The sequence below is a fragment of the Streptomyces sp. NPDC042371 genome, from assembly GCF_056437465.1.
In genome coordinates this window covers 683653-734111 of the sequence record NZ_JBWKAP010000001.1, presented here as the reverse complement: position 1 = coordinate 734111, position 50459 = coordinate 683653, and the positions used below count along the sequence as shown (strand labels likewise).

Annotated in this window: 50 protein-coding genes and 1 pseudogene (1 of these 51 running past the window's edge); 22 read left to right on the top strand and 29 right to left on the bottom strand. The window is 71.5% G+C overall.

Going from position 1 to position 50459, the window contains the following annotated elements; all coding sequences use genetic code 11:
- Positions 1-255 precede the first annotated feature (255 nt).
- Together AC068B_RS03260 and AC068B_RS03255 are read right to left on the bottom strand one after the other, a co-directional pair.
- A complete protein-coding gene (locus AC068B_RS03260; protein ID WP_478668658.1) occupies positions 256-594 on the bottom strand; it encodes a P-II family nitrogen regulator in 339 nt (112 codons plus the stop codon).
- A complete protein-coding gene (locus tag AC068B_RS03255; RefSeq protein ID WP_478668657.1) occupies positions 591-1889 on the bottom strand; it encodes an ammonium transporter in 1299 nt (432 codons plus the stop codon). Before AC068B_RS03255 ends, AC068B_RS03260 begins: the two co-directional genes overlap by 4 nt.
- Before the next feature lie 165 nt (positions 1890-2054).
- On the opposite strand from AC068B_RS03255, the gene era reads away from it, so the two are divergent.
- Positions 2055-3017, top strand: a complete 963-nt coding sequence (era, locus tag AC068B_RS03250) for a GTPase Era (RefSeq protein WP_478668656.1) — start codon at positions 2055-2057, stop codon at positions 3015-3017.
- A gap of 15 nt (positions 3018-3032) precedes the next feature.
- Here era and AC068B_RS03245 read toward each other — a convergent pair whose 3' ends face one another.
- From AC068B_RS03245 to AC068B_RS03230, 4 genes are all read right to left on the bottom strand, one after another.
- Positions 3033-4271: an MFS transporter gene (locus tag AC068B_RS03245; protein ID WP_478668654.1), complete on the bottom strand. Its 1239-nt coding sequence runs from the start codon at positions 4269-4271 to the stop codon at positions 3033-3035.
- Entirely contained in the window at positions 4268-5647 is a 1380-nt protein-coding gene (locus AC068B_RS03240; RefSeq protein ID WP_478668653.1) for a GH1 family beta-glucosidase, read from the bottom strand. Before AC068B_RS03240 ends, AC068B_RS03245 begins: the two co-directional genes overlap by 4 nt.
- A gap of 91 nt (positions 5648-5738) precedes the next feature.
- Complete coding sequence (locus AC068B_RS03235) at positions 5739-6005, bottom strand: protealysin inhibitor emfourin (protein WP_356262323.1); 267 nt, start codon at positions 6003-6005, stop codon at positions 5739-5741.
- Positions 6006-6068: 63 nt separating this feature from the next.
- Positions 6069-7145 (bottom strand): M4 family metallopeptidase, encoded by a 1077-nt coding sequence (locus tag AC068B_RS03230; RefSeq protein WP_478668651.1) that lies wholly within the window; start codon positions 7143-7145, stop codon positions 6069-6071.
- Between the two features lie 291 nt (positions 7146-7436).
- Here AC068B_RS03230 and leuA point away from each other — a divergent pair, with 291 nt between their 5' ends.
- The 5 genes from leuA (at position 7437) to AC068B_RS03205 (ending at position 14388) form a co-directional block, all read left to right on the top strand.
- Positions 7437-9167, top strand: a complete 1731-nt coding sequence (gene leuA / locus AC068B_RS03225; protein ID WP_478668650.1) for a 2-isopropylmalate synthase — start codon at positions 7437-7439, stop codon at positions 9165-9167.
- A 170-nt stretch (positions 9168-9337) separates the two neighbouring features.
- A complete protein-coding gene (locus AC068B_RS03220; protein ID WP_478668649.1) occupies positions 9338-10069 on the top strand; it encodes a TerB family tellurite resistance protein in 732 nt (243 codons plus the stop codon).
- A gap of 214 nt (positions 10070-10283) precedes the next feature.
- On the top strand, positions 10284-12386 hold the full coding sequence (locus tag AC068B_RS03215) for an MMPL family transporter (RefSeq protein ID WP_478668648.1): 2103 nt from the start codon (positions 10284-10286) through the stop codon (positions 12384-12386).
- A gap of 71 nt (positions 12387-12457) precedes the next feature.
- Complete coding sequence (locus AC068B_RS03210) at positions 12458-13714, top strand: sensor histidine kinase (protein WP_478668646.1); 1257 nt, start codon at positions 12458-12460, stop codon at positions 13712-13714.
- Positions 13711-14388 carry a response regulator gene (locus AC068B_RS03205; protein WP_478668645.1) on the top strand — a complete coding sequence of 226 codons (678 nt, stop codon included), beginning with the start codon at positions 13711-13713 and terminating at the stop codon, positions 14386-14388. The genes AC068B_RS03210 and AC068B_RS03205 overlap by 4 nt, the downstream gene beginning before the upstream one ends.
- 21 nt (positions 14389-14409) lie before the next feature.
- On the opposite strand, the gene AC068B_RS03200 is transcribed toward AC068B_RS03205, so the two are convergent.
- Genes AC068B_RS03200 through AC068B_RS03180 form a run of 5 tightly spaced genes read right to left on the bottom strand, consistent with a single transcriptional unit; the run spans position 14410 to position 21034 of the window.
- On the bottom strand, positions 14410-15345 hold the full coding sequence (locus AC068B_RS03200) for a dihydrodipicolinate synthase family protein (protein ID WP_478668644.1): 936 nt from the start codon (positions 15343-15345) through the stop codon (positions 14410-14412).
- Positions 15342-16379: an oligopeptide/dipeptide ABC transporter ATP-binding protein gene (locus AC068B_RS03195; protein WP_478668642.1), complete on the bottom strand. Its 1038-nt coding sequence runs from the start codon at positions 16377-16379 to the stop codon at positions 15342-15344. Before AC068B_RS03195 ends, AC068B_RS03200 begins: the two co-directional genes overlap by 4 nt.
- Positions 16376-18421, bottom strand: coding sequence for a dipeptide/oligopeptide/nickel ABC transporter permease/ATP-binding protein (locus AC068B_RS03190; protein ID WP_478668641.1), 2046 nt, complete (start codon positions 18419-18421; stop codon positions 16376-16378). The genes AC068B_RS03195 and AC068B_RS03190 overlap by 4 nt, the downstream gene beginning before the upstream one ends.
- Entirely contained in the window at positions 18418-19377 is a 960-nt protein-coding gene (locus tag AC068B_RS03185) for an ABC transporter permease (RefSeq protein WP_478668639.1), read from the bottom strand. The genes AC068B_RS03190 and AC068B_RS03185 overlap by 4 nt, the downstream gene beginning before the upstream one ends.
- 28 nt (positions 19378-19405) lie before the next feature.
- Entirely contained in the window at positions 19406-21034 is a 1629-nt protein-coding gene (locus AC068B_RS03180; protein WP_478668638.1) for an ABC transporter substrate-binding protein, read from the bottom strand.
- A 160-nt stretch (positions 21035-21194) separates the two neighbouring features.
- Here AC068B_RS03180 and AC068B_RS03175 point away from each other — a divergent pair, with 160 nt between their 5' ends.
- On the top strand, positions 21195-21923 hold the full coding sequence (locus AC068B_RS03175; protein WP_478669229.1) for a FadR/GntR family transcriptional regulator: 729 nt from the start codon (positions 21195-21197) through the stop codon (positions 21921-21923).
- Positions 21924-21930: 7 nt separating this feature from the next.
- Here AC068B_RS03175 and AC068B_RS03170 read toward each other — a convergent pair whose 3' ends face one another.
- A complete protein-coding gene (locus AC068B_RS03170) occupies positions 21931-24033 on the bottom strand; it encodes an ATP-binding protein (RefSeq protein ID WP_478668636.1) in 2103 nt (700 codons plus the stop codon).
- Positions 24034-24252: 219 nt separating this feature from the next.
- Between AC068B_RS03170 and AC068B_RS03165 the strand changes: the two genes are divergently transcribed.
- On the top strand, positions 24253-25410 hold the full coding sequence (locus AC068B_RS03165; protein WP_478668635.1) for a PP2C family protein-serine/threonine phosphatase: 1158 nt from the start codon (positions 24253-24255) through the stop codon (positions 25408-25410).
- Here the strand turns inward: AC068B_RS03165 and AC068B_RS03160 are convergent.
- Positions 25385-26329 carry a LysR family transcriptional regulator gene (locus AC068B_RS03160; protein ID WP_478668634.1) on the bottom strand — a complete coding sequence of 315 codons (945 nt, stop codon included), beginning with the start codon at positions 26327-26329 and terminating at the stop codon, positions 25385-25387. The two genes, AC068B_RS03165 and AC068B_RS03160, sit on opposite strands and share 26 nt — an antisense overlap.
- Before the next feature lie 102 nt (positions 26330-26431).
- Here AC068B_RS03160 and AC068B_RS03155 point away from each other — a divergent pair, with 102 nt between their 5' ends.
- Together AC068B_RS03155 and AC068B_RS03150 are read left to right on the top strand one after the other, a co-directional pair.
- Positions 26432-27691, top strand: a complete 1260-nt coding sequence (locus AC068B_RS03155) for an MFS transporter (RefSeq protein WP_478668632.1) — start codon at positions 26432-26434, stop codon at positions 27689-27691.
- Between the two features lie 113 nt (positions 27692-27804).
- Positions 27805-29082 carry an aspartate aminotransferase type Ic gene (locus AC068B_RS03150; RefSeq protein WP_478668631.1) on the top strand — a complete coding sequence of 426 codons (1278 nt, stop codon included), beginning with the start codon at positions 27805-27807 and terminating at the stop codon, positions 29080-29082.
- A gap of 19 nt (positions 29083-29101) precedes the next feature.
- On the opposite strand, the gene AC068B_RS03145 is transcribed toward AC068B_RS03150, so the two are convergent.
- The gene (locus AC068B_RS03145) at positions 29102-30334 is read right to left on the bottom strand and encodes an FAD-dependent monooxygenase (protein ID WP_478668630.1); all 1233 of its coding nucleotides are present in this window, start codon (positions 30332-30334) and stop codon (positions 29102-29104) included.
- Positions 30335-30484: 150 nt separating this feature from the next.
- On the opposite strand from AC068B_RS03145, the gene AC068B_RS03140 reads away from it, so the two are divergent.
- On the top strand, positions 30485-31066 hold the full coding sequence (locus AC068B_RS03140) for a TetR/AcrR family transcriptional regulator (RefSeq protein WP_478668628.1): 582 nt from the start codon (positions 30485-30487) through the stop codon (positions 31064-31066).
- A gap of 67 nt (positions 31067-31133) precedes the next feature.
- Here AC068B_RS03140 and AC068B_RS03135 read toward each other — a convergent pair whose 3' ends face one another.
- From AC068B_RS03135 to AC068B_RS03120, 4 genes are read right to left on the bottom strand one after another with little or no spacing between them, the layout of a single operon-like run.
- Complete coding sequence (locus AC068B_RS03135; RefSeq protein ID WP_478668627.1) at positions 31134-32693, bottom strand: PH domain-containing protein; 1560 nt, start codon at positions 32691-32693, stop codon at positions 31134-31136.
- Positions 32690-33199 (bottom strand): PH domain-containing protein, encoded by a 510-nt coding sequence (locus tag AC068B_RS03130; protein ID WP_478668626.1) that lies wholly within the window; start codon positions 33197-33199, stop codon positions 32690-32692. Before AC068B_RS03130 ends, AC068B_RS03135 begins: the two co-directional genes overlap by 4 nt.
- A gap of 54 nt (positions 33200-33253) precedes the next feature.
- Positions 33254-33931: an AIM24 family protein gene (locus AC068B_RS03125; protein ID WP_478668625.1), complete on the bottom strand. Its 678-nt coding sequence runs from the start codon at positions 33929-33931 to the stop codon at positions 33254-33256.
- A 14-nt stretch (positions 33932-33945) separates the two neighbouring features.
- Entirely contained in the window at positions 33946-34464 is a 519-nt protein-coding gene (locus AC068B_RS03120; RefSeq protein WP_478668624.1) for a class I SAM-dependent methyltransferase, read from the bottom strand.
- A gap of 109 nt (positions 34465-34573) precedes the next feature.
- Here AC068B_RS03120 and AC068B_RS03115 point away from each other — a divergent pair, with 109 nt between their 5' ends.
- Positions 34574-35380 carry a helix-turn-helix domain-containing protein gene (locus AC068B_RS03115; protein WP_478668622.1) on the top strand — a complete coding sequence of 269 codons (807 nt, stop codon included), beginning with the start codon at positions 34574-34576 and terminating at the stop codon, positions 35378-35380.
- Positions 35381-35473: 93 nt separating this feature from the next.
- On the opposite strand, the gene AC068B_RS03110 is transcribed toward AC068B_RS03115, so the two are convergent.
- Positions 35474-36271 (bottom strand): pentapeptide repeat-containing protein, encoded by a 798-nt coding sequence (locus AC068B_RS03110; RefSeq protein WP_478668621.1) that lies wholly within the window; start codon positions 36269-36271, stop codon positions 35474-35476.
- A 348-nt stretch (positions 36272-36619) separates the two neighbouring features.
- Between AC068B_RS03110 and map the strand changes: the two genes are divergently transcribed.
- Positions 36620-37402, top strand: a complete 783-nt coding sequence (gene map / locus AC068B_RS03105; RefSeq protein WP_478668620.1) for a type I methionyl aminopeptidase — start codon at positions 36620-36622, stop codon at positions 37400-37402.
- A gap of 39 nt (positions 37403-37441) precedes the next feature.
- Here the strand turns inward: map and AC068B_RS03100 are convergent.
- Together AC068B_RS03100 and AC068B_RS03095 are read right to left on the bottom strand one after the other, a co-directional pair.
- Positions 37442-37615, bottom strand: a pseudogene (locus tag AC068B_RS03100) (alpha/beta fold hydrolase); the annotation flags it as partial.
- 193 nt (positions 37616-37808) lie between these two features.
- Complete coding sequence (locus tag AC068B_RS03095; RefSeq protein ID WP_478668618.1) at positions 37809-38387, bottom strand: TetR/AcrR family transcriptional regulator; 579 nt, start codon at positions 38385-38387, stop codon at positions 37809-37811.
- Positions 38388-38485: 98 nt separating this feature from the next.
- Here AC068B_RS03095 and AC068B_RS03090 point away from each other — a divergent pair, with 98 nt between their 5' ends.
- Together AC068B_RS03090 and AC068B_RS03085 are read left to right on the top strand one after the other, a co-directional pair.
- A complete protein-coding gene (locus AC068B_RS03090; protein WP_453265228.1) occupies positions 38486-38872 on the top strand; it encodes a nuclear transport factor 2 family protein in 387 nt (128 codons plus the stop codon).
- 248 nt (positions 38873-39120) lie between these two features.
- Complete coding sequence (locus tag AC068B_RS03085; RefSeq protein WP_478668617.1) at positions 39121-39945, top strand: isocitrate lyase/PEP mutase family protein; 825 nt, start codon at positions 39121-39123, stop codon at positions 39943-39945.
- On the opposite strand, the gene AC068B_RS03080 is transcribed toward AC068B_RS03085, so the two are convergent.
- Together AC068B_RS03080 and AC068B_RS03075 are read right to left on the bottom strand one after the other, a co-directional pair.
- Complete coding sequence (locus tag AC068B_RS03080; protein WP_478668616.1) at positions 39939-40328, bottom strand: hypothetical protein; 390 nt, start codon at positions 40326-40328, stop codon at positions 39939-39941. The two genes, AC068B_RS03085 and AC068B_RS03080, sit on opposite strands and share 7 nt — an antisense overlap.
- Positions 40329-40549: 221 nt before the next feature.
- Complete coding sequence (locus AC068B_RS03075; RefSeq protein ID WP_478668614.1) at positions 40550-41326, bottom strand: alpha/beta fold hydrolase; 777 nt, start codon at positions 41324-41326, stop codon at positions 40550-40552.
- A 92-nt stretch (positions 41327-41418) separates the two neighbouring features.
- On the opposite strand from AC068B_RS03075, the gene AC068B_RS03070 reads away from it, so the two are divergent.
- The gene (locus tag AC068B_RS03070; RefSeq protein ID WP_478668613.1) at positions 41419-42282 is read left to right on the top strand and encodes a helix-turn-helix domain-containing protein; all 864 of its coding nucleotides are present in this window, start codon (positions 41419-41421) and stop codon (positions 42280-42282) included.
- On the opposite strand, the gene AC068B_RS03065 is transcribed toward AC068B_RS03070, so the two are convergent.
- Complete coding sequence (locus AC068B_RS03065; protein WP_478668611.1) at positions 42283-42567, bottom strand: DUF397 domain-containing protein; 285 nt, start codon at positions 42565-42567, stop codon at positions 42283-42285.
- Complete coding sequence (locus AC068B_RS03060) at positions 42549-43382, bottom strand: helix-turn-helix domain-containing protein (protein WP_478668610.1); 834 nt, start codon at positions 43380-43382, stop codon at positions 42549-42551. The genes AC068B_RS03065 and AC068B_RS03060 overlap by 19 nt, the downstream gene beginning before the upstream one ends.
- Positions 43383-43718: 336 nt before the next feature.
- Between AC068B_RS03060 and AC068B_RS03055 the strand changes: the two genes are divergently transcribed.
- From AC068B_RS03055 to AC068B_RS03035, 5 genes are all read left to right on the top strand, one after another.
- Positions 43719-43946, top strand: a complete 228-nt coding sequence (locus AC068B_RS03055; protein ID WP_478668609.1) for a hypothetical protein — start codon at positions 43719-43721, stop codon at positions 43944-43946.
- Positions 43947-43992: 46 nt separating this feature from the next.
- Positions 43993-44286, top strand: coding sequence for a type II toxin-antitoxin system Phd/YefM family antitoxin (locus AC068B_RS03050; protein WP_478668607.1), 294 nt, complete (start codon positions 43993-43995; stop codon positions 44284-44286).
- A complete protein-coding gene (locus AC068B_RS03045) occupies positions 44279-44731 on the top strand; it encodes a PIN domain-containing protein (protein ID WP_478668606.1) in 453 nt (150 codons plus the stop codon). The genes AC068B_RS03050 and AC068B_RS03045 overlap by 8 nt, the downstream gene beginning before the upstream one ends.
- Before the next feature lie 27 nt (positions 44732-44758).
- Complete coding sequence (gene recO, locus AC068B_RS03040; RefSeq protein WP_055563156.1) at positions 44759-45511, top strand: DNA repair protein RecO; 753 nt, start codon at positions 44759-44761, stop codon at positions 45509-45511.
- Between the two features lie 68 nt (positions 45512-45579).
- Positions 45580-46401, top strand: coding sequence for an isoprenyl transferase (locus tag AC068B_RS03035; protein WP_478668604.1), 822 nt, complete (start codon positions 45580-45582; stop codon positions 46399-46401).
- An 84-nt stretch (positions 46402-46485) separates the two neighbouring features.
- On the opposite strand, the gene AC068B_RS03030 is transcribed toward AC068B_RS03035, so the two are convergent.
- The 4 genes from AC068B_RS03030 to AC068B_RS03015 all read right to left on the bottom strand — a co-directional run bounded on the left by AC068B_RS03030 (position 46486) and on the right by AC068B_RS03015 (position 49658).
- Positions 46486-46887 (bottom strand): Fur family transcriptional regulator, encoded by a 402-nt coding sequence (locus tag AC068B_RS03030; protein ID WP_356262234.1) that lies wholly within the window; start codon positions 46885-46887, stop codon positions 46486-46488.
- A 71-nt stretch (positions 46888-46958) separates the two neighbouring features.
- Positions 46959-47849, bottom strand: coding sequence for a metal ABC transporter permease (locus AC068B_RS03025; RefSeq protein ID WP_468562225.1), 891 nt, complete (start codon positions 47847-47849; stop codon positions 46959-46961).
- Between the two features lie 13 nt (positions 47850-47862).
- Positions 47863-48648 (bottom strand): metal ABC transporter ATP-binding protein, encoded by a 786-nt coding sequence (locus tag AC068B_RS03020; protein ID WP_478668602.1) that lies wholly within the window; start codon positions 48646-48648, stop codon positions 47863-47865.
- A gap of 32 nt (positions 48649-48680) precedes the next feature.
- Positions 48681-49658, bottom strand: coding sequence for a metal ABC transporter substrate-binding protein (locus AC068B_RS03015; protein ID WP_478668601.1), 978 nt, complete (start codon positions 49656-49658; stop codon positions 48681-48683).
- Between the two features lie 198 nt (positions 49659-49856).
- Between AC068B_RS03015 and AC068B_RS03010 the strand changes: the two genes are divergently transcribed.
- Positions 49857-50459: the 5' end (the start) of a glycine--tRNA ligase gene (locus tag AC068B_RS03010; protein WP_478668599.1), read on the top strand. Its footprint extends 780 nt past the window's final position; 603 of the gene's 1383 nt are visible here — the first part of the coding sequence; its start codon is at positions 49857-49859; its stop codon lies off the right edge, out of view.

The following is a 50459-nucleotide window of genomic DNA, read 5'->3' as shown; positions in this document are numbered from 1 at the left end:
CGGGGGCCGACGGGGAGGTCCGGGTCCGGGGCGAGGTGGGCTGATGGCTGCTGCGGAGCCGCGTGGATTCAGCCGCTCCGGCGTTTGAGGAGCGGGGTGCCGAGCGGGGCCGACGGGGAGGTCCGGGTCCGGGGCGAGGTGGGCTGATGGCTGCTGCGGAGCCGCGTGGATTCAGCCGCTCCGGCGTTTGAGGAGCGGGGTCCGGGGCGGAGCCCCGGGGTGCCGAGCCCCGTGGAACGTTCGCCCGACCGGAGGTCACACCGCGTCGGGGCCCCGTTCGCCCGTCCGTACCCGCACCACCGTGTCGACGGGGACCGACCACACCTTGCCGTCGCCGATCTTCCCCGTGTGCGCCGCGCGGACGATCGCGTCGATGGCCGGGTCCGCGTCCAGGTCGGCGACCACGACCTCGATGCGGACCTTGGGGACCAGGTCGACCTGGTACTCCGCGCCCCGGTACACCTCGGTGTGGCCGCGCTGGCGGCCGTAACCGCTGGCCTCGGTGACCGTCAGGCCCTGCACGCCGAGTTCCTGGAGCGCCGACTTCACCTCGTCCAGGCGGAACGGCTTGATGATCGCGGTGATCAGCTTCATGCGGCGGGGCTCCCCTTCTTGACCGATGCGGAGCCCACGGGGCTCGCCAGGACGCCGTGATCGTAGGCGCTCTCGGCGTGCTGTGTCTGGTCCAGGCCCGTCAGCTCGTCCTCGGCCGGTGCCCGGAAGCCCAGCAGCCTGTCGATGCCCTTTCCGAGGGCGTACGTGACCACGAAGGTGTACGCCGCCACCACCACGACCGCCACCGCCTGCCTGCCCAACTGCCCCGCGCCGCCGCCGTGGAGGAGCCCCTCCGGTCCTTCCGTCATCGTGGCCGTCGCGAACAGGCCGATCAGCAGCGTGCCGACGACCCCGCCCACCAGGTGCACGCCGACGACGTCGAGTGAGTCGTCGTAGCCGAGGCGGAACTTCCACGCGACCGCGTACGAGCAGACGACGCCCGCGGCGAGACCGATCACCGCCGCGCCCAGGATGTCGACGACCCCGCACGACGGGGTGATCGCGACGAGCCCCGCCACCGCGCCCGAAGCCGCGCCGAACGTGGTGGGGTGCCCGTCCCGCTTCTGCTCCACGAAGAGCCAGCCGAGCAGGCCCGTGCAGCCCGCGACCAGGGTGTTGAGGAGGGACGCCGCGGCGAGGCCGTTCGCGCCGAGCGCGGAGCCGCCGTTGAAGCCGAGCCAGCCGAACCAGAGCAGGCCCGCGCCCATCAGGACCATGGGGAGGTTGTGCGGGCGCATCGCTTCCTTCCTGAAGCCGATGCGCGGTCCGAGGACCAGGCACAGGGCCAGGCCCGATGCGCCCGACGCGATCTCCACGACCAGGCCGCCCGCGAAGTCGAGGGCGCCGAGGGAGCTCGCGATCCAGCCGTCGGGGCCCCACACCCAGTGCGCCACGGGAACGTATACGACGAGGGTCCAGACCGGCACGAAGACCAGCCAGGCCGCGAACCGGGTGCGGTCCGCGATCGCCCCGCTGATCAGCGCCGCCGTGATGACGGCGAAGGTGAGCTGGAAGGTGGTGAAGAGGAGGGTGGGGACCGTGCCGGTGAGCGAGTCCGGGCCGATGCCCGCCATGCCGAGGTGGTCGAGGCCGCCGATCAGGCCCGCGAAGGTGTCGTCGCCGAAGGCCAGCGAGTATCCGGCGAGCAGCCAGACCACGGTGACCAGGGCGATCGAGACGAACGACATGAGCAGCATGTTCAGGACGCTCTTCGTGCGGACCATGCCGCCGTAGAAGAGGGCGAGGCCCGGCGTCATCAGGAGGACGAGCGCGGTGGCCGCGAGCAGCCAGGCGGTGTCGCCTGTGTCGAGGTGGGGGGCGGCGGAGGTCGTCATGGGGGGAGAGCGTCACGGGTGCGCGTTTCGTATCGGGCACCCACGGGTTTCCGCCGTGTTTCGTGTTGCGGAGGGGTTTCCGTGTGCTCATCGGTCCCGGCTTCCGGGCGTGTGCCGCGGGTCCGTGGGCCGGTCGGTGCGGCGGGGCTCCGGGGATCAGGGACAATGGGCGCCATGAGCGTTCGTACCCCGTCATCAGCCGAGCCGTCCGAGGCCGCCCACCGCGCCGGCTTCGCCTGCTTCGTCGGCCGCCCCAACGCGGGCAAGTCCACCCTCACGAACGCTCTGGTCGGCAAGAAGGTCGCGATCACCGCGAACCAGCCGCAGACCACGCGGCACACCGTGCGCGGCATCGTGCACCGCCCGGACGCCCAGATGATCCTGGTGGACACCCCCGGCCTCCACAAGCCGCGCACGCTGCTCGGCGAGCGGCTCAACGACGTCGTGCGCACGACGTGGGCCGAGGTCGACGTGATCGGCTTCTGCCTGCCCGCGAACGAGAAGCTCGGCCCCGGCGACCGGTTCATCGCCAAGGAGCTCGCCTCCATCAAGAAGACGCCGAAGATCGCGATCATCACCAAGACCGACCTGGTCGACAGCAAGACGCTCGCCGAGCAGCTCATCGCCATCGACCAGCTCGGCAAGGAGCTCGGCTTCGAGTGGGCCGAGATCGTGCCGGTGTCGGCCGTCGGCGACCAGCAGGTCGGGCTGCTCGCGGACCTCATCGTGCCGCTGCTGCCCGAGGGTCCCGCGCTCTACCCCGAGGGCGACCTCACGGACGAGCCCGAGCAGGTCATGGTCGCCGAGCTGATCCGCGAGGCGGCGCTCGAGGGTGTGCGGGACGAGCTGCCGCACTCCATCGCGGTCGTGGTGGAGGAGATGCTGCCCCGCGAGGACCGGCCCGCGGACAAGCCGCTGCTCGACATCCACGCGTTCGTCTACATCGAGCGGCCCAGCCAGAAGGGCATCATCATCGGCCCGAAGGGCAAGCGCCTCAAGGACGTCGGCATCAAGTCCCGCAAGCAGATCGAGGCGCTGCTGGGCACGCCGGTCTTCCTGGACCTGCATGTGAAGGTCGCCAAGGACTGGCAGAGGGACCCGCGCCAGCTGCGCAAGCTCGGGTTCTGAGGCGCCGCCGCCCCGCTACTTCACCCCCCTGATCCGCGTCACCAGTACCGACCCCGTCGCGCCGATCACCGCTGCCGTCAGGTACAGGGCGCGGTAGCCGCCCAGGTGGGTCACGATCGGGGCCGCCAGGGCGGGGGCCGCGACCTGGGGGAGGGAGTTGGCGATGTTGATGATGCCGAGGTCCTTGCCGCGGTCCGTGGCGGTGGGCAGGACGTCCGTCATCAGGGCGAAGTCCACCGACGTGAAGACGCCGAAGCCGATGCCGAGCAGCGTCGCCGCGACGATCGCGCCCGGCCAGGTCTGCCAGAGGGCGAGCAGGCCCGTCGCCGCCGCCATCACCGCCCCCGACCAGATCACGAAGGGCTTGCGGCGGCCCACCCGGTCCGACCAGGCGCCGCCCACCACGACCGTGGCGAGCATCGTCGCGCCGTTCACGGCCGTCAGGATCAGCACGCCCTCCTCCGGGTCCGGGCGGTCCAGGCGGTCGCGGAGGAAGTAGAGAAGGTAGAGCAGCACCAGCGAGTTGCTGACGTTGATGAGGAAGCGGGTCAGCCAGGCCCAGGCCAGGTCCGGGTGGCGGCGCGGGCTCAGCCGGAACCCCGCGAGGAAGTCCCGCAGGGACCACGGCGGCCGGTCGGACCCGGCCAGGCGCAGGTCCCGGTGGCGTACGACGTAGGGCAGGACGCCGGTCAGGGTGAAGACCGCGCAGGCCGCGTAGCCCGCGACCGTCCCGCCCACCGCCGTCGCGAGCCCCGTGCCGACGACCACGCCGAGCAGTTGCGCCGCGCCGAGCCAGCCGCCCACCGAGCCCCGCTGCAGCCGCGGCACGCGGTCCGGCACGGCGGCCGTCACCGCGGCGAACGCGGCGTTCAGGGTGAGCTGGACCAGGCACCAGCCCGTCGCCAGCCACCACACCGAGCCCGCCGCGGAGAGCAGCAGGAGTGAGGCCGCGCCGCCCGCCGCCCCCGCCACGATCCACGGCGTGCGCCGCCCCCAGCGGGACGTGGTGCGGTCCGAGAGCGCGCCGAAGACGGGGTTCGCGGCGAGGGAGACGACCGCGCCGATGCCCGTCACCCAGGCGAGCACGGTCTCCTTGGAGGTGCCCGCGGGCGCGAGGTCCTCCGCCTGGACGGCGAGCAGGATCTGCAGCGGGCCGTACCAGCCCACCCAGATCGCCCCGTTGGCGAGCGAGAGCGCCGCCGTCCAGCCGCGGCCGACCCGCTCGGTCGGCTCCCGCAGCGCGGTGGCGGTCATGGGCGCCGCGCCGACAGGGCCTCGCGCAGCCAGTGGTACGACGCCTTCGGGGTGCGCACCTGCGTGGTGTGGTCGACGTGGACGAGGCCGAAACGCTGCCGGTACCCCTCCGCCCACTCGAAGTTGTCGATCAGCGACCAGACGAAGTAGCCGCGCACGTCCACGCCCGCCGCCATCGCCCGGTGCAGCGCCCGCAGATGGCCGTCGAGGTAGGAGATGCGGTCCTGGTCGTCGAGTCCCTCGTACGAGCAGCCGTTCTCGGTGATGACGAGGGGCGGGAGCCGGTCGCCGTAGCGGTCGCGGAAGGCGGTGAGCAGTTCGGGGAGGGCTTCGGGGACGACCGGCCAGCCGAAGTCCGTGACCGGATAGCCCTCGATCTGCCGCGGGGAGAAGGGGAGTTCGGGCGGGATCGTGACGCCCGCGAACTCGGTGGCCGTGCCCTCGGGGAGCGGTGCCCCCACCTTCGTCGGCTGGTAGAAGTTGATCCCGTACCAGTCGAGCGGCTCGGAGATCACCTCCAGGTCCGCCGCGAGGTCCTCCGAAGGCATCAGCTCGCCGATGCCCTCCGGGTAGCGGCCGAGGAGCAGCGGGTCCGCGAAGAGGCGGTTGAGGAGCAGGTCGTAGAAGTCCGCGGCGCCCGTGTCGTCCACGGCGTCGGAGGCGGGCCAGGTCGGGCCGTGCGAGTTGGCGATGCCGATGTCCCTGGCACCGGCCGCGCGCAGCGCCCGTACGGCGAGGCCGTGCGCGAGGAGCTGGTGGTGGGCGACGGGCAGCGCGCCGAAGAGGAGCCGTTCACCGGGGGCGTGCTGGCCGAGCGCGTGGCCCAGCAGGGTGTGTTCCGCCGGTTCGTTGAGGGTGATCCACTTGGTGACGCGGTCGCCGATGCGGGCCGCGACGACGGCCGCGTAATCGGCGAACCGCTCGGCGGTGTCCCGGTTCAGCCAGCCGCCCTTCTCCTGCACGGCGAGCGGGGTGTCCCAGTGGAAGAGGGTGGGGACGGGCCGGATGCCCGCCGCGCACAGCTCGTCGACGAGGCGGTCGTAGAAGTCCAGGCCCGCCGGGTCCGCCTGGCCCGCCCCGGTGGGCAGCACGCGCGGCCAGGAGACCGAGAAGCGGTACGCGTCCACGCCGAGGTCGCGGACGAGCGCCACGTCCTCGCGGTAGCGGTGGTAGTGGTCGCAGGCGACCGCGGCCGTCGAGCCGTCCTTCACGTTCCCCGGCACGGCCGTGAACGCGTCCCAGACCGAGGCGCCGCGCTCGTCGGCGGCGCCCTCGATCTGGTGGGCCGATGTGGAGACGCCCCACAGGAAGTCGCGGGGGAACTCGGGGAGCCTGGGGAACGGGGGGATTGCCGGTGTCGCCGCACTCGCTGCCATGGGCGGGATCTTCCGTACCGTCGAGTACGGAAGTCAATGGGCGTGCGCGGAAAACATGAACAATCCTCAGGTTCGCCGATCCTCAGGCTCCCTACGCGCCCTCCTTCAGCACCCGCGAGATCAGTTTCCGCTGCGGCTCCGTCAGCCGCGGGTCCGAGCAGTACACCGTCTGCTCGTCCACCGTCAGCTGGTAGTTGAAGCCGTCCGGCACCCCTATCGGCGGGGCGCTCCGTCCCTCCGCCACGGCCTGTTCGGCCAAGGCGTGCCACTCCGGGGCATCGGCCAGCTGCGAGGTGTCCACCTCGGCATGCCGGTCGATGCCCGCGAATCCTCCGGTCCGCTTCACCTGGATGCGCATGGGTCCTGTCTACTCCACCGGGCGGGCGGCCGGTAGCACGTCATCGGCCGGTCACCGGATCCGTCAGTCGGTCGCCGGGACCTTGACCGTGGACCAGGCGTCGATGACGGCCTTGAGCTCGTCCCCGTCGCCGTACTTGGCGCGCGCGGCGGCGACCGTCAGCTTCGCGAAGTCGGTGAAGGACGCGTCCTGCGCCAGCTCGCCACCGGTCAGCACGGCGTACCAGATCTGTCCCGCACGCTCCCACGAGTGGCCGCCGAGGGCGTCGGCCGTCAGGTAGAACGCGCGGTTGGGGATGCCGGAGTTGATGTGCACGCCGCCGTTGTCGCGGCCCGTTTTGACGTAGTGGTCCATGTCGGCGGGCTGCGGGTCCTTGCCGAGCACGTCGTCGTCGTACGCCGTGCCGGGCTCCTTCATGGAGCGCAGCGCCTTGCCGGTGACGCGCGGGGCGAGCAGCCCGGCGCCGATCAGCCAGTCGGCCTCCTGGGCGGTCTGGCCGAGCGTGTACTGCTTGATCATCGATCCGAAGACGTCCGCCATCGACTCGTTCAGGGCGCCCGGCTGGCCGAAGTACGTGAGGTTCGCCGTGTACTGCACGACGCCGTGGGTGAGCTCGTGGCCGATGACGTCCACGGGAATGGTGAAGTCCAGGAAGATCTCGTTGTCGCCGTCGCCGAACACCATCTGTTCGCCGTTCCAGAAGGCGTTTCCGTACTCCTCGCCGTAGTGGACCGTCGCGTTCAGCGGGAGGCCGCTGCCGTCGATGGAGTTGCGTTCGTACGCCTTCTGGTAGAGCTCGAAGGTCGCGCCGAGGCCTGCGTACGCACGGTTGACGGTGGCGTCCTTGCCGGGCTTGTCGCCCTCGCCGCGCACCTTGCGGCCCGGGAGCTCGGTACGGTGCTTGGCGTCGTAGATGGTGCGGTGCGGCTTGCCCGCCGCGGCTTCCTTGGGCGGGGAGACGCTGGGCGCGCCGATCACGGTCGTCAGGCGGCGGTGGGTGCGCTCGATGGCGTCCCGCTCCAGCGTGCGGCGGGCGGGCGAGGCGAGCGCGGGGTCCTGGTTCTGGGCGAGCGTGTCCAGGACGTGGGGCGGGACGATGGTGCAGAAGACGGGCTCGAAGCCTCGTGGGTTGACGGTCATGGCGGCAATGTGGCACTGGGTCATGCCGCTGTCACTACCTGCAACCATGATTGCTGAAATAGAGGGATTGATCACCACTAGGGGTTTATCCGGCCACGGTCCCGCATACTGATACGGGCCCGCGCACAGAGGGCGGCTCGGCTAGGCTGCGGCACATCATGCGATTCGGGTTGCTTCTCCTTAGCTGCCGCGGCGAGGGCCTGTAGACGAGGCCGACCCCCTCCCCGCGGAGTTCGGCGTTGCGCTAAGACCGTCGGCCGTCCTTCAGGACACTTCCGAGGAGCCCCGCACATGCCGAACTTCCAGCGCCCCACATCCATGCCGATCCACAAGTACGGGCAGTACGAGCAGGTCGACATCCCCGACCGCACCTGGCCGGACCAGCGGATCACGGTCGCTCCCCGCTGGCTCTCCACGGATCTGCGCGACGGCAACCAGGCGCTGATCGACCCGATGTCCCCGGCCCGCAAGCGCGCCATGTTCGACCTGCTGGTCCGCATGGGCTACAAGGAGATCGAGGTCGGCTTCCCCTCGTCGGGCCAGACGGACTTCGATTTCGTACGGTCGATCATCGAGGACGAGAACGCGATCCCCGAGGACGTGACCATCTCCGTCCTGACCCAGGCCCGCGAAGAGCTCATCGAGCGCACGGTGGAGTCCCTGAAGGGCGCCCGGCGCGCGACGGTCCACCTCTACAACGCGACTGCGCCCGTGTGGCGCGATGTCGTCTTCCGCGGCTCGCGCGACGCCGTGAAGCAGATCGCCGTCGACGGCACGCGCCTGGTCATGGAGTACGCGGACAAGCTGCTCGACGACCGCACGACCTTCGGCTACCAGTACAGCCCCGAGATCTTCACCGACACCGAGCTGGACTTCGCCCTGGAGGTCTGCGAGGGCGTCATGGACGTCTGGCAGCCCGACGCCGACCGCGAGATCATCCTCAACCTGCCCGCCACGGTCGAGCGCTCCACGCCCTCGACCCACGCGGACCGCTTCGAGTGGATGTCCCGCAACCTGTCCCGGCGCGAGCACGTCTGCCTCTCCATCCACCCGCACAACGACCGCGGCACCGCGGTCGCCGCCGCCGAGCTGGCCGTCATGGCCGGTGGCGACCGCGTCGAGGGCTGCCTGTTCGGCCAGGGCGAGCGCACCGGCAACGTCGACCTGGTGACGCTGGGCATGAACCTCTTCTCGCAGGGCGTCGACCCGCAGATCGACCTGTCGGACATCGACGAGGTCCGCCGCGTGTACGAGTACTGCACGCAGATGGAGGTCCACCCCCGGCACCCGTACGCGGGCGACCTGGTCTACACCGCCTTCTCCGGCTCCCACCAGGACGCCATCAAGAAGGGCTTCGACGCGATGGAGAGCCGGGCCGCGGCCGACGGCAAGACCATCGACGACATCGAGTGGGCCGTGCCGTACCTGCCCATCGACCCCAAGGACGTCGGCCGGTCCTACGAGGCCGTCATCCGCGTCAACTCGCAGTCCGGCAAGGGCGGCATCGCGTACGTCCTCAAGAACGACCACAAGCTGGACCTGCCGCGCCGCATGCAGATCGAGTTCTCCAAGATCATCCAGACGAAGACGGACGCCGAGGGCGGCGAGGTCACGCCCGGTGCGATCTGGAGCGTCTTCCAGGACGAGTACCTGCCGAACCCCGGGAACGCCGAGGCGCAGTGGGGTCGGATTCAGGTCAAGAACGGCCAGACGACGACCGACACCGACGGCGTCGACCGGCTGGCCGTCGAGGCCACGCTGGACGGCGAGGACACCGTGCTGACCGGCTCCGGCAACGGTCCGATCTCCGCGTTCTTCGACGCGCTGCAGGGCATCGGCATCGACGTACGCCTCCTGGACTACCAGGAGCACACGATGAGCGAGGGCGCGTCCGCGCAGGCCGCCTCGTACATCGAGTGCGCGATCGGCGACAAGGTCCTCTGGGGCATCGGCATCGACGCCAACACGACGCGCGCCTCGCTCAAGGCCGTCGTCTCCGCCGTCAACCGCGCGGCGCGCTAGTCCACCGACCGTTTCTGCCCGGCCCCGTCCGCCCTTCCGGCGGGCGGGGCCGCGTCATCTCCCGGCCATGTCAGGCTCGCTCTCCTGTGCGAGGTGCTGACGCCACATCATCGATGTGGCTAACATCACGCCAACGCGGCAATGCAGCCGGGGAGTTACGGAGGTGCGTGATGCTGCCAGATCGGGAACGAAACGGTCGGAATGCCCGCATCCCCGTCAAGTCGGTCTCGCGCGGGCGGGCGCTGTGCAGGCGCATGGTCGGCATGAACACGGCCTGGGACGCCGTCGGCGACGGCGAATTCTTCTGCCCGGCCTGCGGCGGCGACCGCAACTACCAGCGCCTCACGGGCCGGCGCCGCTTCGTCCTGCTCGGCCTGCCCGTCGTGCCGCGCGGCACCCGCGGCCCCGTCATCCAGTGCGCCGCCTGCCAGGACCTGTTCGACCCCGACGTCCTGGACCACCCCACCACCACCCGGCTCTCCGCGATGCTCCGCGACGCCGTGCACACGATCGTCCTCGCGGTCCTCTCCACGGGCGGCACGGGCTCGCGCACGGTCCTCGAAACGGCCGTCTGCGCGCTGCACGGCGCGGGCTACGACGACTGCACCGAGGAGCAGCTCGTCGCCCTCGTCGACGCGCTCGCCACCGACGCCGGACGCGCCACCGAGCCCGACTGTGGCCCCGGCCTCGCCATCGAACTCCACGAGGCGCTCGGCCCCCTGGCCCCGCACCTCGCCCCCGCGGGCCGCGACGCCCTGCTCCTCCAGGGCGCCCGCATCGCGCTCGCGGACGGCCCGTACACCCCCGCCGAGCGCGATGTGCTCAGCACGGCCGGGTGCGCGCTGACGATCTGCTCGGAGGACGTGACGCGACTCCTTGCGACGGCACGGACGCCATCCTGAGCCGAACTCGGCTTGAGTGACCCCCTGGGGGGCGTGGTCCGTGCGGGACCGGTGGGCGACCAGCGCTGCCCTGCGCGTACTCCGCGGGGAGTAATCCCGGCCGCCCGCCTCCCGGAGCCGTATCCCTGAACTCGGCCCCCAGCCCGACGGATCGGGTTCCCGGCGGCGGAAAGGTGGGGCGTGAACCTGTCACCTCTGCCGAAGGGGGCCCGTCATGGGGGCCGAACGGACCAAGGACGCACCGGCGCGGCGGCGGCGCGCCGTGCCCTGGGTGCTTCTGGGGCTGTGGATCGTCGTGCTCGCGGTGGCCTCGCCGTTCGCGGCGAAGCTTGCCGATGTGCAGAAGGACCGGGCCGTCGACTATCTGCCCGCAAGTGCCGGGTCGACCGAAGTCGCGAAGATCCAGGAGCAGTTGCCCGGCGGCGAGGCCACCGAGCTCGTGCTCGTCTATCACCGGGACGGGGGGCTGACCGGCGCCGACCGGAAGGCAGCGGCGGATCAGGTCGGCGAGATAACGGGCGCCCACAAGCTCGTCGGGAAGCCCGCGGCCGTGCCCTCCAAGGACGGCACCACCCTCATGTATCCCGTGGCCAGCACCGAGCCGGGGCAGGACGAGGACAAGCGGGACGCGCTGGTCGATGATGTGCGGGACATCGCGCACGGTGCGGGTGGGCTGAGCGTCGACGTCGGCGGGGCGGGGGCCCTCGACACCGATGCGAGTGAGGTCTACAACTCGCTCGGCGGGCCGCTGCTCTACACCACCGCGGGCGTTGTCGCGCTCCTGCTCGTCCTGATCTACCGCAGCCCGTTCCTGTGGCTCGTGCCGCTCGCCGTCGCGGGCGTCGCGGACTATCTCGCGATGGGCGTCGCGTACGGGCTGAACCAGGCCTTCGGGACCTCCGTCACCGGGCAGAGCTCGGGCATCATGACCATCCTCGTGTTCGGCGCGGGGACCGACTACGCGCTGCTCCTCGTCTCCCGCTACCGGGAGGAGCTGCGCAGGGTCGAGCGGCCCTACGACGCCATGGCCGCCGCCCTGCGCGGCTGCGGGCCCGCCGTGCTCGCCTCCTCCGGAACCGTCGCCGCCGGACTGCTCTGCCTGCTCGCCGCCGACCTCAACAGCAGCCGGGGCATGGGCCCGCTCGGCACCGTCGGCGTGCTGTGCGCGCTGGTGACCATGCTGACGCTGCTGCCCGCCGTGCTCGTACTGCTCGGCAGGCGGGTGTTCTGGCCGCTCGTACCCGCCTTCGGGAGCGCGCCCAAGCAGCGCCGCAGCCTCTTCGCCGCGATGGGCGGCTCCGCGGGACGCAGGCCGCTCACCGTGCTCGCGAGCGGGGCCGTCCTGCTCGGCGCGCTGGCCATCGGCGCGCTGAACCTGCCGGGCGCGCTCAAGCAGGAGGACTCCTTCACCAAGACGCCCGAGTCGGTGTCGGCCATGGAGACCCTCGCCACCGCCTATCCCGAGCAGGGCACCCAGCCGATCACGGTGATGACGCCGGACGACCGGGCCGATGACTCGCTGGCGCGGATACGGGACACTGACGGCGTGGGCCGCGCGGAGCGGGGGCGTACCGCCGAAGGCTGGACCGAGATCTCCGTGACCGCGACCTCCGCGCCGGAGTCCGCGGGCGAGACCGCGACCATCGAGGCGCTGCGCGACGGGCTCGACGGCTCGTACGTGGGCGGCGCGAGCGCACAGCAACTGGACCTCCAGGACACCAACAACCGCGACCGGAACATCGTCGTGCCGCTCGTCCTCGGCGCCGTCCTGCTGGTCCTCGTCGCCCTGCTGCGCAGCGTCGTCGCGCCGCTGATGCTGCTCGCCGCGGTCGTCGCGGTGTGGGGCGCCTCGCTCGGCATCGCGGGGCTCGTCTTCGAACCGCTCTTCGGGTTCGAGGGCACCGACCCGGGCCTCGGGCTCCTCTCCTTCGTCTTCCTCGTCGCGCTCGGCGTGGACTACGGGATCTTCCTGATGCACCGGATGCGGGAGGAGTGCCTGAACGGCGCCGAACCGGGAGCGGCCGCGCTCACCGCGCTGCGCACCACCGGCGGCGTCATCGCCTCCGCGGGACTCGTCCTCGCCGCCACGTTCGCCGTGCTGACCAACATGCCGCTCGTCCAACTCGTCGAGCTGGGCTTCGTCATCGCCGTCGGCGTGCTGCTCGACACGTTCCTGGTCCGCACGTATCTGGTGACGAGCGCGAGCGTGGCGCTCGGCAGGAAGGTGTGGTGGCCGGGTCCGCTCTCCCGGCCCGCCGCCGCCCCGGCCGCGCCAACGGCCGCCGAGGCAGAGCCCGTCCGGGTCTCCTCGCCTTGATCCGGTCGTCCAGGACGCCCAGGGTGCCCCTCCTCTCCCGGCGGGGCACCCGTGTGCCGGAAGATGGAGCGGTGGACTTTCCCGAGACCGGCCGGGACGCGGAGCGCGGCTCCGTCCGACGCAACCTCATCGAGCGCGTCCTCGGCCCGGCCGCGCCCGGCCAACGGCTGCGCACGGACGCCCTGTTCGCCCTGGCCATGGCCGTCAGCGCCATCGTGGTCGTGCAGGTCGTGCGGGACAACGGCCATGCGCCGGACGTCCTTGGTTGGGCGCTGCTGCTCGTCGCTCACGTCGCCATCGTGTGGCGGCGCCGCGCCCCGATCCGCGTCATGGTCGCCCTGATGGTCATCCTGCTGGCCTACCACTCCCTGGACAACAACCACACCGCGCCCATGGCGGTGTCGATGGCCGCGCTGTTCACCGTGGCCTCCCGCACCAGGCCCCGCAACACGGCCCTCATCGGCGTCGGCGTCATGGGCATCATGCTGGGCGTGAAGTTCCACGAAGGCATGGCCGAGGGCGCGCAGTCGCTGCGGATCTCCGGCTGGATCGTCGCCTTCCTGCTGCTCGGCGTGTACGTGCGCATCCACCGGCAGTACGTCGCCTCCGTGGTGGAGCGGGCCGAGCGCGCGGAGCGCACGCGCGAGGAGGAGGCCCGCCGCAGGGTCGCCGAGGAACGGCTGCGGGTCGCCCGCGACCTGCACGACCTGCTCGCGCACAGCATCACGCTCGTCGGCGTCCAGACGTCCGTCGCCGCACACGTCCTGGCCGCCTCCCCGGACCGCCTGGACCGCGCCGCCGTGGCCAAGGCGCTCGACGACGTCGCCGACACCTGCCGCTCCGCACGGGGTGAACTCCGCGCCACGCTGCAGGTGTTGAGGTCCGGGGCCGACGACGGGTCCGACGAGGCGCGCGGGCCGCTGCCCGGCCTCGACGGCCTGCCCGACCTCGTCGACGCGGCCCGCACCGCGGGCGCCCGCGTCGAACTCGCGGTGGCGGACTGCCGGGCACCGGCCGCCGTGGGCGCCGCGGCCTACCGGATCGTGCAGGAGGCGCTCACCAACGTCGTACGGCACGCGGGACCCGGCAGCACCGTGCGGGTGTCGGTGCGCACGCAGGACGCGGCGCTGTGCGTGCGGGTCGCGGACGACGGCACCGGCGGCCGGGGCCGGGAGCCGGACCACGCGGCGGGGTTCGGGCTCCTCGGGATGCGGGAGCGGGCCCGTACGGTCGGCGGCACCCTGGACGCGGGGCCGCGGCCCGAAGGGGGTTTCATGGTGTCGGCCGTGCTGCCGCTCGCGCCCGTGTCCCTGGGAGGTCTGTCATGACGGTGCCCATCCGTGTGCTGCTCGCCGACGACCAGACGCTGGTGCGTGCCGCGTTCGCGATGCTCGTCGACTCGGCGCCCGACATGGAGGTCGTGGGGCAGGCGGGCACGGGGCGCGCGGCGGTCGACCTGGCCCGCTCCGAACGCGCCGACCTCGTCGTCATGGACATCCGCATGCCCGATCTCGACGGCATCGAGGCGACGCGGCTGCTCGCGGCCGACGAGGACCTGGCGGGGGTGAAGGTGCTGATGCTGACCACGTACGACACGGACGAGCACGTCGTCGACGCGCTGCGCGCGGGCGCGTCCGGATTCCTGGTCAAGGACACCAGGCCCGCCGAACTCCTGGACGCCATCCGCACGGTGGCGGCGGGCGACTCGCTCCTTTCGCCAGGGCCCACCGCCCGGCTGATCGCGCGGGTGCTGCGGGCGCCGGACGCCGGGCTGCCCGTCACCGGCGGGCCCGAAGGGCTCTCGGAGCGGGAGCGGCAGGTCCTGCGGCTCGTCGCGCGCGGCCTGAACAACCAGGAGATCGCCGACACGCTGGGCCTCAGCCCGCTGACCGCCAAGACGCACGTCAGCCGGATCATGGGGAAGCTGTCCGCCCGCGACAGGGCCCAACTGGTCATCATCGCCTACGAGTCGGGCCTGGTCGCGCCGGGCTCGGTGGTCTAGCGGGGCGGTCGCAGGCGGGCCTCACAGCAGCCCGGCCGTCGCCAGGTGCTTGCCCACCCGCTCGGTCTCCGCCGCCGACAGCGGGATCTGCGGCTCCGCCGTCGCCGGGCAGTCGATCACTCCGCGCAGATGCAGCGCCGCCTTGAACGCGCCGAGCGCCGCGGAACTGCCGCCCATCCGCCCCGGATCGCCCACCGCCACCATCCCGAACAGCCCGCACAGCCGCTCCTGTTCGGCCCGCGCCCTCGCCCAGTCACCGTCCCGGCAGGCGCGGTAAAGGCGCACGTACCCCTCGGGGTCCACGTTCCCGAGGCCCGGCACGACGCCGTCCGCGCCCATCGCGAGCGCCGAGTCGACCGTGACCTCGGACCCCGTGAGGACACCGAACCCCGCGAGTCCCGGCGCCGCCCGCTTGCCGAGGACGACGCGCCGGAAGGCGCCCTCGTCGCCGCTTGAGTCCTTCAGGCCCGCGAGCACACCGTCCCCGGCCAGCTCCAGAACCAGCTCCGCGGGCAGCTTCGAGTGCACCGCCATCGGAATGTCGTATGCGACGACGGGCACCGCGCAGCCCCGCGCGACCAGCCGGAAGTGGCGGGCGATCTCGGCCGGGTGGGTCCGGGTGTAGAAGGGCGCGGTGACCACGACCGCGTCCGCGCCCGCCTCGACGACGGCCCGCGCGCGGTCGAGCACGCGGGGCGTCGTCATGTCGATGGCCCCCGCGAGCACGGGCAGTTGCCCGCCCACGTGCCGGACGACCGTGTCGACGACGAGCGCGCGCTGCCGGTCCGTGAGATACGCGACCTCGGAGGTCGAGCCGAGCAGGAACAGCGCGTCGACGCCGCCGGTGACCAGATGGTCGACGAGCCTGGTGAGGGAGGAGATGTCCACCTCGCGGTCCGGTGTCAGCGGGGTGCAGACGGGCGGGACGACACCGGTCAGCGGAGTGGGAATGGTCATGGGTGCTCCCTGGGGGTGGCGGTGGCCGTGGCGGCGGCCCGGGTGACGAGGTCGTGCGTGGACTGTCCCTCCTCGACGGGGTGGAAACACCGGAACCGGTGTTCCGCGCCCGCCGACTGAATGTCCGGCATGGCGGTGGCGCACACCTCGTCCGCCTTCCAGCAGCGGGTGCGGAACGGGCAGCCGCTCGGCGGGCGGGTCGCCGACGGCACGGGACCGACGAGCGGGATCGGGTCGATGGGGTCGAGCAGACCCGGCGTGGCGGAGAACAGGGCGCGTGTGTACGGGTGCCGGGCGCGGTCCAGGATCTCCCCGGCCGGTGACTCCTCGACGATCCGGCCCAGGTACATCGTGATGACGCGGTCGCTCATCCTGCGTACGGTCTGGATGTCGTGGGAGACGAACACGAGCGCGAGGCCGAGGCGCTCCTTCAGGTCGAGGAGCAGGTTGAGGATCTGGGCGCGGACGGACACGTCGAGGGCGCTCGTCGGCTCGTCGGCGACCACCAGGTCGGGTTCGAGCGCGAGGGCGCGGGCGATGGCGACGCGCTGGCGCTGACCGCCGGACAACTGTCCCGGCAGCCCGTCGGCGAGGCTCCCGGGCAGGCCGACCAGCGCCATCAACTCCCTTACGCGCTCGTCCCGTTCCTTGGGAGTGCCGCGCTTGTGTACGTCGAGGGGGTCCCGGAGGATCCGGCTCACCGGGAGGCGGCGGTTCAGGGCCGTCGAGGGGTCCTGGAAGATCATTCCGGTGCGGGTGCCGATGGAGGTCCGCCGTTCGGCGGGCGGCATCGTCCACAGGTCCCGGCCGCGGAACGACACGGTTCCCGCGGTGGGGCGTTGCGCGCCGACGAGGACCTTGGCCAGGGTCGACTTGCCGCAGCCGGATTCGCCGACCACGCCTACCGTTTCGCCGGGGGCGAGGGCCACGGTCGCCTCTGTCAGGGCGTACACGTGGTCCCGGGAGAAGAGGCCTCCCGAGCGGGCCTTGTGCACGACGTGCACGTCGTCCAGCTGGATGATCGGGGTGGTCATTTCGGCTCGCTCTCCGCTGGGGCCTGTCGCGCAGTTCCCCGCGCCCCTGAAGCGCCCCCCGGGGGCGCCCCCGAGGAGGTCGTCGGTTCCGCCGGGTGGTGGCATGCGGTCGCATGGGGTGCGCCACCCGTCAGCCGCGGTGTCGTCGTCCGGCACACCTCGCTCGCCAGCGGGCAGCGGTCCGCGAATCTGCAGCCTGCCGGGAAGTCCGCGGGGGAGGGCACCACGCCCTTGATCTGCGTGAGGCGCTGCGCCGCCGACTCCAGCGAGAGGACCGAGCCGAGCAGTCCGCGGGTGTAGTGGTGCGCGGGGGACTCCACCAGGTCCGCCGTCACGCCCGTCTCGACGATCTGTCCGCCGTACATCACCACCACCCGGTCGGTGACGTCGGCGACGAGCGCGAGGTCGTGCGAGACGAGGATCAGCGCGAAGCCCAGCTCCTCGCGCAGCCGCAGCAGGAGCTGGATGATCTGCGCCTGCACGGTGACGTCCAGTGCGGTCGTCGGCTCGTCGGCGACGATCAGCCGGGGGTCGCGGGAGAGGGCCATGGCGATCAGGACGCGCTGGCGCTGGCCGCCGGAGAGTTCGTGCGGATAGCTGCGCAGGGTGCGTTCGGGGTCGAGGCCGACCTGTTCGAGGAGTTCGGCGGCCGTGCGGCGGCCGCCTCGCCGTACGACCTGTTTGAGCTGTGCGCGGACCGTCATCGCGGGGTTCAGCGACGACAGGGCGTCCTGGTAGATCATCGCCATGTCGTGGCCGAGCAGCCTGCGCCGGGCGCGCATCGGCAGGCCGGTCAGCTCCTGCCCGGCGAAGGTGACACGGCCGCCGACCCGGGCACCCTTGGGCTCCAGGCCCATCACGGTCAGCGCGGTCAGCGACTTTCCGCAGCCCGACTCGCCGACCAGGCCGAGGACTTCACCGGGCCGCACGTCGAAGCTGATCCCGTCGACGATGTCCACGCCCCCGTGGCGCTGCGGGAAGGAGATGGTCAGGCCGGTGACGTCCAGGACCGGCTCGCCCGTGGGGAGGGGGCGGGCGCGGGAGCGGAGGCGGTGGGCCGCCTGGGTCAGTCCTGGCAGTTCGAGGACGCGGCCGCTGCCGGGCTCGGGGGCCTCCAGGCGGTCCTGGGTGCGGGCCGCGCCCGTGACGTCACGCCCCGAAGGCGCCGCCCAGGCGTCGGACACGCCCTCGGAGAGGACGTTCAGGGCGAGGACGGTGATCAGCATCAGGAGTCCTGGGAAGACCGTCGCCCACCAGCCGCCGATCAGGACCATGTTCTTGCCGTCGGCGATGACGCTGCCCCAGGACGGGTCGGGCGGCCGCACGCCCGCGCCGATGAAGGAGAGCGAGGCCTCGAAGACGATGGCCTCGGCGACCTGCACCGTGCAGAAGACCAGGATGGGCGCGGCGCAGTTGACGGCGACGTGGCGGATCAGGATGTGCGGGGTGCGGGCGCCGACGATGTGTTCGGCGACGACGTAGTCCTCGCCGTACTGGTCCAGGACGTTGGCCCGTACGACACGTGCCACGGGCGGTGTGAACAGGAAGGCGATGGCGCAGATCAGGACGGTGATGCCGCCGCCGAAGACCGCGACGAGCACGGCGGCGAGCGCGATCCCGGGGAACGCCATGACGACGTCCAGGCAGCGCATCAGCGTCTCGTCGACGGCCTTGCGGGAGGTCGCGGCGACCGCGCCGATGACGGCGCCCGCGACGAGGGCGAGCAGGGTGGCGCCGAGCCCGATCGCCAGCGACCAGCGCGCCCCGTACATCAGCCTGCTGAGGATGTCGCGGCCCAGGCTGTCCTGGCCCATCCAGTGGTCGGCGGAGGGGGCGCCGGTGCCGCCCACCTGCGGCTGCTGGTCGAGCGGGTCGTGCGGGGCGAGCAGCGGCGCGAAGAGTGCCACGAGGACGACGAGGGCGACGACGCCGACCGCGACGCGGGACAGGACGGGGAGCTTGCGCAGGGAGCGGAGCCGGATGCCGGGGACGGACAGGCGTTCGGCCAGTGCGGTGCGCGAGCGGCGTGGGGTGTGGGTCAACTCGTCTCCCTCAGGCGTGGGTTGACCAGCAGGTAGAGGATGTCGATGACGAGGTTCACGACCACGAAGCCGACGGCGGTGGTGATGACGACGCCCTGCACGACGGCCGGGTCGCCGTTCTTCACGGCGTCGATCATCAGCTTCCCCATGCCGGGCAGCGAGAAGATCGTCTCGATGACGACGGCGCCGCCGAGCAGATAGCCGACGCGCAGACCGAGGACGGTGAGCGGGTTGATGAGGGCGTTGCGCAGGACGTTGCGGCCCACGACGACGACCGGCGGCAGACCGTTGCCGACGGCCGTGCGGACGTAGTCCTTGTCGAGCTCCTCGACCACGGCGGTCCGGATGATGCGGGTGAGGCCCGCCGCCACGGGCAGCGAGAGCGCGAGGGCGGGCAGCGTCATCGTCTTGAGCCAGCCGGTGAAGGAGTCGGCGGGGTTGATGTAGCCGCCGGTCGGAAACCAGCCGAGGTCCACGGCCAGGTACTGGATCATCAGCAGCGCCAGCCAGAAGCCGGGCGCCGCGACGCCGGTCAGGGAGACGACGCGGATCAGCTGGTCCGGAAGGCGGTCGCGGTAGATCGCCGCGGTGATGCCGAGGGTGAGGGAGAGCACCACGGCGATGCCGAGGCCCAGGAAGGTGAGCTGCATGGTGAGCGGCAGCGCGGTGGCGATCTGGTCGACGACGGAGGAACGGTTGAGGACGCTGATGCCCATGTCGCCCTGGAGCAGGTCGCCCACGAAGGCGACGTAGCGCACGGGCAGCGGGTCCAGGAGGCCGTTCTCCTCCCTGAACCGGTGGAGCTGCTCGGGGGTCGGATTGGCGCCCTGGAAGAACGCGGACGCCGGGTCGACGTCCGAGAAGCGCATCACGAGGAACACGAAGAGCACGATCCCGAGCAGCAGCGGGACGAGCAGGACGACACGGCGGGCCAGGATTCTGAGGACGGCTGTCACGGCGTACGACTCCTGAACTGTCGCTCTGTCATACCCACTTGGCCTGCAGCAGATTGATCCCCGGATACGGCTGGGCCTTGACGCCGGTGATCTTCTCTGGGTCCCAGGCGGTCATCAGTTCGTTGTGCACGACCGGATAGAGCACGGCCTGTTCGGCCACGGTGTCGATGTAGTCCTGGATCATCGCCCGCTTCTTGGACGCCTCGGGCTCGCGGGTGGCCTGGTCCATGTCCCTGAAGAGCTTCTTGGCGACAGCGTTGTCGGCCCAGCGCGCGTAGCCCATCCAGATGTTCTCGGGGCCGTAGTTGTAGTGCATGATCAGATCGGCGTCGAGGCCGAACTGGTTGGGGTTGGAGGCGGCCGCGACGATCTGGAAGTCCTTCTTCTGGTCCAGTTTGGTGAAGACGGCGGTGGTCTCCTGCGGGTCGAGGGTGACGTCGACGCCGAGCTTCTCCCAGCCGTCCTGGATGGTCGGCAGACAGTCGACGATCCAGCTCACGTTCACGGCCATGAGGTTGATCTTCAGCCCGTCGGCCCCGGCGGCCTTCAGGAGCTTCTTCGCCTTCGCCAGGTCGTAGCCGTAGACGGTCCTGGCGGGCCGGTAGGAGGGGTTGGCCTCGTTGAGGAAGGACGTCGAGGCCCTGCCGTGGCCCTTGAGGGCGGCCTGGATCATCTTCTCGCGGTCTATGGCGTAGTGCAGGGCCTGGCGGACGCGGACGTCGTCGAACGGCTTGTGCGCGGTGTTGAAGAGCAGGAAGAGGTTGTTCATCCCAGCGCCGCCCTCGACGGTCATCCCGCCCTTCTTGAGCTGTTCGATGTTGGCGTACGGGATGTTGTCGGAGATCTCCGCCTCGGCGCTGCTGCCGGAGATCTTCGCGACGCGCGGCGCGGCGTCCACGATGGTCAGCCAGTTCATCTTCTTGAACGCGGCCTTGCGCGGGCCGTTGTAGTCGTCGAAGGCCTCGAACGTCGTGTTCGACTTCGGGTGGTGCGCGGCCATCTTGTACGGTCCCGAGCCCACTGCCTTCCCCTTGGTCGCCTCGTCCCAGGCGCCCGGCTTCGAGAAGACGTGCTTCGGCATGATCTTGGCGAGGGAGAGGCGGGCGGCGCCGTCGGGGAAGGGGAACTTGAGGATCAGCTCGACGGAGGTCGCGTCGGTCTTCCTGACCTCCTTGAGCCAGCCATCGAAGAAGCCCTTGGCGAGGGTCTGGGTCTTCGGGTCGAGGATCCGTTCGAAGACGAACACCACGTCGTCGGCGGTGACGGGCTTGCCGTCGTGCCACTTGGCCCCCGGGCGCAGCGTGAACTTCCACGTCGTCGCCTTCAGGTCGGCCGGGATCGCGGTGGCGAGCGCCGCGTACGGCTCACGGCTGATCGGGTCCGTGCCGAGCAGGCCCTCGTAGATGTGCTCGTTGCCCGCCATGGCGAAGGCCGACGCGGTCTGGGTCGGGTCCCAGCTCCCGTCGTTCCCGTAGCCGATGACGGCGGTGAGCGTCGAGCTGCCGCCCTGGCCGCCGTCCCCGGTCTCGTTGGTGGACTCGGGTCCCGAGGAGCAGGCGGAGAGCGTGGAAGTGACGGCCGCGGCAGCGCCCAGCGCACCCGTGTACTTGAGGAAGGACCGGCGGTCCGGCGTGGTCCTGGGGATCAGATCACTCACGGTGTGTCTCCCTTGCCTCCCTGAGAGGTCCCACGTCCTACGTCGTGGGTGGCGTGGCGACCATAGGAGCGGCGGGGGACCCGGTCAAGGGAGCGCGCAGGGATCCGATCGGGACGAAGTCGGGCCGGAGGTGGGACGTGGGATGTCCGACGTGTCTACGATGGCGCGCATGGCTGAGGAGCCGATCCGAGAGCGGCGTGTGAGCGGTCAAGTGCGGCGTGAGGTCGTCGAGTTGATCCTGGAAAGAGGGCTGCGGCCGGGCGCGCCGCTGCCCACGGAGACCGAGCTGATGGCCGCGCTCGGCGTCAGCCGCAACTCCGTGCGGGAGGCGCTCAAGGCCCTCCAGGCCCTGGACATCGTGGAGATCAGACACGGCCACGGGACCTATGTGGGGCAGGCTTCGCTCACCCCGCTGGCCGACGGCCTGACCTTCCGGGCGCTCGTCAGGCTCCGCGACGACACCCGGGCCCTGGTGGAGATCCTGGAGCTGCGCGAGGTCCTGGAGGAGGGGCTGATGCGGCGCGTCGCCGGGGTGCTCGGCGAGCCCGAGCTGTCCCGTCTGGAGCTGCTGGTGCGCGGGATGGGGGAGGCGGTGGCCGCGGGCACGGCCTTTCCCGACCTGGACCGCGAGTTCCACGAGACGCTGTACCGCCCGCTCGGCAACGAACTGGTGCCGCAGCTCCTCGGCGCGTTCTGGCACGTCTTCCACCGGGTGGCGGGGGTGCGGGGCTGGGCGAGCGACCCGGCGCCCGAGCTGACGGTGGCCCGGCACCGGGAGATCGTGGCCGCGCTGCGCGCGAACGACGCGGGGCGCGCGCAGCGGGCGATGGCCGACCACTTCCGGGGGATCGGGGCGCGGGCGGGGCAGGGGATGCGGGGGGTGGGGTAGCCGGGGGCTATCCGGTGTGGTCCTCCCCGGTGCCGTTCTCCGGGGCGAGGGCGTAGGCGAGGCCGTCGTCCGTGTCGGTGTCCAGACCGGCCCGGTACTCCTCCTCGTACGCGGCGTCGCCGATGGACGCTCTGATCGCGCGCTCGGACTCGGTGCGGGCGGCGAGCAGTTCGGGCGAGCCCATCTGGGACGGGCCGATGGCCTGCCACATGCGCTGACTGATGCCGAGCAGGCGTGCCGCGTGCCTGCTCCGGTGCGCGGCGGCGGCCGTCGAGGCCAGCAGGTCGATCACCATGGCGACACCGAGCCTGTCGTGCAGCAGCGCCTTGCCCTCCAGTGACCTGCGGGCGTGGACCGCGGCCTCGGAGGGGAGGCCGAGCCCGGCGGACGCCATGGCGCGCGTGTACTCGGCCCAGCCGCTCATCCACCGCTCGCCGAGCTTCTCGGTCATCGTGATCAGTTCGTCGGCGTTGTCCGCGGCGGCCGCGAAGTTCCCGCGGTTCACGTGGACGTACGAGCGCGTCGCCTTGATCAGGAGCCATGCCTCGGGGAAGGGGTCCTCCGGGTGCGGGGGTCCCGACGCCGCGTCGAACGCCGCGGAGGCCCCTTGCTGGTCCCCCCGCAGGGTCAGGGCTGCGCCTTCGAGGTAGTCGGCGGCGTGGGCCCCGGGGCCGTCGGCGCCCCCGACGGCCTCGCGCAGCGCGTGCGCGGGCTCCCACATGGCGTCGATGTCGCCCTGCCCGAGGGCCGCGACTCCGTACGCCCACTGGGCCTTGGTGCGCTCCGGTCCCGGTTCGCGGCACAGGTCGAGCGCCCGCCCCACGTAGTGCCTGCCCTCCCGGGCGAATCCACAGGCGAACCAGAAGAACCACAGCGCGCCGCCCATCTCCAGGGCGGCGCGCCCCTCGCCGCGCGACAGGCTGAACTCCAGTGCCGCACGGAGGTTGGCGTGGTCGGCGGACAGCCGCGTGTACCAGGCGACCTGGCGCGGGCCCAGCCACTCCGCGTCGGCCCGCAGCACCAACTCTCGGTGGAAGTCCCGGTGTTTGCACCGGGCCAGGTCCTCCTCGCCCAGCTCGTGCAGCCACTGCGCGCCGAACTCGCGCACCGTGTCCAGCATGTCGAACCGCGTGGGGCCCGTGCCCTCCGCTCGGCGGCGTACGAGGGACTTGGTGACCAGTCCTTCGAGCAGCCGCTCGACCTCACGGGCCGGAAGGGGGCCGCCCGCGCCCACGGCCTGCGCGCCGTCCAGCTCGAAGCCGCCGCTGAACACCGAGAGGCGGGCCCACAGCAGCCGCTCCAACGGCTCGCACAGCTCATGGCTCCAGCCGATGGTGGTGCGCAGCGTCCGGTGGCGCGGCGGGGTGGTGCCGCGCTGCGTCCCGTCCTGGGTGATCAGCGCCTCGAAGCGGTGCTGCAGCCGGTCGGCGAGTTCCTCGATGGAGAGGTCGGACAGCCGGGCCGCCGCGAGTTCGATGGCCAGCGGGATGCCGTCGAGGCGGTGGCAGACGGCCGCGGCCGCGGCCCGCCGTGGGCCGTTCAGCGCGAAGTCCGGCATCGAAACGGCCGCCCGGTCGATGAAGAGCGCCAGCGCGTCGTCGTACTCGGTGGCCGTGTCCGCCCCCGCGGGAGGGTGCGCCACCGGCAGCGGAGCCACCTCGTGGCACCGCTCGCCGGGAACGCCGAGCGGCTGCCTGCTGGTGACCAGGACGCGCAGCTCCGGCGCGGCGTCGAGCAGCATCCGTGCCATGCGGGCGCACTCCGTGACGAGGTGCTCGCACGAGTCGAGGAGCAGGAGGAGTTTCTTGTCGGCGAGCCATCGGGCGACGAGCTCCTCGGGAGGCCCGGCGGCCTGGTCGACCAGGCCGAGCTCTTCGAGGAGGACATTGCCGAGCAGGGACGGTTCCCGCAGCGGTGCCAGCTGGACCATGTGCGCCCCGTGCGTGAAGTCCGGCTCCAGCCGACGGGCCACCCGCAGCGCGAGCCGTGTCTTGCCGACGCCGCCCACGCCGGTCAGTGTCACGAGACGGCCGGTTTCCAGCAGAGTGACCAGCGAACGCAGTTCGCCGGTACGCCCGACGAAACTGGTCGTCTCGGAGGGGAGATTCACGTCGCACAGTGTGCTCCCCTCCGGTGCCGCAGAGCCGCGATCGCCCCGAGATTGACCCGACATGGGTGACGCCTTGGGCAGGGCGCGCAAAAGTAGGCACGAGAAGCTCATCACCGGTCATCGGACCGCCTGCTCCGGACAACAGGTCGTGCAGCCAAGGACTTTCAGCCATAGTGGCCGTTCATCGAGCGGGGCTACGGAGAGTCAGGGGGCCTGCGCATGGCCATCCTCAAGGGGTGGCGTGAGCGATGGAGGGCCTGCGCCGACCGCGCACTGCCCTGGGCCGTCTGCTCCGCCCTCGCCGCCCCTGGCGCGCTCGCGGGGCTCTGGACGCCCGCGGCCGCCGCGCTGCTCCTCGTCCCGCTGGCCGTCTGCGTGCGGTTCGGCGTCCGGCAGACGGCCGCCGTGGCCTGCGGGACCGTGCTGCTCGCGCCGACGGTATGGGCGGCGCACGGCTTCGCCGCCTCGCCGCACTTCTTCCTGGACTTCCTCGTCCTGACGGCGGGCGGCGCGCTCACCGTCCGCGCTGCCGCCCGGCACGCGTCGGACACGGCCGCCCTGGCCAGCGTCACCGAGGTGGCGCGGGCGGCGGAGGGGGCGATCCTGCGCCCCGTCGCCACCCACCTCGGCGGGGTGGAGGTGTGCACGCAGCACCACTGCCCCGTCCAGGGGGCGACGGTCGGCGGCGACGTGTACGACGTCGCGCACACGCCGTACGGCCTCCGGGTGCTGATCGGGGACGTCTGCGGTCACGACCTGGCGACGCTGCGGATCACGGCCGAGGTCATCGGCGCCTTCCGCGACCAGGTCTACGTCACCCCCTCGCTCTCCGACCTGGTGCGGACGGTGGACGCCCGGATCTCCCCGGTCCTCGGCCCCGAGGACTTCGTCACCGCGCTCTTCGCCGAGTTCGCGCCCGGCGAGGTCAGGATCGCCAACTGCGGGCACCCGGCGCCGCTGCGGGTGGGCCGGCGGACCAAGCTGCTCGACCCCCCGGAACACGCGCCGCCGCTGGGGCTCGGCACGGCGCCCGCGGTGCACCGCGCCTGGCTGCAGCCCGGCGACCGGGTGCTGTTCTACACCGACGGGCTCAGCGAGGCCCGCGACGCGAGCGGCACCGACTTCCCGCTGCTCGAAGGGGTCTCCCAGGCGCTGGGGGAGCCGTTGCCCGCCGACGCGCTCGACGCGCTGTACGCGCGGCTGACCAGGCACACGAAGGAGCCGCTGACCGACGACGTCGCGTTCGTGCTCTGCCAGCCGGCCGACCGGCCGTCCGTCCTGGGGGAGGCGGGCTCGCGCGGTCCCGCGGGGCGGGGTGTCGGGGCGGGCGGGGGCCATGTGCCGAGGCCGGTCAGGGGCGCAGGCCCTCGCTGCTGATGACCGGCCCCAGCTCCCGCGCCAGCGCCACCGCGAGCGCGCGGAAGATCCGCACCTCGGGGTTCTCCTCGTCCGCGCGCACCGCGAGATAGCTGCTCTCCCACGGGGCGTCGATCACCGGTACGAAGACAGCGCCCGGCCACGCGTAGTAGCGGGCGAAGGACTTCAGCCCCGAGCCTGCCGCCCGGCCCGTGATCACCCCGGTCAGCACCTCCTGCGGGGTCACCGCGAAGTCCGTGCTGCGGCGCTGGGCCTCCTCGCCGAAGTAGAGGTAGTCGGTGAACGTGCGCGGGGTGTGGCCGGGCACGCGGACGAAGGGCAGCCCCGCGATGTCCGCGACCGTCGCGCCGCTCAGCCTGGCCTCCGCCAGCGGGGAGCCCGCGGGGACGACCACGATGCGCTGCTCCGTCGTCAGCACGTCGGCCACCACCCGCGCGTCGTCGGGCCCCGGGCGTACGAAGGCCACGTCCACGCGGTCCTCCGTCAGTGCCGTCACGTGCTCCGTGAAGTCCAGCTGGCGTATCGCCACCCGGACGTCGGGACGGGCCCGCCGGTAGGCGTTGATCGCGGCCGGGGTGAGCTCGGCCGAGCCGTGGCCCATGATGCCGACCCGCAGCGGCCGGTCCACCGCGCCCGTGCCGAGGCGGAGGGCCTCGGCCATGTCGTCCACGGCCGCGTTCGACGCGGCGAGCAGGACGCGCGCGTGACCGGCCAGGCGCACGCCCGCGGGGGTGGGCACCACCGGGCTCGCGCTCCGGTCGACGAGGAGGGCGCCCAGCTCCGTCTCCAGTCGGCGGACGTGCTGGGTGACGGCGGGCGGCGAGAGGAAGAGCCGGGCCGCGGCCCGGCCGAAGTGACCCTCCTCCACCACCGCGAGGAACGACGACAGAAGTCGCAGATCGAGCGGTGCGGAGGACATGCGTATCAGCGTAGACCCGGAGGTCAGCGGCGTGCGCGCCGTCTTCACGAATCGTGAACGCGGGCGGCGCGCGGGCGCGCGGAGCGCCTACGACTGGGCAGCATGAGCATCACCACCACCCCGCCCGTCCGCCCCGTGCAGGGGCCCGCTCCCACCCTCACTCCTGCCCGCCGCCACGGGCTGCGGGCCGCCTGGATCATGATGGCCTCCGGCTGGAGCGCCAACCAGTTCTCCGCACTGCTCGGCGCCTACCGCTCCGAGCTCGGTCTCTCCGAGTCCGCCGTCACCGGTCTCTTCGCGCTGTACGTCGTCGGGCTCATCCCCGGCCTCCTGGTGGGCGGCCCGCTGGCCGACCGCGTCGGACGCAGGCCGGTCGCCCTGACGGCACTCGTCCTGAACCTGCTCTCCACGGGCGTGCTGATGCTGGGGGCGGGGGCCACGGAGTGGCTCTGGCCGGGGCGGTTCGTGACGGGGGTGAGCGCGGGGGCGCTGCTGGCGGCGGGCAGCGCGTGGATCAAGGAACTGTCCTCGGCCCCGGACGCGCCGACCGGCGCCGGGACGACTTCGACCGCGTCGCGCCGGGCGGGCCTGTTCGTCTCGGCGGGCTTCGCCTCGGGCGGCCTGGCGGCAGCACTGATCGCCCGGTGGGCACCGGCCCCGATGATCACGGCGTACATACCGCACGTGCTGCTGGCGGCGGGGGCGTGCGTGGCCGCGCGGACGGCGCCGGAGACGGGGGTACGGCGCCACGAGCCGAGCAGTGACGCCAAGAGCGCCACAGGCACCAACACCCGCACCGGCACCGGATCGCGCTTCCGCCGTGGGATTCTCCCCGTCGCCCCCTGGGTCTTCGCCGCCCCCAGCGTCGGTTTTGTGACGTTGCCCGGGCTCGTGCACGGAGGGCTCGTCTACACCGGTGTCGCCACCGCCCTCGTGCCCGGCACCGGGCTGCTCGTGCAGCCTCTTGCCCGGCGCGTGGCGAAGCGGCATCGGCTGGCGACCGCCGTTGCGGGGCTGCTCGTCGTCACCCTCGGCTTCGGGGGCGCCGCGCTCGCCGCCGGGGCCGGGAATTCCGTTCTCGCCCTCGTCGCCGCCGTGATTCTCGGCGCGGGCTACGGCTTCGTACTCACGTACGGGCTCACCGAGGTCGCCGTCCTCGCGCCGCCGCACCGGCTCGCCCGCCTCACCGCGTACTTCTGGACGGCCGCGTACGTCGGGATGTTCGCGCCGTACGTGGTGTCGCTGCTGTCCGGAGCGGTGCCGCCCCCGGCCCTGCTCGGCGCGGCAGCCGTCCTCGCGGCCCTCTCCTGTGTGCTCCTGATCACCCTCCACGCACGGCGTCCGAGCCCTCTGCGGGGGTAGCAGCGGGGCGGAGCCGCGGTCTCGCGGTGCGGTCGTGCGCGCCGCGTACCCGCGCCGGTTTGTATCCTCGGCAGGCTCCACCCACCGAAGAGGCACCTGCGAGAGGCACCACGATGACCACCGAGCTGAGCCCCGATGCCGCCGCCCTGGACGGGCTGCTCGAGCAGGCACGGAAGGACTACGACGCCCTCGCGGGGCGCGGGCTCTCCCTCGACCTGACCCGGGGCAAGCCGGCGCCCGAGCAGCTCGACCTCGCCGAGGACCTGCTGAGCCTGCCCGGCGGACGGCACACCGCCGCCGACGGCACCGACGTGCGCAACTACGGCGGGCTCCAGGGGCTCCCCGAGCTCCGGGAGATCTTCGCCGAGCTGTTGCAGGTGCCCGCGGGCCAGCTGCTCGCGCTCGGCAACTCCAGCCTGGAGCTGATGCACGACTGCCTCGTGCACGCCCTCCTCGGCGTGCTGCCCGGCGCCGAGTCCCGCTGGGCGGACCAGGAGCGCATCGCGTTCCTGTGCCCCGTGCCCGGCTACGACCGGCACTTCGGCCTCTGCGAGCGGTTCGGCATCGACATGATCCCCGTGCCGATGACGGCCGAAGGCCCCGACATGGACGAGGTCGAGCGGCTCGTCGCGGAGAACCCGGCGGTCAAGGGCATCTGGTGCGTGCCCAAGTACAGCAACCCCGACGGCGTCGTCTACAGCGACGAGACCGTGGCGCGCCTGGCCGCGATGCCCACCGCCGCCCCCGACTTCCGGATCTTCTGGGACAACGCGTACGCCGCCCACCACCTCACCGACGAGCCCGCCGAGATCGCGGACCTGCTGGCAGCCTGCGCCGCCGCCGGGCACGAAGACCGCACGTTCGTCTTCGGCTCCACCTCGAAGATCACCGCCGCGGGCGCGGGCGTCGCCTTCTTCGGCTCGTCGCCCGCCAACATCAAGTGGCTGCTGGCCAACAACCAGAAGCGGTCGATCGGCCCCGACAAGGTCAACCAGCTGCGGCACGTCATGTTCCTGAAGGACGCCGACGGCGTACGCGCCCACATGGAGCGCCAGCGCGCCCTGCTGCAGCCCAAGTTCGAGACCGTCGCGCGGATCCTGGAGTCCGAGCTCGGCGGCACCGGCCTCGCGACCTGGACGTCCCCCAAGGGCGGCTACTTCGTGACCCTGGAGGTCCCGGACGGCTGCGCCAAGGAGGTCGTGCGCCGCGCCGCCGCTGCGGGCATCGTGCTGACCCCGGCCGGTGCGACCCACCCGCACGGCAACGACCCCCGCGACGCCGTCATCCGCGTGGCACCCAGCTACCCGCGCCCCGAGGAGCTGGAGGAGGCCATCAAGGGCCTCACCACCTGCGTCCGTCTCGTCGGCTACGAGCAGCGGGCCGCCAGCTAGGGGCCCTGGGGGCGACAAGTCAGCTGGCCGGGCTAGTCAGGCGCTCTCCCGCGGGGGCGCCGGTGCGGCCGTGCTCGGAGTCGGCGAAGGCCTTGCGGACGAGCGGGCGCGCGGCCTTCGACTGGAGTGCGCGCATCACCAGCGCGTTGACCCGGATTCCCAGCGCGGACTTGGGTGCCATGGACGCGACCCGGCCGGGCGGCAGTTGCTGAGCCGACGCGGTCTTGGGTCGCATGGTCCGCTCGAAGGCGGTCAGCGCGGCGGGCGTCCGTGAGGTGTCGCCGGGCGCGCCCGCGGTGCGCAGCGCCGCCGCAAGCTCGGCGGCGCCGCGCAGGGCGAGGGCGGTGCCGAGTCCGCTGAGCGGGCTCGCGCACCACGCGCTGTCGCCGAGCAGGACGATCCGGCCGGTGCTCCAGCACGGCACGTGCACCTGGTCGAAGGTGTCCAGCGCGAAGTCGTCGGCCTGCCGGGCCGCGGCCAGGAACTCGGCGGTGCGCCAGCCGACACCGGCGAACGTCCGCTCAAGCAGGGCGAGCTGGGCCTCGCGGTCGTGCCGCGAGGGCAGTGTGTCGGCGGCGAAGGTCAGGCCCACCTCCTGCTGCCCGGGGTGGCCGGGCCGGGCCTCGACGCTGCGGCGGCCAGGTGCGTTGTGGGTCAGGAACCAGCCGTCGAGGGGCGGCGTCCCGGGCCGCTCGGTGAGGGTGAACCAGGCGTGGGCCAGGCCGAGGGGCCTGCGGTAGTCCTCCTCCGGTCCGAACCGCAGCGCGCGGACCCGTGAGTGCGCGCCGTCGGCGCCGACCACCAGGTCGAACGTCTCCTGCGCGCCGCTGCGGAAGCGGGCGAGCACTCCTGCCCCGGTGTCCTCCAGCGCCTCCACGGTCTCGCCGAACCGGTGCGTCACGCCAGGACCGGTCGCCTCGTGGATGATCCGGGCGAGGTCCGTGCGCAGCAGCTCCTCACGTGACACGTAACCGCGCCCGTCGAACGCCTCCACCGGCATCTCGGCCAGACGCCGCTCCCGCGCGTCGATCCAGGCCGCGCCGCGCTGCGGCACCAGGCAGTCCAGCGCCTGCCGGAGCAGTCCGGCACGCTCCAGGACCTCCCGGCTGTCGCCGCGCAGGTCGACGGTCTGGCCGCCGGTGCGCAGGGTCGGCGCGATCTCCGCGACGGTGACCGTCCAGCCGTCCCTCTCCATGAGCAGCGCGAGTGTGTCCCCCGCGATTCCAGCGCCGACGACGAGTACGTGAGCCACGACATCCTCCGGTTCCGCTTCTGCTTCGGCTTCCGCCTCGGCTTCGGCTTCGATCGCAGAGGTATCCCAGCACCCCTCATGCGAATCTTTCGCATTTAGAGTAGGCATCGCGGTCGCCCTAATGCAAGGGTTTCGCGTTAGAGTGAAGTGGTGACGCAAGCATCAGGGACAGCCCGCCCCGGCGGCCGTACCGCCCGCACCCGTGAGGCCGTGCGCGCGGCCACCCGCGAGCTGCTGGCCGAATCGGCCGACGGCACCGTCGACATCGCGGAGGTGTCGGCCCGCTCGGGCGTCCACCTCGCCACCGTCTACCGCCGCTGGCGCAGCGCCGACGGCCTGATCATCGACGCGGTGGTGGACGAGCTGGCCAGTCGTTCGCCGTTGCCCGCCACCGGCGACCTGCGGGCCGATCTGCACGCCTGGATCACCAACCTGCTCGGCGACCTGACCGAGCCCGGCCATCTGGCCTTCTTCCGGGCCCTGCTCCGGGCCGGCGGCGAGGGACAGGACCCGCGGAGCTTCGCCGAGCCCCGCATCCAGCAGATCCAGGCCACCCTGGACGCCGCCGGTGCCACCGTGCTGACCTGGATGGACATCTTCGAACTGGTGCTGGCACCGGCCTATGTGCGGGCGCTGCTGACCCTGCCGATGGACCCGGCGACCGAGGCCGAGCGGCTGGTCGACAACGTGCTGGCGGTCCGCGCGGCGCGCGAGCGCGAAGCGGCGGAGTGAGCGAAGGGTCACTCCAGGAGCGGTGCGATCCCCCGAACGCCCTGCACTGCGACTCGTCGGAAACGACCTAGCCGTCCCGGCGCTCCAGGAACGGAGCGAGCAGCCCCGGCACGGCTCGCTCCGCGAACTCCAGCCCCTCCGCTTCCGCCACGTCGTACGCCGCGTACGCCTGCGCGCCCGCGGCCGTCGTCGCGCTCAGCGTCACCAGGCCCGCCCGGCGCTGCAGCACGGACTGCTTGACGGTCCAGCCGATGACCCCGCCGCGCCGCAGCGCCACCGTGGAGCGGCGCAGGGTCCCGGACCGCACGACCAGGTAGTCGGCGTCGAGCGCGTGCCCCAGGCTGCGGTACGCGTCGCAGGCGAGCGCCACCGCGACCGGCACCAGCACCACCGCCGTGCCCGCCCCCAGATACGTGAGCATCCGCACGTCGAGCAGCGCCCCGAGCAGCAGCAGGACCAGCGCGGGCGCAAGGGCCGCCGACACCGCCCAGCGGATCCGCCGGGACCGAGCGGCCCGCGGGTGCGGCGCCAGCTCCGTCGCCGTCGGCGTCACCGGCTCCCGCAGGACCTGCGCCGCCACCTCGTCGGCGAGCCGTCGCGGCGCGGCGGGCAGCAGCGTGCTCGGCCCCGCCTGGTCCTCCTCGTCGCGCCGGGACAGGCCCGTGGCCACCGCGTCCACGCGGGCCGCGCCCGACAGTCGCAGGCCCAGTGGCTCCACCAGGTCGACGCCGCGCAGCCGCGCCTCCTCCAGGGAGATCGAGCGCGTCGTGAAGAGCCCGCGCCGCACCCGAAGCGTCCCGCCGGGCTCCCGTTCCAGGCGGTAGTTCCACCACATCTCGATCCACAGACCGAGCGCCCCCACCGACCCGGCGGCGAGACCGATCGCGATCAGCGCGAGCACCATGCCCGTCACGGACATCCCGCGGAACACGTCGCCCACCCACTCGATGACGTCCTCCTGCACCCCGAACCACTCGCTGACCTGCATCACCGCGCCGCCCGCCGCGGCGGCGAGCGCGGAGGTGACGAAGGACAGCGGGGCGTACCGGATCCAGCGCGGGTCGAGGGAGGCGATGGTGCCCTGCGCGTCCGCCGCGCCGCCCGTCGCCGCCCGGCTCAGCAGCTCGCGCCGCAGCCGCTCGCCCTCCGCCCTGCGGACGGGCCGGAGTTCGAGGGTGGCCTCCTGGCCCCCGCTCTGCTCGCCGGTGCCTATCCGGACCTCGACCAGACCGAGGAGGCGCAGCAGCGGGTGGGCGACGAGGTCGACGGAGCGGATGCGTTCGCGGCTGAGGGAGCGGTGCTTGGCGAAGAGGATGCCGCTGCGCAGCTCGGCCCGCTCGGGTCCGACGCGGTAGCGGCTGTGGCGCAGCCGCAGCGCGTCGAGGCCGACGCCGCTCGCGATCAGGAGCAGACTCAGGCCCACCGCCCAGGCGATCACGGGCCCCATGGCCACCCAGCCCTGGAAGCTGAGGGTGATCGGCAGGCCGATGGCGGTCACCACACCGCCCGTCATCTGGACGGTGACGAGCAGTGAACGCCGGTCGAGCCGCCGCCAGTCGGTGTCGTCCGCGACGTCCTGACCAGCGCCCTCATCCGTCGACGGTTCGGCCGCCGCGACCCCGCTCACGTCGCGTCCCCCGGCGTCGCCTGAGTGACGAGCGCCAGCCGCTCGGCGAGTTCGGCGGCGGTCGCGTGGTCGAGGCCCTTGACCTTCAGGGCGCCCCTCGCGGACGCCGTGGTGACGGTCACCGTGGTCAGCCCGAAGACCCGCTGGACGGGCCCGCGCATCGTGTCGACGGTCTGCAGCCGCGACATCGGCGCGATCCTGCCCTCCATCCAGAAGAAGCCGGTCCGCACGTAGACCGCGTCGTCGGTGACCTCCCAGCGGTGGACCTTGTACCACCACAGCGGCAGCAGCACCCCGACGAGCAGCCCCGGCACCGCGATGACCACGGCGGGCAGCAGCAGCCAGAAGCGGGCGGGCGCGATGAGCGCGCCGAGCAGGCCGAGGACTGCCACCGGGGCGGCCACCGTCAGCAGCAGCTGCGTACGCCACCAGGCGACGGCGCGGCGGTCCAGGGTGTTGCGCGGCGGACGCAGCCGCAGACTCTGGTTGCCTTGGTCAAGAACCATGAGACGAAAGGTACTTGCCGTCCGATGACGACCGTCCACCGCGGTGGCGTGCGCTCAGTGCTGCTGCGCCTTCTGCGGCGTCGCCTCGCTCGGCCGCACGATGACGTGCCCCTCGCCCTCCAGCTTCAGCTGCACGGCCTCGCCCGAGCCGCCGCGGATCATCGAGCCGATCGACTGCGAGCGGTGCAGCGACGTGCTGAGGTGGGCGGTCCAGCCGACCACCGCGTCCGTGTCGACGTACACGGGCTCCTTCGGCGAGACGGGGATCACCAGCGGCGTGCCCTCACAGACCAGGCCGAGGCGGCCCGCGCCGGTGAAGACGCTGTTGAACAGGCCGCCGCCGGTCATGCCCGCGCCCTTCACGGTCTTGATCTCGTACGAGAGGGTCGCGTCGAAGCAGAGGACGTTGCGGCCGTTGACGGTGAGGACGTCGCCGGGCTCGACGTCGACGATGAAGCAGTTCTGCGCCTCGTGCGCGAACCATGCCTCGCCCTGGCCGCGCACGGCCATCAGCGGCAGCCCTTCGCCGGTCACCGCCCGCTTGAGCATGCCGCCGACGCCCTGGCTCTTCCGCTCGAACTGGAGGTTGCCGCGGTAGGCGATCATCGCGCCCTGCCGGGCGTGCATCTCGCCGTTCACCGCGTACTTGATGGACTTGGCGCTCTGTAGGGTCATGCCGGGGACGTGGGCAGGCTGGGCCATGTGGTCGCTGGAGAACAAGTCACTCTTCATGCCCACATCTTGGGCTACGCCTTGTGCGCACGGAAGCGCAGCGCCCCACTCCGTGGATGCAGACCGACGGCCACCTCCGTGAAGCCCGCGGCCTTCAGCCGGTCCGGAAGCCCCGCCGGGGAGACCGTGTTCCGGGTGTCGCGGATGTGCAGCAGCCGGAACGCGAGGCTCGGCTGGCCGTCGCTGCCCGCGAAGACGCCGCCGGGCCGCAGTACGCGGAACGCCTCGGCGAAGATGCGGTCCTGGAGCTCGTCCGTCGGGACGTGGTGGAGCATCGTGAAGCAGACGACGGACGAATGCGCCGCGTCCGGCAGCGGCATGGCCGCGCCGTCCGCGTGCAGGATCCGCGCGCGGTGTCCCCAGCGCCGCTCCAGGAGCCGCGCGGTCTCCTCGTCGATCTCGACGGCGGTGAGGCGGGGCGTGAGTTCGACGAGCGCACGCAGATTGGCCCCGTACCCCGGCCCGATCTCGACGACATCGTCCCCCAGTTCGACCCCCTCAAGTGCCCAGGGCAGCACGTGTTCCTCGACCATCCGCGCCCATTTCTCGGAGCTGCAGAATTTCCGGTGAGCGAAGTTCATCGGCATACGTCGACGCTAGGTCCGGCCCGACGGGGGCCACCACGGGCTAGGCTGCCGAGCCATGTCGCGGAACGGACAGCCGACGCCGCCCGAGCGGGCCGGGCCGACGGTTCCGGCCGTCCCGACCGCCACCGCGCTGTTCATAGGCGACTTCCCCATGCCGCGCGGCCACGCACTCCCGACACACCGCCACGCCTCACACCAACTGGCTTGGCCCGCCCGCGGGTTGCTCCGCATCCGCACGGACCACGGTTCCTGGCTGCTCCCTCCGTCCCTCGCCCTGTGGATCCCCGCTGGCGTGTCACACGCGCCGGAGTCCGAGGGCGACGCGGTGCTGGGCAGCCTGTACCTGCCGCCCGCGAGCTGCCCCTCTTCCGCGTCCTGGACGGACCCGACGGTGCTGACGGTCGGCCCGCTGCTCCGCGCGCTCCTCGACCACTTGGTACGCGACGACTTGGCGCCGGAGGCCCGCGCTCGTGCGGAAGCGGTGCTCTTCGACGCGCTGTGTCCGGTGCCGGTGACGGACGTGTCCGCGCCGGAGCCGAAGGATCCGCGGGCCGCGGAGGTGGCGCGGGCGCTGGCGGCGGACCCGTCGGACGACCGCGCCCTGTCGTCCTGGGGTCTGCGGGTGGGTGCGAGCGCACGCACGCTGGCCCGGCTCTTCGGCACAGAGACGGGACTGGCCTTCGGCCAGTGGCGCCGACGCCTGCGGATGCGCGCGGCGATGCCGTTCCTGGCCGAGGGCCTGCCCCTGGAGGCGGTGGCCCACCGCGTCGGCTATGCCTCCGCCAGCTCCTTCGCGGCGGCGTTCCACGATGTGGTGGGCCTGACGCCGAGGCAGTACTTCCCGCTGGACTCCGCGTCCTGAACGCTTCGGCCCGCACCGAAACGTCCCGCCCCCGTGGATGCGCGGCTGGGCCGGGAAGGCCGAGGATCACGGGCACCCCGGTCATCACGACACCTAGTTGGCGCGGGCCGAGTCGATCTGGTCCTTCGTCAGGCCCTTCGCGTCGCGCAGGTTCGCACCGCTCAGCTCCGTGCCGCTCAGGTCCGCACCGCGCAGGTTCACATCGCCCAGGTTCGCATAGCGCAGGTCCACATGGCGCAGGCTCGCGTTGCGCAGGTTCGCGTCGCCCAGGTTCGCAGCGCGCAGGTTCGTACCGCTCAGGTCCGCGCCGCTCAGGTTCGTGCCGCCCAGGTCCGCGCCGCTCAGGTTCCCGCTCAGGGCCGCGCCGCTCAGGTCCGTGCCGCTCAGGTCCGCGTTGCTCAGGTCGACCGTTCTTTCGCCCGTGCGTTGGAAAGTGAGGCCGGGGAGCTTGGCCCCATGGAGATCCAGGGGGTAGGCGTCGTCCTCGGTCACGTCGCGGTCGACGAGTACGGTAAAGGCGGCCTGGAGGTCGGCCGGGAGGTCCTGGCCCTTCGCCGGGGGTTCGGCGGCGTGGGTGCGGATGTAGGCGGCGAGGACGTTGACGATGGTGGATTGGTCACGGCGGGAGTCCTGCATGATCCGCTTCAAGGAGTAGATGCCGCCCAGCCGCACGTCCATCTTGTCCTCGCCGAGGATCCCCACCGCCGCCGTGTACCGGTCGGTTATCTGCCCTTCCTTGGCCAGCGCCCGGTCCTCTCGCGCCTGGGTGTTGGCCTGCTGGGCCTGCTCGTTGGCTTGCCTGGTCTGAACGTTCGAGTACCAGAGACCCACCACCGCCACGACAGCGGCGACCACGACCGTGAACAGCTCGATCCGGCGCGCCCAGTCCATGCCCCCCGGACGTCCCCCAGGAGCGGGGTCGGAGGCGGGGGACGTGTTCGCTGGCCGGGTGGCGCCTGCTCCCGGGCTGGTGGAGATCCGGGCAGTGAGGCGGGTGGTACGGCGTAACCGTGGGCGGCGGGCAGGCGTGGGAGGCATGCCTGTATTCGATCTCACCTCTCCATGCCGACGCAGCGATTCGGTTCCATGAAGCGAAGACGGCAACGGCCCGCGGGGCAGGAATACGTCATACGTCATCGGGTTCTCCGCTTGGACCGAGCGGCGACCTGACCGTGAGCCCATTTTCATACCGGTATAGTTAGACCGGTATAGTTATTGGAAGTACAGTGAGAGGTCCCCATGATCGAGATCCTGAGCCGCCCCATGCTCGACCGGGGGCGGGAGACCGGCGCGCTGGTCGGAGACATCCTGCAGACCCTGAAGCGCCGCAGCACGGTCGGCACGAACCTCCTGGACATCGACCAGTGGGCGAAGGAGATGATCACAGGGGCGGAAGCGCAGTCCTGCTACGTCGACTATGCGCCCTCCTTCGGGCGCGGCCCCTTCGGCCACTACATCTGCACGGCCGTCAACGACGCCGTGCTGCACGGACGGCCCCACAACTACACGCTGGCCGACGGTGATCTCCTGACGCTCGACCTGGCCATCTCCAGGCGCGGCGTGGCCGCGGACGCCGCCGTCAGCTTCCTCGTGGGGAAGGCCAGGCCCGCGGACAGTGTCGCGATGATCGAGACGACCGAGCGCGCGCTCGCCGCGGGGATCGCCGCCGCCAAGCCGGGGGCGCGCATTGGCGACCTCTCCCACGCCATCGGAACGGTCCTCGGCGAAGCGGGCTATCTGATCAACACCGAGTTCGGCGGTCACGGCATCGGCTCGACCATGCACCAGGACCCGCACGTCGCGAACACCGGACGGCCCGGCCGCGGATACAAACTGCGCCCCGGACTGCTGCTCGCCCTGGAGCCCTGGGTCATGGCCGACACCGCCACGCTCGTCACCGATGCCGACGGCTGGACGCTGCGCAGCGCAACAGGCTGTCGGACCGCGCACAGCGAGCACACCATCGCCATCACCGACGACGGAGCTGAAATCCTCACCCTGCCCGAACACGCACGGCCGTGAGGGCCTGCGGGTCGGTGAGGTGGGCCGGGGTGCCAGGGGTCAGGTGACCGGGGCGATGGCGGTGACCGCGTCGACGAGGTCGGCCGGAGCTTCCAGCGGGATCAGGTGACCCGTGTCCGGGATCACCGTGAAGTCGGCTTCGGCGAGGTGGGGCACCAGATGGTCGCGGAGCACGTCGACGGGCTCGACGCGGTCGTTCTCCCCGGCCACCACGGGTCAGGCTGCCGACCCATGTCGCGGAACGGACAGCCGCCCGCGGGCCCGAGCGCCCTCACGGCCGACCGTACTGGCCGTCGGCCCACGGCTCCGCGCGCTCCTCGACCACCTCGTCCGCGACGACTTGGCGCCGGAGGCCCGCGCCCGCGAGGTCGCCCCGGTTCCGCTGGAGCGAGGAGCCGAGTGAAGTTCACAACTCAGGTTGAAGCTTCCCGGGCAGCTCCGCGACGAGGTCGCGGGCGTACGCCTCATCCGTGCCGGGGATCGAGAAGACCACCCGGAAGTAGAGCGGCGCAACGATCCGATCCAGAACCTGCTCCAGGGATGGGGGCACGTCGCCGCGCTCCCGCGCCGCGTCGAGGACAGGGCGGAAGCGCTCGCTGACCCTGCGCAGACATTCGCGCAGTCCGTCGTGGCGCTCGTCGACGTCGGGCGCGACTTCGGCGCGGAAGAACGCGATGCCGCCGGGCCGGGAGAGCTCCGCCAGCGTCCAGACCGCCTGGTTCTCCAGGTCGGTGCGCAGGTCACCGACGAGCGGGGGTGCGCCGGTGTCGCCGCGGTGCTTGGCGATGTCGGCCAGGAGCGCGGCGAGCGTACCCCAGCGCCGGTAGAGGGTGCTGGAGTTGACCCCCGCGCGCTGGGCCACGGCGGGGAGGGTCACCTGGTCGGCGCCCAACTCGCCCACCAGCGCGACCGCGGCGCTGTGTACGGCGGCACGGACGTGGGCGCTGCGGCCGCCAGGTCGCTTCGTCGATGCGTCAGCGTTCACCCCTCCACCTTAAAGCAAAGAGTTGCGCCTTAGCGGGCAGGGGGCTTACGGTCGCCCTAAAGCGGAGATCGCCGCTTTAGTGTTGTGAAGGGAATGCCATGTCCACCAACGAAGCCCCCCTCGCCCTCGGGCGCACCTTCCACCAGGCCCTGGTCTCGGGCGACTGGGACGGCATCCGGGCCCTGCTGCACGACGACGCCACCTGGACCCTGCCCGGCGACAACACGATCTCCGGCACAGCCGACGGCGCCGACGCGGTGGTGGAGCGCGCTCAGCTGATCGCCTCGTACGGCCTCGACTTCGAGCTGCTGCATCTCCTGGTCAGCAGGGAGAACATGGCGCTCTCCCTGCACAACACCGCGCACCGGGAAGACGCCGTGCTGGACGAATATCTGGCCACGGTCTGCCGGCTCCGCGACGGAAAGATCGCGAGTATCGAGACCTATCTCTCCGACGTGCCCGGGATGAACGCCTTCTTCGTCTGACGACTCCCGGCCTGGGGGAGTGGGGCAGCCGGGTCGGCGCGAGCGAACGGACCCTGCCGAGGGTCTGCCGGTCGAGTCGGTGGCCCGGCGCGTCGGCTACGCGTCGGCCAGCTCGTTCGTCGCAGCCCTCCACCGGGTCGTCGGACTCACGCCCCGGCAGTGCTTTCCCGTCCGCGAGGAGTGACGAGCCCCGCCGCGCCGTGCACGCTTCGGTCCGCGCCGAAGCGTCGCGCCCGTACGGTCGAGGCATGACACTTCGGTACGAGGAGTTCCGCGACCTGCACCACCGCGCAGGGGTGCCTCTGGTCCTGCCCAACGCCTGGGACCACGCCTCGGCCGCCGCGCTGGCCGCCGCGGGGTTCCGTGCGATCGGGACCACCAGCCTGGGCGTGGCCGCCGCCGCGGGGCTGCCGGACGGGACGGGCGCCGCCCGCGCCGAGACCGTACGGCTCGCCCGTGGCCTTGCCCGCACCGACGCTCTGGTCACCGTCGACATCGAGGGCGGCTTCAGTGACCGGCCCGAGGAAGTGGCGTCTCTCGCCGCTGAGTTGGCCGACGCGGGAATCGTCGGCGTGAACATCGAGGACGGCCGCGCGGACGGCACCCTGCGGGAGGCCGGGCACCAGAGCGAGATCCTCCACGCCGTACACGAGGCCGTGTCCGGGCGCCTCTTCGTCAACGCCCGCACGGACACGTACTGGCTGCCGGGCGCCGGACAGGCGGCGAGCACGCGCGAACGGCTCACCGCCTACCAACAGGCGGGTGCTGACGGGGTGTTCGTGCCCGGACTGCGGGATGTGCACGCCACCGCGGAACTGGCCGCGGGGCTCGACGTCCCGCTGAACGTGCTGCACGCGCCGGACGGTCCCTCCGTCGCGGAGTTCGCTGCCGCGGGCGCCCGGCGGGTCAGCACCGGATCGCTGCTGTTCCGCGCGGCGCTGGGCGCGGCGGTGGCGGCGGCCGCGTCGGTGGCCCGGGACGCCCTGGTGCCGACCCGCGTCCCGTCGTACGCCGAGACGCAGGCCCTTTCTTCCGACGCGGCCGCCCCATGGGCGTCAGCCCCGGGTCAGTAGGCGACCTTGCCCGTTCCGTTGTTGCCGCCGGAGAACTCCAGGTAGAACTCCCACCCGTTCGGCACGTCGGCGTCGAGCACCTTCCACTGGCCCGCCTTGGCGTACTGGTAGTCCCCGCAGCCGTGGCGGTAGCAGATCTTGACGTGCCGGTTGTAGTTCACCTTGATGTTGATGTCCGCGCAGTTGCTGGTGGTCTTGGCCCAGGCCGTACCGGCGGGCCAGATCGCCGTACTGCCGTCGCCCACGGCCGTGTAGTTCTTCGCGCTGCCGTAGCAGGACTGGATCTGGGCCCCCGCCTTCGGCACGTCGGCGCTCGCCGTCGCGGCGGTCGCGGCGGCCGTTCCTCCCCCGAGCAGGACGGCGGTCAGAGCGATCGGAGCCATGCGTGAACGTATGCGCACGAGTGTTTCCCCCGTTTCATCCGTGGTCGTCGGCGTGGTCGCCGACGAGCGGAGAAGTTACGCGGGGGAGAGCCGGGACACGTCAACCCGTGGGTGTCGATGAGGGGTAAACCTGGGCGTTAGCCGGGTGTGGGGTAAACCAGGGCGGCAGCGGACTTCGCGCCCCGGACTGCTGCTCGCGCCCTCGCTTCGGTGCACACGGGTCAGTTGACCGGGGCGAAGGCGGTGAGCGCGTCGACGAGGTCGGCCGGAGCTTCCAGCGGGATCAGGTGACCCGTGTGCGGGAGTACCGTGAAGTCGGCTTCGGCGAGGTGGGGCACCAGGTTGCCGCGGAGCACGCCGATGGGTTCGACGCGGTCGTTCTCCCCGGCGACGACGAGCGCGGGGACGCTGATCCTGCGGGTGTGCCCGGAGATGTCCTCGGCGATGCCGCGCAGCGGCCACTCCGTGCGGGCGGCGTCGGCGGAGGCACGCGAGTCGGCCGCGATCTGTGACTTGACCGGTTCGGGCAGCTCGGTCGCGGTGAGGACGTTGTCCCGTGCGGCCGCGGTGGACTCGTCGGAGTCGTAGGCGTGGGAGAGGGCCTCCCGGTACTCGGGAGTGATCTCCGCGGCGGGCTTCGCCGGGCCGGGGGCGACGAGGACGATCCCCCGGAGGCCTGCGGGCCGGGCGGCCGCGACCAACTGCGCGACCTTGCCGCCCATGGAATGTCCGACGAGGACGTGGTCGGTGACGCCCGCGTCGGCGAGCACGGCGAGCACGTCGTCCGCGAGCTGATGGAGCGTGTAGGGGCCGGACAGGCCGATCGAGCGGCCCCACCCGCGGAAGTCGACCGTGAGGACGTCGCGACCCGGGAGGCGGTCGACGACGAGGTCCCAGGTGCGGGCGGAACCACCCCAGTAGTGCAGGAACACCAGGGTCGGCCCGGCCCCGGGCCGGTGGTCGTAAACGGGCAGCAGCGGCTGCTGGGTCGTGCTCATCGCAACTCCTCGGTCAGCGTTCTGAGGTGGATCTTCCACATCGATTGAATCTCCGCCGACCCTCCCGGGGCATCGGCGCGACTGGTCGCCCGATGGTGGAAACTGGACACGTGACCGCGATCCGGCAGATGACCTACCAGCCCGTCCGGCACGGTGCCGCCGCTGTCGAGACGATGACCTTCGACCGCCTCCGCGAGCTGAACGACGGCGGTACGCAACGCGCCGACTTCCACGTACTCGCCGTGGTCGACGCCGGGCACGGATCGGTCACCGTGGACTTCTCCGCACACCCGCTCCGGGAGCGGTCCGTGGTGTGGGTCGTTCCCGGCGCGGTGCACCGATGGGACGACATCGCCGGTGTGGCAGGCCACGTCGTGCTGTTCGTCCCGACCGCGCCGGTCACCCACGCCACACGGGAGCTCGCCGCGTCCCCGGACCCGGCCGGGCAGTGGAGGATTCCCGACGCCGACTGGCCGTTCGTCGACGCCGCGCGCAACCACCTTCTGCTGGAGGCGTCCGCCCCGCCCGCGGACGCGTCGACGGAGTTGCCCGGGATCCTGCTCTCCGCGCTCATCGCCCGGCTCCGCCCGCCGCACGACGAGGCGCGGGCGGCGAACCCGCTGTTCCGACGGTTCCGGGCCGACGTCGAAGCGCACTTCCGCGAGCATCGCGATGCCGGTCACTACGCCCGGTCCCTGGGCTATGCGCCCCGCACCCTCTCAAGAGCGGTGCAGCAGGTCACCGGCCGCACGGCGAAGGCGTACATCGTCGACCGGGTCGTCCTGGAGGCGAAGCGGCTCCTCGCGCACGAGCGGCTCACCGCGGCGGGCTGTGCCGGTGCGCTCGGTTTTCCCGACGCGTCCAACTTCTCGGTGTTCTTCCGGCAGGCGACCGGCATGCGGCCGGGAGCGTGGCAGGCCGGTCCTGGCCGGACGTCGTCCGGCTCGCCTCGGTGATCAGACGGCGCGAGAGGCGACCGTCGCCACGAACGCGGACCAGGCGGTGGCGCCGATCACCAGGGCGGGACCCTGGGGCACCTTGCTGTCCCGTACGGGGACGACTCCGGGGACTCCGTCGGCGACCTCGACGCAGTTGTCGCTGTCATCGCCGCTGCTGTAGCTGCTCTTGCGCCATTGGGCGGCGCCCACGAAGTCGTGGGCGACCTCGACGCAGCTGCCGCCCTCGCCGTTGCTGTAGCTGCTCTTGCGCCAGAGGGCGCTGATCAGGTCGTACTCGCGCATTGTTGATAGTCCTCCGCCACCGAGTCGATCAGGGCCAGGGACGCCTCCGGCGACAGCGCGACGGCCCTGAGTAGATCGTAGGACGCCTGTACTCGCTTCACCACTGTCGGTTCATCGAGCAGGCTCGACGAATGCACGCCCTCTGTATAGACAGTTGGCGGCGTGTCCTCGAACTCCATGAGCTTCATCATCTTGCCCATCCTCGGGTGCGCCCCGGCGGCGAACGGGATCACCTGAAGCAACACCTTGCGTTCGCGTGCCATGGCGCTGAGGCGGGCTAGCTGGGCGGCCATCGTGGCGGAGCTGCCCACGGGGATGAGCAGCGCGGTCTCGTGCACGATCGCCCAATACACCGGACGTGTGGCGTCCTTGAGGATTGCTGCGCGGTCCATGCGGGCCCTGAGCAGGTCCTCGATGTACTCGTCCGTCGCGAACGGGTTGCTTGCAGTGAAGAGCCCCCTGGCGTACTCGGGAGTCTGCAGCAACCCGGGGATCAGCGCTGGTTCGAACTCACAGATCTTCGTCGCCAGCCGCTCCAACTCCGCCGCGTGCGCGAAGTACTCCGTAAACGGTTGGTCCTTGATTAGCTTGCGCCACAACCGTTCGAAAAAGCCATCGGTTTGTAGCACCTCATCAATACGTTGAGCCACATCCAACTGAGGTTTTCGAATGGCCTGCTCGAACTGCCCGATGTAGCCGCCGGAAACAAAGACCCGCACCCCCAGTGCCGACTGACTGAGCCCCGCGTCCTCGCGCCTCCGCTTCAGCTCCGCGCCGAAGAACTCCCACGCCGCCTGCCTCGAACCATTGGCCATGGCCAACCGCCTTTCGCTGCCTCGCAGTTGTAGAGGGCAGACTCCTGCCGAGTGTAGGTGGCGTGCGTCACCGTAGGGGCGAGAAGAGTGAAATCCGGAGGCAAAGGGGAGCCACGTGAAGGCCGACGGAAAGAAGCATGCAGTGGCATGTATCGAACAGGCGGAGGACACCGTGAAGGAATTGCGCGCCGCACTCGCGCGGGTGGGAATTACCTTGCCGTCATTGAGGATCGACCCCGCGTCAGAGGCGCGGGAAGCCCCGTGTCCGAGGGTCGAATTGGGGGGTTGTTCCGTCGATGTGGCGGCGCGTCTGGCCGCCGCGCTGAGGAGTGCGCCATGAACCTTCCGCTGAACCTGCCCGTCGGGGCGTACGTCGTGGACACCAGGAGCGGCCGTGTGGGCCGGGTGATGGGCCACGAGGGGCCGTACGTCCAGCTGCGCCCCTACGGAGGGGGCCGCGAGTGGGACTGCGCCCCGGAGGCCGTCCGCACGGCGACGACCGCGGAGCGGCTGCGCGCGGCGACGGCGTACGCGAACGCACGGAGCCGGGGCGAGGTGACCTGACCGGAGCGGGCGGGCCAGGGTGTAGAACGAGTAGTACGCTGAAATCATGGCTGGAAACACGGAGAGCGGCAATGACGTCCCCCTGCGGGAGCTCAACCAGCAGACGTCCCGAGTCATGGCCCGCGTGGAGGCGGGCGAGACGGTGACGATCACCAAGGACGGTGTGCCGATAGGGGACATCGTGCCGAGGGGCGGGCGCCTGGGGCAGCCCTCCTACCCGTTCCGCACCGATCCGATGGGCCTGCTCGACCTTCCGGACCTGGAAGGTCCGGCGCTCACGGATGACGAGATCGACGAGGTCCTGCGAGGCATGGGCGATATGGGGGCTGGGGATGCCTGAGATTCCCGTGGCGATCGCGGACACCAACGCCCTGTACCGCCTGTTCACGCCGAAGGACCCGCGCCACGCGGTGCACAGGGAGGCGCTCGCCCGCGTCGGGCACCTGGTCGTCTCGCCCATGGTGCTCACCGAACTCGACTACTTGCTGACCCAGCGGGTGGGGGCCCAGGCGTCCATGACGGCCCTCGACTTCATCGCGCGCCAGGCGGAAGCCCGCCGCTTCGAGATCCCGGAGGCGGCTCCCCATCTTCGCGGAGCGATGGCGGTGATGCGCGGGTATGGCGACGCTGCGGGAGGCAAGGGCGTCGGTCTGGCGGACGCCATGAACGTGACTCTCGCGGCGGCCTTCCAGACCGCCGACATGCTGACCTGCGACGCGCACTTCCGGATGATGCGCCCCCTGACCGCGCACCGGGCGTTCCGATTGCTCCCCGACGACTTGTGAGGCCGATCCATACGCGAGAATGGGCCCATGAGCCTGTTCCGCGACGACGGCATCGTGCTGCGCACCCAGAAGCTGGGTGAAGCGGACCGCATCATCACCTTGCTCACGCGCGGTCACGGACGCGTGCGGGCCGTCGCGCGTGGGGTGCGGCGGACGAAGTCGAAGTTCGGGGCGCGGCTGGAGCCGTTCTCGCACGTCGACGTGCAGTTCTTCGCGCGGGGGAGCGAACTGGTCGGGCGCGGGCTGCCGTTGTGCACGCAGAGTGAGACCATCGCTCCGTACGGTGGCGGCATCGTCACGGACTACGCGCGCTACACGGCCGGGACGGCCATGCTGGAGACCGCCGAGCGGTTCACGGACCACGAGGGCGAGCCCGCGGTGCAGCAGTATCTGCTGCTCGTCGGCGCACTGCGCGTGCTGTCCCGGGGCGAGCACGAGCCCCACCTCGTCCTCGACGCCTTCCTGCTCCGCTCCCTCGCCGTGAACGGCTACGCGCCGAGCTTCACGGACTGCGCGAAGTGCGGCATGCCGGGACCGAACCGCTTTTTTTCGGTCGCCGCGGGCGGATCGATTTGCGTCGACTGCCGGGTGCCCGGCAGCGTCGTGCCGTCGGCGGAGACGCTCACGCTTCTCGGCGCGCTGCTCACCGGCGACTGGGAGACGGCGGACGCGTGCGAGGCGCGGCACGCCAGGGAGGGCAGCGGGCTTGTTTCCGCCTATCTGCACTGGCACCTGGAGCGCGGACTGCGCTCTTTGCGGTACGTAGAGAAAAGCACGTAGGCACGTCAGTACGTGAGCACGTGAGTACGTCGCGTGCAGTGAACAGCTAGGTAGGAGAGAGACCCCCCATGGCACGACGCGGAATCCTCGGACGGTCCCGCCGCGAGTACCAGCTGCCCGAGCCCCACCCCTCGGGCGCGCGACCGCCGAAGATCCCCGGCGAGCTGGTCCCGCAGCACGTGGCGATCGTCATGGACGGCAACGGACGCTGGGCGAAGGACCGCGGCCTGCCGCGCACCGAGGGCCACAAGGTCGGCGCCGAGCGCGTCCTCGACGTACTGCAGGGCAGCATCGAGATGGGCGTCGGTGCGATCTCGCTCTACGCCTTCTCCACCGAGAACTGGAAGCGGTCGCCGGACGAGGTGAAGTTCCTGATGAACTTCAACCGCGACTTCATCCGCAAGACCCGCGACCAGCTGGACGGCCTGGGCGTGCGGGTGCGCTGGGTGGGGCGGATGCCCAAGCTGTGGAAGTCGGTCGCCAGGGAGCTGGAGATCTCCCAGGAGCAGACCAAGGACAACGACAAGCTGACCCTGTACTTCTGCATGAACTACGGCGGCCGCGCCGAGATCGCGGACGCGGCGCAGGCCCTCGCGGAGGACGTGAAGGCGGGGCGGCTCAACCCGTCCAAGGTCAACGAGAAGACGTTCGCGAAGTACCTGTACTACGCGGACATGCCGGACGTCGACCTCTTCCTCCGCCCGAGCGGCGAGCAGCGCACCTCCAACTACCTCCTCTGGCAGAGCGCCTACGCCGAGATGGTCTTCCAGGACGTCCTGTGGCCGGACTTCGACCGGCGCGACCTGTGGCGCGCCTGCCTCGAATACGCCTCGCGCGACCGCCGCTTCGGCGGGGCGATCCCCAACGAGGAGCAGATCGCCAACAGTTAGCCAGTTGGCGGCACCAGCATGCGAGAGGGCCCGCCCGTCGGAACGACGGTGCGGGCCCTCTCGCGTACGTACGACTACGTACGACTACTTGTTCGCGCACTCCTGGCACGTGCCGAAGATCTCCACCGTGTGCGCCACGTTCACGAAGCCGTGCTCCGTGGCGATCGCCTCGGCCCACTTCTCGACCGCGGGGCCCTCGACCTCGACGGCCTTGCCGCAGACGCGGCAGACCAGGTGATGGTGGTGGTCGCCGGTCGAGCAGCGGCGGTAGACCGTCTCGCCCTCATTGGTGCGCAGGGCGTCGACCTCGCCCGCGTCGGCCAGGGACTGGAGGGTGCGGTAGACCGTGGTCAGACCGACCGAGTCGCCCTTGTGCTTGAGCATGTCGTGCAGCTCCTGCGCACTGCGGAACTCGTCCACGTCGTCGAGTGCCGCGGCCACCGCCGCACGCTGGCGGGTCGACCTGCCTCGAACCGGGGCTCCCACGGTTGCCTCCTCGCGTCTGCGCTCTGGTCTGGGCCTGCCGGGCCATTGTGCCAGGTCGGCCTGGACGCAGGTCAGGTCTTGGCCACCGACTGGGCCGGTACCGAGCACTCCGCGGGATCCCCGGCCGCCTCAGCCGCGGCGGCCGCCCGCGCTCTGCGCCTGGCCAGTGGCGTCGCGAGGACGGTGAGGGCGATGAAGACGCCGATGGTGAGCAGCACGATCGTCGCGCCGGGCGGCACGTCCTGGTAGTACGACGTGACCGTGCCGCCGAGCGTCACGGCGATGCCGATCGCCACCGAGACCGCGAAGGTCGCCGCGAAGCTCCGGGTGAGCTGCTGGGCGGCCGCCACCGGCACCACCATCAGCGCGGAGACCAGGAGCAGGCCCACGACGCGCATGGCGACGGTGACGGTGACCGCCGCGGTCACCGCGGTCAGCAGGTTCAGGACGCGGACCGGGAGGCCCGTGACGCGCGCGAACTCCTCGTCCTGGCTGACCGCGAAGAGCTGGCGGCGCAGGCCCACCGTGACGAGGACCACAAAGGCGGCCAGCAGGCAGATCGCCGAGACGTCCTCTTCGGAGACCGTCGAGAGCGAGCCGAAGAGGTACGACTGGAGGTTCGCGTTCGAGCCGCCGGGGGCGAGGTTGATGAACATGACGCCGCCCGCCATGCCGCCGTAGAACAGCATCGCCAGGGCGATGTCGCCGCGCGTCTTGCCGTACCAGCGGATCAGCTCCATGACGACGGCGCCGACGATCGCGACCGCCGTCGCCATCCACACGGGAGACGTCGACAGGAGGAAGCCGAGGCCGACGCCGGTCATCGCGACGTGGCCGATGCCGTCGCCCATCAGGGCCTGGCGGCGCTGGACGAGGTAGATGCCGACGGCGGGCGCGGTGATGCCGACCAGGACGGCGGCGAGCAGGGCCCGCTGCATGAAGGCGTAGTTGAGGAGTTCCATCGTTCTTGCGTCCTCAGGTCAGCAGGCCGGTACGGACCGGCTCCGCGTCGGCGGGGTGCGGGTGGACGTGGTCGTGGCCGGGCAGCGCGTGCTGGCCGACCGCGCGCGGCGGCGGGCCGTCGTGCAGGACGCAGCCGTCGCGCAGGACCACGGCACGGTCGATCAGGGGCTCCAGGGGGCCGAGCTCGTGCAGGACGAGCAGCACGGACGCGCCGCCCGCGACCTGCTGGCGCAGGGTGGCCGCGAGGACCTCCTGGCTGGCCAGGTCGACGCCCGCCATCGGCTCGTCCATGATCAGCAGCTCCGGCTCGGAGGCCAGCGCGCGGGCGATGAGGACCCGCTGGTGCTGGCCGCCGGAGAGCGCGTTGACGGAGTCCTTGGCGCGGTCGGAGAGGTCCACCAGGTCGATGGCGCGGGCGACGGCCTCGCGGTCGGCCTTGCGCATGATCCCGAGGCGGGCGCGGGAGAGCCGCCCGGAGGAGACGACCTCGGTGATGGTGGCGGGGACGCCGCCCGCGGCGGTGGTGCGCTGCGGGACGTACCCGACGCGGGCCCAGTCGCGGAAGCGGCGGCGCGGGGTGCCGAAGATCTCGACCTCGCCGCCGGTGACGGGGACCTGCCCTATGACCGTGCGCACGGCCGTGGACTTGCCCGAGCCGTTGGCGCCGAGGAGGGCGACGACCTCGCCGCGCCCCACGGTGAGGTCGATGCCGCGCAGCACGGGGCGCGAGCCGAGCTCGGCCGTCACCTTGCGCAGGGATATGACGGCTTCGCCCGTGTGATCGTGCTTGCTGCTCATGGCTCGTCCCTCCGTAGCCGCGGGGGTGGGGGTCACTTGGTGCCCAGGGCCTTCTGCAGGGCCTTGAGGTTGGACTCCATGACCTGGATGTAGTCGTCACCCTTGGAGTCGTCGGTGATGCCCTCGATGGGGTCGAGCACATCGGTCTTCAGACCGGCGTCCTTGGCGAGGGTCTTCGCCGTCTTGTCGCTGACGAGGGTCTCGTAGAAGACCGTGGTGACGCCGTCGGCCTTCGCCATCTTCTGGAGGTCCTTGACGCGCTTGGCGCTCGGCTCGGCCTCGGGGTCCAGGCCGCTGATGGCCTCCTCGGTGAGGCCGTAGCGCTCGGCGAGGTAGCCGAAGGCGGCGTGGGTGGTGATGAAGACCTTCGAGGATCCGGACTTGGTGCCGGACGTGGTGTCCTTCAGGCCGTTCTCGAAGCTCTTGTCCAGGGCGCCGAGCTTCTTCACGAGGGCCGCGGTGTTCTTCTTGTACGTCTTCGCGTGGTCCGGGTCGGCCTTCTCCAGGGCCTTGCCGACGCCCTCGGCGACCTCGGAGTACTTCACCGGGTCGAGCCAGATGTGGGGGTCGGCGCCTTCGTGGGAGTGGTCGTGGCCGTGGTCGTCGTGCTCCTCTGCGTGCCCGCCGACCTCGTTGCCGTGCTTCTCCATGCTGGTCAGCGAGGCGGCGTCGACCTTGGTCTTGATGCCGGACTGGTCGATGGCGTCGTCGACGGCGGGCTGCAGGCCCTTGAGGTAGAGGGCGACGTCGGACTCTTCGAGCTCCCCGCGCTGCCGGGCGGAGACGTCGAGGTCGTGCGGCTCCTGGCCGGGCTCGGTGAGGGTGGTGACGGAGACGTGGTCGCCGCCGATCTGCTCCGCGAGGTACTGCATGGGGTAGAACGACGCCACGACGTCCAGCTTGCCGTCCTTGTCGTCCGCGGCGGAGGTGGAGCAGGCGGTCAGCGCCGTGAGGCCGAGGACCGTGGCGGAGGCAAGGGCGGCGGTGGGTATGAGGCGTCGTACGTTCATGACACTCATTTTCAACAAATGTGGAAACGATTGTCAACAAGGCCTCCATGGGGGCCTGCGCGGGGACGTGCGCGAGGACGTACGCGGGGAACCGATTTGATTAGGGGGGTAAGGCCGCCGGTAACCTGAAGCATTCGCTCCCGAAGCCGCTGCTCCGGCAGTACTTGCTTCGTCCGCCGTCGTAATGAAGAGAGCACCGTGGCCGCCGACAAGATCGACACCATCGTCAGCCTCAGCAAGCGCCGTGGCTTCGTTTTCCCCTGCAGTGAGATCTACGGCGGTCAGCGCGCCGCCTGGGACTACGGACCGCTGGGCGTCGAGCTGAAGGAGAACCTCAAGCGCCAGTGGTGGCGCTACATGGTCACCTCGCGCGAGGACGTTGTCGGCATCGACTCCTCGGTGATCCTGGCGAGCGAGGTCTGGGAGGCCTCCGGCCACCTCAAGACCTTCTCCGACCCGCTCACCGAGTGCCTCTCCTGTCACAAGCGCCACCGCGCCGACCACCTGGAAGAGGCCTACGAGGCCAAGCACAACCGCCCGCCGGCCAACGGCCTCGCGGACATCAACTGCCCCAACTGCGGCACCAAGGGCCAGTTCACCGAGCCCAAGCAGTTCTCCGGCATGCTCGCCACGCACCTCGGCCCCACGCAGGACACCGGCTCCGTCGCCTACCTGCGCCCCGAGACCGCGCAGGGCATCTTCACCAACTTCGCCCAGGTCCAGCAGACCTCGCGCCGCAAGCCGCCGTTCGGCATCGCGCAGACGGGCAAGTCCTTCCGCAACGAGATCACGCCCGGCAAC

Excerpts from the sequence above, each read along its gene's own strand:
- AC068B_RS03260 (WP_478668658.1), bottom strand. The coding sequence starts at position 594 with ATGAAGCTGATCACCGCGATCATCAAGCCGTTCCGCCTGGACGAGGTG.
- AC068B_RS03255 (WP_478668657.1), bottom strand. The coding sequence starts at position 1,889 with ATGACGACCTCCGCCGCCCCCCACCTCGACACAGGCGACACCGCCTGG.
- era (WP_478668656.1), top strand. The coding sequence starts at position 2,055 with ATGGGCGCCATGAGCGTTCGTACCCCGTCATCAGCCGAGCCGTCCGAG.
- AC068B_RS03245 (WP_478668654.1), bottom strand. The coding sequence starts at position 4,271 with ATGACCGCCACCGCGCTGCGGGAGCCGACCGAGCGGGTCGGCCGCGGC.
- AC068B_RS03240 (WP_478668653.1), bottom strand. The coding sequence starts at position 5,647 with ATGGCAGCGAGTGCGGCGACACCGGCAATCCCCCCGTTCCCCAGGCTC.
- AC068B_RS03235 (WP_356262323.1), bottom strand. The coding sequence starts at position 6,005 with ATGCGCATCCAGGTGAAGCGGACCGGAGGATTCGCGGGCATCGACCGG.
- AC068B_RS03230 (WP_478668651.1), bottom strand. The coding sequence starts at position 7,145 with ATGACCGTCAACCCACGAGGCTTCGAGCCCGTCTTCTGCACCATCGTC.
- leuA (WP_478668650.1), top strand. The coding sequence starts at position 7,437 with ATGCCGAACTTCCAGCGCCCCACATCCATGCCGATCCACAAGTACGGG.
- AC068B_RS03220 (WP_478668649.1), top strand. The coding sequence starts at position 9,338 with ATGCTGCCAGATCGGGAACGAAACGGTCGGAATGCCCGCATCCCCGTC.
- AC068B_RS03215 (WP_478668648.1), top strand. The coding sequence starts at position 10,284 with ATGGGGGCCGAACGGACCAAGGACGCACCGGCGCGGCGGCGGCGCGCC.
- AC068B_RS03205 (WP_478668645.1), top strand. The coding sequence starts at position 13,711 with ATGACGGTGCCCATCCGTGTGCTGCTCGCCGACGACCAGACGCTGGTG.
- AC068B_RS03200 (WP_478668644.1), bottom strand. The coding sequence starts at position 15,345 with ATGACCATTCCCACTCCGCTGACCGGTGTCGTCCCGCCCGTCTGCACC.
- AC068B_RS03195 (WP_478668642.1), bottom strand. The coding sequence starts at position 16,379 with ATGACCACCCCGATCATCCAGCTGGACGACGTGCACGTCGTGCACAAG.
- AC068B_RS03175 (WP_478669229.1), top strand. The coding sequence starts at position 21,195 with ATGGCGCGCATGGCTGAGGAGCCGATCCGAGAGCGGCGTGTGAGCGGT.
- AC068B_RS03165 (WP_478668635.1), top strand. The coding sequence starts at position 24,253 with ATGGCCATCCTCAAGGGGTGGCGTGAGCGATGGAGGGCCTGCGCCGAC.
- AC068B_RS03160 (WP_478668634.1), bottom strand. The coding sequence starts at position 26,329 with ATGTCCTCCGCACCGCTCGATCTGCGACTTCTGTCGTCGTTCCTCGCG.
- AC068B_RS03155 (WP_478668632.1), top strand. The coding sequence starts at position 26,432 with ATGAGCATCACCACCACCCCGCCCGTCCGCCCCGTGCAGGGGCCCGCT.
- AC068B_RS03150 (WP_478668631.1), top strand. The coding sequence starts at position 27,805 with ATGACCACCGAGCTGAGCCCCGATGCCGCCGCCCTGGACGGGCTGCTC.
- AC068B_RS03130 (WP_478668626.1), bottom strand. The coding sequence starts at position 33,199 with ATGGTTCTTGACCAAGGCAACCAGAGTCTGCGGCTGCGTCCGCCGCGC.
- AC068B_RS03125 (WP_478668625.1), bottom strand. The coding sequence starts at position 33,931 with ATGAAGAGTGACTTGTTCTCCAGCGACCACATGGCCCAGCCTGCCCAC.
- AC068B_RS03120 (WP_478668624.1), bottom strand. The coding sequence starts at position 34,464 with ATGGTCGAGGAACACGTGCTGCCCTGGGCACTTGAGGGGGTCGAACTG.
- AC068B_RS03115 (WP_478668622.1), top strand. The coding sequence starts at position 34,574 with ATGTCGCGGAACGGACAGCCGACGCCGCCCGAGCGGGCCGGGCCGACG.
- AC068B_RS03110 (WP_478668621.1), bottom strand. The coding sequence starts at position 36,271 with ATGGACTGGGCGCGCCGGATCGAGCTGTTCACGGTCGTGGTCGCCGCT.
- map (WP_478668620.1), top strand. The coding sequence starts at position 36,620 with ATGATCGAGATCCTGAGCCGCCCCATGCTCGACCGGGGGCGGGAGACC.
- AC068B_RS03090 (WP_453265228.1), top strand. The coding sequence starts at position 38,486 with ATGTCCACCAACGAAGCCCCCCTCGCCCTCGGGCGCACCTTCCACCAG.
- AC068B_RS03085 (WP_478668617.1), top strand. The coding sequence starts at position 39,121 with ATGACACTTCGGTACGAGGAGTTCCGCGACCTGCACCACCGCGCAGGG.
- AC068B_RS03080 (WP_478668616.1), bottom strand. The coding sequence starts at position 40,328 with ATGGCTCCGATCGCTCTGACCGCCGTCCTGCTCGGGGGAGGAACGGCC.
- AC068B_RS03075 (WP_478668614.1), bottom strand. The coding sequence starts at position 41,326 with ATGAGCACGACCCAGCAGCCGCTGCTGCCCGTTTACGACCACCGGCCC.
- AC068B_RS03070 (WP_478668613.1), top strand. The coding sequence starts at position 41,419 with ATGGTGGAAACTGGACACGTGACCGCGATCCGGCAGATGACCTACCAG.
- AC068B_RS03065 (WP_478668611.1), bottom strand. The coding sequence starts at position 42,567 with ATGCGCGAGTACGACCTGATCAGCGCCCTCTGGCGCAAGAGCAGCTAC.
- AC068B_RS03060 (WP_478668610.1), bottom strand. The coding sequence starts at position 43,382 with ATGGCCAATGGTTCGAGGCAGGCGGCGTGGGAGTTCTTCGGCGCGGAG.
- AC068B_RS03055 (WP_478668609.1), top strand. The coding sequence starts at position 43,719 with ATGAACCTTCCGCTGAACCTGCCCGTCGGGGCGTACGTCGTGGACACC.
- AC068B_RS03050 (WP_478668607.1), top strand. The coding sequence starts at position 43,993 with ATGGCTGGAAACACGGAGAGCGGCAATGACGTCCCCCTGCGGGAGCTC.
- AC068B_RS03045 (WP_478668606.1), top strand. The coding sequence starts at position 44,279 with ATGCCTGAGATTCCCGTGGCGATCGCGGACACCAACGCCCTGTACCGC.
- recO (WP_055563156.1), top strand. The coding sequence starts at position 44,759 with ATGAGCCTGTTCCGCGACGACGGCATCGTGCTGCGCACCCAGAAGCTG.
- AC068B_RS03035 (WP_478668604.1), top strand. The coding sequence starts at position 45,580 with ATGGCACGACGCGGAATCCTCGGACGGTCCCGCCGCGAGTACCAGCTG.
- AC068B_RS03025 (WP_468562225.1), bottom strand. The coding sequence starts at position 47,849 with ATGGAACTCCTCAACTACGCCTTCATGCAGCGGGCCCTGCTCGCCGCC.
- AC068B_RS03020 (WP_478668602.1), bottom strand. The coding sequence starts at position 48,648 with ATGAGCAGCAAGCACGATCACACGGGCGAAGCCGTCATATCCCTGCGC.
- AC068B_RS03015 (WP_478668601.1), bottom strand. The coding sequence starts at position 49,658 with ATGAACGTACGACGCCTCATACCCACCGCCGCCCTTGCCTCCGCCACG.